This is a genomic window from Modicisalibacter tunisiensis (assembly GCF_020148005.1).
In the GTDB taxonomy this organism is placed as follows: Bacteria; Pseudomonadota; Gammaproteobacteria; order Pseudomonadales; family Halomonadaceae; genus Modicisalibacter; species Modicisalibacter tunisiensis.
Map to the genome: position 1 here is coordinate 1,372,839 of NZ_JAGXFD010000001.1, position 51,771 is coordinate 1,424,609.

At 68.2% G+C, this 51,771-nt stretch carries 45 protein-coding genes and 6 tRNA genes (1 of these 51 cut by a window edge); 27 read left to right on the forward strand and 24 right to left on the reverse strand.

Annotated features, from left to right (window positions below; translation table 11 throughout):
• From fba to KGQ91_RS06400, 4 genes are all read right to left on the reverse strand, one after another.
• Window positions 1-152, reverse strand: the 5' end (the start) of a protein-coding gene (gene fba, locus KGQ91_RS06385; RefSeq protein WP_163648226.1) for a class II fructose-bisphosphate aldolase. It extends 913 nt beyond the left edge of the window; the window shows 152 of its 1,065 coding nt (coding positions 1-152); it begins with the start codon at window positions 150-152; its stop codon lies off the left edge, out of view.
• A gap of 80 nt (window positions 153-232) precedes the next feature.
• Window positions 233-1,396 carry a phosphoglycerate kinase gene (locus tag KGQ91_RS06390; RefSeq protein ID WP_224420574.1) on the reverse strand — a complete coding sequence of 388 codons (1,164 nt, stop codon included), beginning with the start codon at window positions 1,394-1,396 and terminating at the stop codon, window positions 233-235.
• 69 nt (window positions 1,397-1,465) lie between these two features.
• Window positions 1,466-2,488: a type I glyceraldehyde-3-phosphate dehydrogenase gene (locus tag KGQ91_RS06395; RefSeq protein WP_163648228.1), complete on the reverse strand. Its 1,023-nt coding sequence runs from the start codon at window positions 2,486-2,488 to the stop codon at window positions 1,466-1,468.
• Window positions 2,489-2,584: 96 nt separating this feature from the next.
• Window positions 2,585-3,562 carry an MDR family oxidoreductase gene (locus KGQ91_RS06400; protein WP_224420575.1) on the reverse strand — a complete coding sequence of 326 codons (978 nt, stop codon included), beginning with the start codon at window positions 3,560-3,562 and terminating at the stop codon, window positions 2,585-2,587.
• 174 nt (window positions 3,563-3,736) lie between these two features.
• On the opposite strand from KGQ91_RS06400, the gene KGQ91_RS06405 reads away from it, so the two are divergent.
• From KGQ91_RS06405 to KGQ91_RS06425, 5 genes are all read left to right on the forward strand, one after another.
• Entirely contained in the window at window positions 3,737-4,105 is a 369-nt protein-coding gene (locus KGQ91_RS06405) for a diacylglycerol kinase (protein WP_224420576.1), read from the forward strand.
• Between the two features lie 178 nt (window positions 4,106-4,283).
• The gene (gene adk / locus KGQ91_RS06410) at window positions 4,284-4,940 is read left to right on the forward strand and encodes an adenylate kinase (protein ID WP_163648231.1); all 657 of its coding nucleotides are present in this window, start codon (window positions 4,284-4,286) and stop codon (window positions 4,938-4,940) included.
• A gap of 135 nt (window positions 4,941-5,075) precedes the next feature.
• On the forward strand, window positions 5,076-5,774 hold the full coding sequence (tsaB, locus tag KGQ91_RS06415) for a tRNA (adenosine(37)-N6)-threonylcarbamoyltransferase complex dimerization subunit type 1 TsaB (RefSeq protein WP_205596214.1): 699 nt from the start codon (window positions 5,076-5,078) through the stop codon (window positions 5,772-5,774).
• Window positions 5,775-5,829: 55 nt separating this feature from the next.
• Window positions 5,830-6,645, forward strand: a complete 816-nt coding sequence (locus KGQ91_RS06420) for an undecaprenyl-diphosphate phosphatase (protein ID WP_163648232.1) — start codon at window positions 5,830-5,832, stop codon at window positions 6,643-6,645.
• On the forward strand, window positions 6,642-7,403 hold the full coding sequence (locus tag KGQ91_RS06425) for a class I SAM-dependent methyltransferase (RefSeq protein WP_224415820.1): 762 nt from the start codon (window positions 6,642-6,644) through the stop codon (window positions 7,401-7,403). The genes KGQ91_RS06420 and KGQ91_RS06425 overlap by 4 nt, the downstream gene beginning before the upstream one ends.
• Here KGQ91_RS06425 and plsB read toward each other — a convergent pair.
• A complete protein-coding gene (gene plsB, locus KGQ91_RS06430; protein WP_163648234.1) occupies window positions 7,367-9,877 on the reverse strand; it encodes a glycerol-3-phosphate 1-O-acyltransferase PlsB in 2,511 nt (836 codons plus the stop codon). The genes KGQ91_RS06425 and plsB overlap by 37 nt on opposite strands.
• A 65-nt stretch (window positions 9,878-9,942) precedes the next feature.
• On the opposite strand from plsB, the gene KGQ91_RS06435 reads away from it, so the two are divergent.
• Window positions 9,943-11,064: a phospholipase D-like domain-containing protein gene (locus tag KGQ91_RS06435; protein WP_163648235.1), complete on the forward strand. Its 1,122-nt coding sequence runs from the start codon at window positions 9,943-9,945 to the stop codon at window positions 11,062-11,064.
• A gap of 172 nt (window positions 11,065-11,236) precedes the next feature.
• Here the strand turns inward: KGQ91_RS06435 and KGQ91_RS06440 are convergent, their stop codons facing one another.
• Window positions 11,237-11,884 carry a YecA/YgfB family protein gene (locus tag KGQ91_RS06440; protein WP_224420577.1) on the reverse strand — a complete coding sequence of 216 codons (648 nt, stop codon included), beginning with the start codon at window positions 11,882-11,884 and terminating at the stop codon, window positions 11,237-11,239.
• A 67-nt stretch (window positions 11,885-11,951) separates the two neighbouring features.
• Between KGQ91_RS06440 and KGQ91_RS06445 the strand changes: the two genes are divergently transcribed.
• The 3 genes from KGQ91_RS06445 (at window position 11,952) to KGQ91_RS06455 (ending at window position 15,570) form a co-directional block, all read left to right on the forward strand.
• Window positions 11,952-12,500: a SprT family zinc-dependent metalloprotease gene (locus tag KGQ91_RS06445; RefSeq protein ID WP_224420578.1), complete on the forward strand. Its 549-nt coding sequence runs from the start codon at window positions 11,952-11,954 to the stop codon at window positions 12,498-12,500.
• A 180-nt stretch (window positions 12,501-12,680) separates the two neighbouring features.
• Window positions 12,681-14,633 (forward strand): acetate--CoA ligase, encoded by a 1,953-nt coding sequence (gene acs, locus KGQ91_RS06450; RefSeq protein ID WP_224420579.1) that lies wholly within the window; start codon window positions 12,681-12,683, stop codon window positions 14,631-14,633.
• A 274-nt stretch (window positions 14,634-14,907) separates the two neighbouring features.
• Window positions 14,908-15,570, forward strand: a complete 663-nt coding sequence (locus KGQ91_RS06455) for a LuxR C-terminal-related transcriptional regulator (RefSeq protein ID WP_163648239.1) — start codon at window positions 14,908-14,910, stop codon at window positions 15,568-15,570.
• A gap of 84 nt (window positions 15,571-15,654) precedes the next feature.
• Here KGQ91_RS06455 and KGQ91_RS06460 read toward each other — a convergent pair whose 3' ends face one another.
• The 5 genes from KGQ91_RS06460 to KGQ91_RS06480 all read right to left on the reverse strand — a co-directional run bounded on the left by KGQ91_RS06460 (window position 15,655) and on the right by KGQ91_RS06480 (window position 23,715).
• Window positions 15,655-16,929 (reverse strand): Nramp family divalent metal transporter, encoded by a 1,275-nt coding sequence (locus tag KGQ91_RS06460; RefSeq protein ID WP_224420580.1) that lies wholly within the window; start codon window positions 16,927-16,929, stop codon window positions 15,655-15,657.
• 74 nt (window positions 16,930-17,003) lie between these two features.
• A complete protein-coding gene (locus KGQ91_RS06465; RefSeq protein WP_224420581.1) occupies window positions 17,004-20,957 on the reverse strand; it encodes a hybrid sensor histidine kinase/response regulator in 3,954 nt (1,317 codons plus the stop codon).
• A 96-nt stretch (window positions 20,958-21,053) separates the two neighbouring features.
• Window positions 21,054-21,569, reverse strand: coding sequence for a hypothetical protein (locus KGQ91_RS06470; RefSeq protein ID WP_224420582.1), 516 nt, complete (start codon window positions 21,567-21,569; stop codon window positions 21,054-21,056).
• A 97-nt stretch (window positions 21,570-21,666) separates the two neighbouring features.
• The gene (locus tag KGQ91_RS06475; protein ID WP_224420583.1) at window positions 21,667-23,448 is read right to left on the reverse strand and encodes a sodium:solute symporter family protein; all 1,782 of its coding nucleotides are present in this window, start codon (window positions 23,446-23,448) and stop codon (window positions 21,667-21,669) included.
• Window positions 23,449-23,454: 6 nt separating this feature from the next.
• Entirely contained in the window at window positions 23,455-23,715 is a 261-nt protein-coding gene (locus KGQ91_RS06480; RefSeq protein ID WP_163648244.1) for a DUF4212 domain-containing protein, read from the reverse strand.
• Between the two features lie 752 nt (window positions 23,716-24,467).
• On the opposite strand from KGQ91_RS06480, the gene KGQ91_RS06485 reads away from it, so the two are divergent.
• From KGQ91_RS06485 to ttcA, 4 genes are all read left to right on the forward strand, one after another.
• Window positions 24,468-26,282, forward strand: a complete 1,815-nt coding sequence (locus KGQ91_RS06485; protein WP_224421389.1) for a DUF294 nucleotidyltransferase-like domain-containing protein — start codon at window positions 24,468-24,470, stop codon at window positions 26,280-26,282.
• Window positions 26,282-26,899 (forward strand): 3'-5' exonuclease, encoded by a 618-nt coding sequence (locus KGQ91_RS06490; RefSeq protein WP_224421390.1) that lies wholly within the window; start codon window positions 26,282-26,284, stop codon window positions 26,897-26,899. The genes KGQ91_RS06485 and KGQ91_RS06490 overlap by 1 nt, the downstream gene beginning before the upstream one ends.
• A gap of 40 nt (window positions 26,900-26,939) precedes the next feature.
• Entirely contained in the window at window positions 26,940-27,161 is a 222-nt protein-coding gene (locus KGQ91_RS06495) for a hypothetical protein (RefSeq protein ID WP_224420584.1), read from the forward strand.
• A gap of 82 nt (window positions 27,162-27,243) precedes the next feature.
• A complete protein-coding gene (ttcA, locus tag KGQ91_RS06500; RefSeq protein ID WP_224420585.1) occupies window positions 27,244-28,098 on the forward strand; it encodes a tRNA 2-thiocytidine(32) synthetase TtcA in 855 nt (284 codons plus the stop codon).
• A gap of 26 nt (window positions 28,099-28,124) precedes the next feature.
• Here the strand turns inward: ttcA and fnr are convergent, their stop codons facing one another.
• The 11 genes from fnr to ccoN form a co-directional block, all read right to left on the reverse strand.
• Window positions 28,125-28,868, reverse strand: coding sequence for a fumarate/nitrate reduction transcriptional regulator Fnr (fnr, locus tag KGQ91_RS06505; RefSeq protein ID WP_318010254.1), 744 nt, complete (start codon window positions 28,866-28,868; stop codon window positions 28,125-28,127).
• A gap of 88 nt (window positions 28,869-28,956) precedes the next feature.
• Window positions 28,957-30,366, reverse strand: a complete 1,410-nt coding sequence (hemN, locus tag KGQ91_RS06510; RefSeq protein ID WP_224420586.1) for an oxygen-independent coproporphyrinogen III oxidase — start codon at window positions 30,364-30,366, stop codon at window positions 28,957-28,959.
• Window positions 30,367-30,435: 69 nt separating this feature from the next.
• Complete coding sequence (locus tag KGQ91_RS06515; protein WP_224421392.1) at window positions 30,436-31,155, reverse strand: sulfite exporter TauE/SafE family protein; 720 nt, start codon at window positions 31,153-31,155, stop codon at window positions 30,436-30,438.
• Window positions 31,155-31,400 (reverse strand): cbb3-type cytochrome oxidase assembly protein CcoS, encoded by a 246-nt coding sequence (gene ccoS / locus KGQ91_RS06520; RefSeq protein WP_224420587.1) that lies wholly within the window; start codon window positions 31,398-31,400, stop codon window positions 31,155-31,157. Before ccoS ends, KGQ91_RS06515 begins: the two co-directional genes overlap by 1 nt.
• Window positions 31,397-33,841, reverse strand: a complete 2,445-nt coding sequence (locus tag KGQ91_RS06525) for a heavy metal translocating P-type ATPase (protein ID WP_224420588.1) — start codon at window positions 33,839-33,841, stop codon at window positions 31,397-31,399. The genes ccoS and KGQ91_RS06525 overlap by 4 nt, the downstream gene beginning before the upstream one ends.
• The gene (locus tag KGQ91_RS06530) at window positions 33,838-34,347 is read right to left on the reverse strand and encodes a FixH family protein (RefSeq protein ID WP_224420589.1); all 510 of its coding nucleotides are present in this window, start codon (window positions 34,345-34,347) and stop codon (window positions 33,838-33,840) included. The genes KGQ91_RS06525 and KGQ91_RS06530 overlap by 4 nt, the downstream gene beginning before the upstream one ends.
• Window positions 34,348-34,349: 2 nt before the next feature.
• Window positions 34,350-35,747: a cytochrome c oxidase accessory protein CcoG gene (ccoG, locus tag KGQ91_RS06535; RefSeq protein ID WP_224420590.1), complete on the reverse strand. Its 1,398-nt coding sequence runs from the start codon at window positions 35,745-35,747 to the stop codon at window positions 34,350-34,352.
• 50 nt (window positions 35,748-35,797) lie between these two features.
• Window positions 35,798-36,721: a cytochrome-c oxidase, cbb3-type subunit III gene (gene ccoP / locus KGQ91_RS06540; protein ID WP_224420591.1), complete on the reverse strand. Its 924-nt coding sequence runs from the start codon at window positions 36,719-36,721 to the stop codon at window positions 35,798-35,800.
• A complete protein-coding gene (locus KGQ91_RS06545; RefSeq protein WP_224420592.1) occupies window positions 36,718-36,903 on the reverse strand; it encodes a cbb3-type cytochrome oxidase subunit 3 in 186 nt (61 codons plus the stop codon). Before KGQ91_RS06545 ends, ccoP begins: the two co-directional genes overlap by 4 nt.
• A gap of 3 nt (window positions 36,904-36,906) precedes the next feature.
• Complete coding sequence (gene ccoO / locus KGQ91_RS06550) at window positions 36,907-37,515, reverse strand: cytochrome-c oxidase, cbb3-type subunit II (protein WP_224420593.1); 609 nt, start codon at window positions 37,513-37,515, stop codon at window positions 36,907-36,909.
• 22 nt (window positions 37,516-37,537) lie between these two features.
• A complete protein-coding gene (ccoN, locus tag KGQ91_RS06555; protein ID WP_224420594.1) occupies window positions 37,538-38,962 on the reverse strand; it encodes a cytochrome-c oxidase, cbb3-type subunit I in 1,425 nt (474 codons plus the stop codon).
• A gap of 161 nt (window positions 38,963-39,123) precedes the next feature.
• Between ccoN and KGQ91_RS06560 the strand changes: the two genes are divergently transcribed.
• The 11 genes from KGQ91_RS06560 to KGQ91_RS06610 all read left to right on the forward strand — a co-directional run bounded on the left by KGQ91_RS06560 (window position 39,124) and on the right by KGQ91_RS06610 (window position 49,179).
• Window positions 39,124-39,822, forward strand: coding sequence for an alpha/beta family hydrolase (locus KGQ91_RS06560; RefSeq protein WP_224420595.1), 699 nt, complete (start codon window positions 39,124-39,126; stop codon window positions 39,820-39,822).
• A gap of 195 nt (window positions 39,823-40,017) precedes the next feature.
• Window positions 40,018-40,093 (forward strand) — tRNA-Val (locus KGQ91_RS06565).
• A gap of 20 nt (window positions 40,094-40,113) precedes the next feature.
• Window positions 40,114-40,190 (forward strand) — tRNA-Asp (locus KGQ91_RS06570).
• A gap of 83 nt (window positions 40,191-40,273) precedes the next feature.
• Window positions 40,274-40,350 (forward strand) — tRNA-Asp (locus KGQ91_RS06575).
• Between the two features lie 30 nt (window positions 40,351-40,380).
• Window positions 40,381-40,457 (forward strand) — tRNA-Val (locus tag KGQ91_RS06580).
• A 4-nt stretch (window positions 40,458-40,461) separates the two neighbouring features.
• Window positions 40,462-40,538 (forward strand) — tRNA-Asp (locus tag KGQ91_RS06585).
• Window positions 40,539-40,879: 341 nt separating this feature from the next.
• Window positions 40,880-42,895: an FAD-dependent oxidoreductase gene (locus KGQ91_RS06590; protein ID WP_224420596.1), complete on the forward strand. Its 2,016-nt coding sequence runs from the start codon at window positions 40,880-40,882 to the stop codon at window positions 42,893-42,895.
• 125 nt (window positions 42,896-43,020) lie between these two features.
• The gene (locus KGQ91_RS06595; RefSeq protein ID WP_224420597.1) at window positions 43,021-44,067 is read left to right on the forward strand and encodes a threonine aldolase family protein; all 1,047 of its coding nucleotides are present in this window, start codon (window positions 43,021-43,023) and stop codon (window positions 44,065-44,067) included.
• A gap of 220 nt (window positions 44,068-44,287) precedes the next feature.
• On the forward strand, window positions 44,288-46,210 hold the full coding sequence (locus tag KGQ91_RS06600; protein ID WP_163648257.1) for a PrkA family serine protein kinase: 1,923 nt from the start codon (window positions 44,288-44,290) through the stop codon (window positions 46,208-46,210).
• Window positions 46,211-46,328: 118 nt separating this feature from the next.
• Entirely contained in the window at window positions 46,329-47,609 is a 1,281-nt protein-coding gene (locus KGQ91_RS06605; protein ID WP_224420598.1) for a YeaH/YhbH family protein, read from the forward strand.
• A gap of 22 nt (window positions 47,610-47,631) precedes the next feature.
• On the forward strand, window positions 47,632-49,179 hold the full coding sequence (locus tag KGQ91_RS06610; RefSeq protein ID WP_224415794.1) for a SpoVR family protein: 1,548 nt from the start codon (window positions 47,632-47,634) through the stop codon (window positions 49,177-49,179).
• Window positions 49,180-49,219: 40 nt separating this feature from the next.
• On the opposite strand, the gene KGQ91_RS06615 is transcribed toward KGQ91_RS06610, so the two are convergent.
• On the reverse strand, window positions 49,220-49,534 hold the full coding sequence (locus KGQ91_RS06615; RefSeq protein WP_224415793.1) for a high-potential iron-sulfur protein: 315 nt from the start codon (window positions 49,532-49,534) through the stop codon (window positions 49,220-49,222).
• A gap of 258 nt (window positions 49,535-49,792) precedes the next feature.
• Here KGQ91_RS06615 and KGQ91_RS06620 point away from each other — a divergent pair, with 258 nt between their 5' ends.
• From KGQ91_RS06620 to KGQ91_RS06630, 3 genes are all read left to right on the forward strand, one after another.
• Window positions 49,793-50,260 carry a methylated-DNA--[protein]-cysteine S-methyltransferase gene (locus tag KGQ91_RS06620; protein WP_163648261.1) on the forward strand — a complete coding sequence of 156 codons (468 nt, stop codon included), beginning with the start codon at window positions 49,793-49,795 and terminating at the stop codon, window positions 50,258-50,260.
• A gap of 70 nt (window positions 50,261-50,330) precedes the next feature.
• Entirely contained in the window at window positions 50,331-50,606 is a 276-nt protein-coding gene (locus KGQ91_RS06625; protein ID WP_224415791.1) for an Lrp/AsnC family transcriptional regulator, read from the forward strand.
• Window positions 50,607-50,651: 45 nt separating this feature from the next.
• Window positions 50,652-51,509 carry a DNA/RNA non-specific endonuclease gene (locus KGQ91_RS06630; RefSeq protein WP_224420599.1) on the forward strand — a complete coding sequence of 286 codons (858 nt, stop codon included), beginning with the start codon at window positions 50,652-50,654 and terminating at the stop codon, window positions 51,507-51,509.
• Between the two features lie 175 nt (window positions 51,510-51,684).
• Here the strand turns inward: KGQ91_RS06630 and KGQ91_RS06635 are convergent.
• Window positions 51,685-51,771, reverse strand: a tRNA-Leu gene (locus KGQ91_RS06635).

A 51,771-nucleotide genomic window follows, 5' to 3' on the forward strand; every position in this document is an offset into this window, starting at 1 on the left:
GCGGAGGCCTGGACGATCACCGGCGAATCGGTGCGGTCGGCGGCTTCCATGATGGCGCGCATCTGCTCGAGGTTGTTGACGTTGAAGGCCGGCACGCCGTAGCCGTGCTCGGCGGCATGGTCGAGAAGTTGACGCAGGCTGATCAGGGCCATGGGGAGTGTGTTTCCTCGCTGACAGTCGAGGGGCGGCCTTTGGGCCGCCCCGTGATGATGAGTGCAGGGATGCTGCGGGATTAGCGGTCGGCAGCCTCGAGGGCGGCCACGGCGGGCAGCGTCTTGCCTTCCACGTACTCGAGGAAGGCGCCGCCGCCGGTGGAGATGTACGAGACCCGCTCGGCGATGCCGTACTTGTCGATGGCCGCCAGGGTGTCGCCGCCGCCGGCGATGGAGAAGCCATTGCTCTCGGCGATCGCCCGGGACAGCGCTTCGGTGCCCTTGCCGAACTGATCGATCTCGAACACGCCCACGGGGCCGTTCCACAGGATGGTGCCGGCGTCCTTGAGCAGGCCGCCGAAGCGCGCGGCGGTGTCCGGCCCGATGTCGAGGATCATCTCGTCGTCGCGCACCTGGTCGACCGGGCGCACCACGGCCTCGGCGGATTCGGAGAACTCGGTGGCGACCACCACGTCGCTGGGCAGCGGGATCTCGACGCGGGCCATCAGCGCCCTGGCCTGGTCGATCAGGTCGGCCTCGTGCAGCGACTTGCCGACGTTGTGGCCGGCCGCGGCGATGAAGGTGTTGGCGATGCCGCCGCCGACGATCAGCTGGTCGCACTTCTCGGCCAGGGCGTTGAGCACCTCGAGCTTGGTCGAGACCTTGGAACCGCCGACGATGGCAACCATCGGCCGTGCCGGGGTGGCCAGCGCCTTCTCCAGCGCCTCGAGCTCCTGGGCGAGCAGCGGCCCGGCGCAGGCGGCGGGGGCGAAGCGCGCCACGCCGTGGGTGGAGGCCTGGGCGCGGTGGGCGGTGCCGAAGGCGTCCATGACGTAGACGTCGCACAGCGCGGCGTAGGCCCGGGCCAGGGTCTCGTCGTCCTTCTTCTCGCCGGCGTTGAAGCGCACGTTCTCGAGCAGCACTACCTCGCCCTCGGCCACGTCGACCGGATCGTCGAGGTAGTCGCTGACCAGGCGCACCGGCTGGCCGAGCAGCTGGCCGAGATGGGCGGCGACCGGCGCCAGCGAGAACTCGTCGGCGGGCTCGCCCTCGGTGGGGCGTCCCAGGTGACTCATCAGCATCACCCGGGCGCCGGCGTCGCGGGCGGCCTGGATGGTCGGCAGGCAGGCGCGGATACGGGCATCCGAGGTGACGCTGCCCTGTTTGACCGGCACGTTGAGGTCCTCTCGGATCAGCACTCGCTGGCCGGCGAGAGGGAGGTCGGTCATCTTGCGCACGTTCATGTGGCGTATCCTCTGTTGACGAATCCAGAATGTCCGGTGTCCATCGCGTTCGGCGGGTCGGGCGCGGTATCAGTGCCGCGCGTCGAGCTCGGCCAGGCGTCCGGCGACATCGAGCATGCGGTTGGCGAAGCCCCACTCGTTGTCGAACCAGCCGAGCATCTTGATCAGGTGGCCGCCGGCGACCCGTGTCTGGGTGGCGTCCACGATACCCGAGCGCGGATCGTGGTTGAAGTCGACCGAGGCCATGGGCTCCTCGGTGTAGCCGAGCCGCCCGGCGAGCCGCGCGTGGCTGGCGTCGTGGAGCAGGGCGTTGACCGCCGAGGCGGTGGTGGCCCGGCGCACCGAGATGGCCATGTCCATGGCCGAGACGTTGATGGTCGGCACCCGCACGTGCAGGCACTCGAAGCGACCGGCGAGGTGCGGCATCAGGCGCTCGATGCCGCGCGCCAGGCCGGTATCCACGGGGATGATCGACTGCATCGCCGAGCGGGTCAGGCGCAGGTCCGACTTGTGGTAGGCGTCGATCACCGGCTGGTCGTTCATCGCCGAGTGGATGGTGGTGGTGACGCCGTGCTCGATGCCCAGCGCCTCGTCGAGCACGGTGAGAATCGGAATCAGGCAGTTGGTGGTGCAGGAGGCCGCCGAGATCACCCGCATGTCGGCGGCGAGCAGGTGCTCGTTGATGCCGCCGACCACGGTCAGGTCGACGTCGGATTCGGCGGGCTGGGAGAACAGCAGGCGCCGCGCACCGGCGACCAGATGGCGCTCGGCCGTGGCGCGGTCCCTGAAGCTGCCGGAGCATTCCAGCACCAGGTCGATGCCCAGCGCCGCCCAGGGCAGGTTCGCGGGGTCTTCCTCGCAGAGCAGGGCGATCGCGTGGCCGTTGATGCGCAGCCGGTCGTCCTCGACGCGCACCTCGCCGGGAAAGCGCCCGTGGGTGGTGTCGTAGCGGGTCAGGTAGGCGACGGTGGCGAGATCCGAGAGCTCGTTGATCGCCACCACCTCGATATCCAGTTCCGGGCGCTCGACCAGCGCCCGCAGGACGCACTGGCCGATGCGGCCGTAACCGTTGATGGCGATGCGATGGGGCATGGGCGGCTCGACGACGGTGGTGGCGTTCGAAGGCGGTGATTCTAGCGCAAAGCGCCCTTTGCCCCAACTGTGCTGTTGCTGCCCCTGGGGTAGGGCTCAGTCCAGGCTCGGGTCGATCAGCAGCCGGCCGTGGATGTCGCCGTTGATCATCGCCTCGGCGCGCTCGGCGATCATCTCCAGGCCGATTGCCTCGTGGTGCATGTTATCGCGCATCGCCCGGGGCAGCTCGGCGATGCGCTGCCAGACGTCGCGGCGCCGCGGCAGGGGGACCCGGGCGCTCTCCACGCCGAGCAGCGACACGCCACGCAGGATGAACGGCATCACCGAGGCGGGCAGGGCGCTGCCGCCGGCCAGGCCCACGGCGGCGACCCGGCCATGGGGCTCCATCTGGGCGAGCACATTGGCCAGGGTGGTGTCGCCGACCGTGTCGATGGCCCCGGCCCAGCGGGCCTTGTCGAGCAGCCGCGGTTCGCCCTCGAACTCGGTGCGGTCGTGCACCTCGGCGGCGCCCAGGCTGCGCAGCCAGCGCTCCTGATCCGGCTTGCCGGTGACGGCGTGCACCTCGTAGCCGTAGTGGGCCAGCATCTGCACCGCCCAGCTGCCCACGCCGCCGGTGGCCCCGGTGACCAGCACGGCAGTGCCGCGGGCCAGGCCGGCCTCCTCGAGGCGTTCCACGCAGAGCATGGCGCTCAGCCCGGCGGTGCCGAACAGCATCGCCTCGCGGGTGGACAGCGTCTCGGGGCAGGGCACCAGCCAGTCGGCGTCGACCCGCATGCGCTCGGCGAAACCGCCCCAGTAGCGCTCGCCGACGCCCCAGCCGGTGAGAATCACCTTGTCGTCCGGGGCGTATTGGTCGCTCTCGCTGTCGCGTACCGTGCCGGCGAAGTCGATGCCCGGCACGAAGGGGTATTCGCGGACGATCTTGCCCTTGCCGGTGACCGCCAGCGCGTCCTTGTAGTTGAGATCGGAATAGTCGATGTCGACGGTGACGGCGCGCTCGGGCAGGCGGTCGTCGTCGATGGTCTCGACCCGGGCGCGAGGATCTTCGTCCTTGAGCATCAGCACGCGGGGCATGGGTCCCTCCAGAAAAGTAGCCTGTCACGGTCATTCCAGACTAGCCCGCTCGCCGGGGCCGGGCAATCGTGCGAGGCTTGCCTGCCCCGGGGCCTCTGCTACCATCGGCCCCTTGATTCGACCGGCCCGCTATCGCCTGCGCGGCGCGGTCGGCGTAGGCGACGAGGCAGCGGCATGAAACCAAGCGAGACCGGCTGGCGGCATCTGATCCATTCGACCCGTTATTCCCTCAAGGGCTTCAAGGCGGCCTTTCTCAACGAGGCGGCCTTCCGCCAGGAACTCCTGCTGTGCGTGCTGCTGCTGCCACTGGCCTGGTGGATCGCCCGTACACCGGTCGAATGGCTGCTGCTGGTGGGCAGCTGTGTCTGGGTGCTGGTGGTCGAGCTGCTCAACAGCGCCGTGGAGACCGTGGTCGATCGCATCGGCCCGGAGCATCATGTGCTTTCGGGACGCGCCAAGGACATCGGTTCGGCGGCGGTGATGCTGTCGCTGATCATGGCCGGGCTGACCTGGGGCGTGCTGCTCTGGCAGCGGCTGGCCTGAGCGTGAGTCGCGGGCTGCGACATCATGACGCGCATCACCGTTTGTCGGCTTGTCTGCCTTTCGCCCCCCCGGTATCGTCAATGCTCTTTCGACTCGTCACGGATGGTGCCGCCTCCGACACCCATTTACGCTAACGTCAACAACAATTGACTCGCGAACGATTCAAGGAGCAGCACAGATGCGTTTGATTCTCTTGGGCGCCCCCGGTGCCGGCAAGGGCACCCAGGCCCAGTTCATCTGCGAGCGGTACGGCATTCCGCAGATCTCCACCGGCGACATGCTGCGCGCCGCGGTCAAGGAAGGCAGCGACCTGGGCCTCAAGGTCAAGGAGATCATGAACAGCGGCGGGCTGGTGTCCGACGACATCATCATCGCCCTGGTCAAGGAGCGCATCAGCCAGCCCGACTGCGCCAACGGCTTCCTGTTCGACGGCTTCCCGCGCACCATCCCGCAGGCCGACGCCATGAAGGACGCCGACGTCAGGCTCGACCACGTGCTGGAGATCGCCGTGGACGACGAGGAGATCGTCAAGCGCCTGGCCGGTCGCCGCGTGCACCCCGATTCCGGCCGCGTCTATCACATCGAGTACAACCCGCCCAGGGAAGACGGCAAGGACGACGTCACCGGCGAGGCGCTGATCCAGCGCGACGACGATCGCGAGTCGACGGTCCGCAACCGCCTGTCGGTCTACCATGAACAGACCGAGCCGCTGGTGGAGTACTACCGCCGCTGGGCCGAGCAGGACCCGGCCAAGGCGCCCGCCTACCATCGCGTCGAGGGCATCGGCACGGTCGACGACATCCGCGACCAGGTGGTGAAGGCGCTGGAAGGCTGAGACCTCGCCTGCCCTTCGATTATCCGCAGCCCGGCACCTCGCCGGGCTGTTGCGTTGTTGGCCTCGTGGCCGGCGCTTTTGCCGGGCCCGCCCCGGTCGTATAATGCCCGCGCCATTCATAACCCCGTGATTCCCATGTCGACCCTGCTGGCCCTGGACGCCTCCTCGAGCGCCTGTTCCTGCGCCCTCTGGCACGAGGGAGAGGTGGTCTCGCGCTTCGCGCTGACCCCCCGCGAGCACACCCGCCGCCTGATGCCGATGATCGATGACGTGCTCGCCGAGGCCGGGCTGGTGCTCGCCGATCTCGATGCCCTGGCCTACGGGCGTGGCCCCGGCTCCTTCACCGGCCTGCGCATTGCCGCCGGGGTCGCCCAGGGGCTGGCGTTCGGCCTCGACAGGCCGCTGATCGGCGTCTCGACCCTCGAGGCGCTGGCCCTGGCGGTGCACCGTGAGCGTCACGTGCGCTTCGTGGTGCCGGCGCTGGACGCCCGCATGGGCGAGATCTACGTCGCCGCCTACCACTGCCGGGACGGTCGCCTCACGCCGCTGCTCGACGAGGCGGTAATGCCGCCCGCGCGCCTGGCCCTGCCCGAGGCGCATCGCGAGGCCGACTGGTGCGGCGTGGGCTCGGGCTGGGCGCTGTGGGCGTCGATGCCCGTCGAGGTCCAGAGCGCCCTGTATCAGCGCCTGCCGGATCTCGACCCGGCCGCCGAATCGATGGTGCGCCTGGCCGCCGAGGCGTTCGCCCGCGGCGAGGGCCGCCCGCCCCACGAGGCGGTACCGGTCTACCTGCGCAACGAGGTCGCCTGGAAGAAGCCCGGGCCCGGCGCCTGAACCCTCTCCCGCGCCGCACCCCGGCGTCGTCTCTCGCTGAACAAGGACCTTCCGCATGGACTGGTTGCAACTCGTCGCGCTGTCGGTGATCCAGGGGCTCACCGAGTTCCTGCCCATCTCCTCGTCGGCGCACCTGATCCTGCCCTCCCAGGTGCTGGGCTGGCCCGACCAGGGGCTGGCCTTCGACGTCGCCGTGCACATCGGCACCCTGGCGGCGGTGCTGCTGGCCTTTCGCCGCGAGGTGGTGGCGATCCTGGGCGGCTGGTTCGGCCAGTTCGCCGGCGCCGGCCCGCTGGGCGCACGCCAGACGCCGGAAAGTCGGCTGGGGTGGATGGTCATCCTGGCGACGATTCCGGCGGTGATCGTCGGTGGGCTGTTCAACGGCGCGATCGAGGACTCGCTGCGCTCGTCGCTGGTGATCGCCCTGGCGACCCTGGTCTTCGGCGTGCTGCTGGGCTGGGCGGACTGGCGCGGCAGCCGCAGCCGCGGCCTGGCCAGCCTGACCTTCAGGGCGGCGTTGATCATCGGGCTGTTCCAGGCGCTGGCGCTGATTCCCGGTACCTCGCGTTCCGGCATCACCATCACCGCGGCCCTGCTGCTGGGCTTCGACCGCCAGAGTTCGGCGCGCTTCTCGTTCCTGCTGTCGATCCCGCTGATCATCGCCGCCGGCTCGCTCAAGGGCCTGGAGCTGATGCAGACCGGCAGCGATGCGGCGATCCACGACGTGCTGGTGGGCATCGGCCTGTCGTTCGTCGCCGCGCTGGTCTGCATCAAGCTGTTCCTGGCGGCGCTGGATCGCATCGGCATGTGGCCGTTCGTCGCCTATCGCCTGCTGCTGGGGGTGGCGTTGCTGTGGCTGTGGGCGGCATGACGCCCCCGGTGGTGGTGGGCGAGGCGCTGCGCGAGCTGGCCGGGCAGCTGGGGCTGCCCTGGGCTTCGGTGCCGCCCGCCGAGGGGCTGGCGCTGATCGCCACCGAGGTGGGTCTGGCGCTGGCCGGCGATCCTGCCCGTTACGGCAAGCCGCTGCGGGTGGACTTCCTCGCCGGCAAGGTCGATCACCGGCGCCGCTTCGGCGGCGGGCGCGGCCAGCTCGTGGCCAAGGCCTGCGGGCTGGCGAAGGGCGTCACGCCGAGCGTGGTGGACGCCACCGCCGGCCTCGGACGCGATGCCTTCGTGCTGGCGAGCCTGGGAGCCGAGGTGCTGATGCTCGAGCGGGTGCCGGCGATCGCCGCGCTGCTGGGCGACGGCCTGGCCCGGGCCCGTGACGATGCCGACGTCGCGCCGATCGTCGCGCGGCTGACGCTGCACCGGGCGGATGCCGCCGAGGTCCTGGCGGCGACGGTCGCCGCGGCCGACTTTCCGGCACAAGTCATCCACCTCGATCCCATGTTTCCCCACCGCGACAAGTCGGCGCTGGTCAAGAAGGAGATGCGCGTGTTCCGCGAGCTGGCCGGCGACGATGCCGATGCGCCGCGCCTGCTGGAAGCGGCGCTCGACGTGGCGACGCACCGCGTGGCGGTCAAGCGCCCGCGCAAGGCGCCGCCCATCGCGGGCCCGACGCCGTCGCATCAGCTCGAGGCCAAGACCAGCCGTTACGATTTGTACGTGCACCGCTCGTTGCGGGCCTGAGCCGAGGCACGGGCGGCGTCCCCGGCGGCGGGCTGGGCGGTCTGCCACAGGCGCCGGCGCAGGGCCGGGTCGAAGAGGCTGCGGCTGCGCGCCAGCGCCTCGCCGAGCAGCGCATCGAAGGCCAGCCGCCCCTGTGGCGTCTCCCAGATCCAGCCCTCGGCCAGCAGGGCGTCGAGCAGGCCGCTGAACAGCCGGCGGTCGAAGAACTCCGGGGCGTTGAGGCCCGACAGCAGGGTCAGCCGCTCGGCCAGGGCGCGGCTGCGCTCCTCGAGGTCATCGCGAGTCAGGCTGCCGCTGGGCTGGGCCAGCAACGCCGCCAGCAGCAGGAAGCCGCGCTCGAGGGTCGGCTGGATCAGGCTGCCCAGCAGCTGCAGCTGCTCGCGGGCCAGGGTATGGCCGGGCGGGCGCTGCCAGCCGTCGGCGCGGGCCTCGAGCAGGCCCTGCTCGACCAGCGTTGCCAGGGTCGCCTCCAGGGCGCTGCGGAAGTCGGCGGCGGGCAGGGCGATGAACTGTTCCTGGGCGATCGACGGCCAGGCCGCGGCGAGGCGGGCATCGAGGGTGGCCAGATCGTTGTGGGCGCTGTTGCGGAAGGCGAAGGCCACCAGCGCCGGCAGGGCGAAGCGGTGCTGGACGTTGTTGCGATACCAGGTGAGCAAGGTGGCGCGCTCGCCGTCGGCCAGCACCAGCTCGCCGAGCGCCTGGGCCCGACGCTCGATGAAGCCCAGCTCGGCGACTTCGGCCAGCCAGTCCTCGGGCGTGCCGGCCGGGGGACTCGCCGTGTCCGGAGCCAGGGCCACGAGCAGGGCCATCTGACGCTTGAGCAATTCCGACTCGATGGCGCGATGCGGTGTGGCCAGCAGGGTCAGGGCGACCAGGTTGACCGGGTTGAGGGTCGCTGCCGCGTTGATGCGTCGCGCCAGTTCGCGGCCCAGCTCGGGAACGGCGCGCGTCAGCCAGGGCGGGCGCGCGTCGTGGCGGCTCTCCTGCCAGTCGGGCACGCGGCGGGTCAGGAAGGCGTCTAGGTCCAGCGGCTCGCCGATGGCCACCTGGACCCGGCCGAAGGGCTGGCGCAGCCGACCGAGCACGCGCAGCAGGTCCAGCGGCGACTCCTTGCGCTTGCGTGCGCCACGCAGTTCCCGGAGGTAGCTGGTGCTTTCCAGCACCTTCTCGTAGCCGATGTAGACCGGCACGAAGGTGACCCCGCGAGAGGTGCCGCGCAGGCAGGAGCGCAGGGTCATCGCCAGCATGCCCGGACGCGGCATCAGCATCCGTCCGCTGCGCGAGCGGCCGCCCTCGATGAAGTACTCGATCGGGTGCCCGCGGGACAGCAGGCGATGCAGGTAGGCGTTGAACACCGCGCCGTAGAGCCGGTTGTCGCGGAAGCTGCGGCGCAGGAAGAAGGCGCCGCCGCGGCGCAGCAGCGGACCGATCAACGGCATGTCGAGGTTGCGCCCGGCGGCGATGTGCGGCGGCATCAGTCCTTCGCGGAACAGCACGTAGGAGAGCAGCAGGTAGTCGATGTGGCTGCGGTGGCAGGGCACGTAGATCAGGGTGCGATCGCCGGCCAGGCGCTTGACGCGTTCCAGCCCGTGCACGTCCACCCCGGCATAGAGCCGGTTCCACAGCCGGTGGAGCAGCCGGTCGAGCAGGCGCAGCACCGGATAGCTCATGTGCGAGGCGATCTCGCGACCGTAGCGCCGGGCCCGACGCTCGACGCGGCGCCGCGACACGTTCTGGGCGCGGGCCGTTTCGTCGATGATGCGCTGGATCTCGGGTTCCTGCAGCAGGCCGTGGATCAGCGTGCGCCGGTGCGACAGGTCGGGGCCCAGCACGCGGGTGCGGATGCGCCGGAAGTGCACCCGCAGCACCCGGGCGACCCGGCGCCGCGCCAGTTCCGGACCACGCTCGTCAAGCTGGCCGCGCAGCGACAGCGCCTCCCCCCAGTAGAGCTCGATGTTGCGGGCATTGACCAGCATCGACACCGCGCGGCGCAGGCGACCGGTGAGCTGCCAGCTGTCCGCGGCGAGCAGCTTCCAGAAGCCGAACTCCTTGCCCGGCGCGCGGCCCCAGAACACGCTGACCGGCACCAGCTGGACGTCGGCGCCGGGGTGCTGGCCCAGGGCCTCGATCGGCGGGGCGAAGGGCGCGTCATCCGGACGCCGCCGCGGCCACAGGTGGCGCTTGTGGTCGGGCAGTGCCACGCAGCCGTGATGGCGCAGCGAGCCCGGTCGCCAGCGCGGCGAGGGCACGGGCAGGCCGTGGCGTCGGCAGACGATCTCCAGCAGCAGGCGGTCGGACAGCGACGGCCGCGGCAGCACGTAGAGCGTGGGGCGCTCGGGGTCGAGGGCGAGCCGCTCGGGGGCGGGCTCGCTCAGGCGCAGCTCGACCCAGCCGGCCAGCAGGCGGCGCAGCAGCGGGCGCAGGGGGGACAACAGCGACGGGAACAGGGCCATCCGGATGCCGATTCGGGACATGTTGGGGCATTATAGCGATTCGACCCCCGGTCGGGGGATGGCCCAACGGGACACAGGGAGGTGTGATGCGGGGAGTCTGGCGAGACGGCAACCGCTTCGTCCTGCTGCCGGAGAGCCGCTGTTTCCTGCCGGCCATGACCGAGGCGGTGACCGCGGCGCGCGAGTCGATCCTGCTCGAGCTGTATCTCATGGAGTCGGGCGCGCTGGCCGCGCAGTTGATCGATGCCCTGCTGGCCGCGGCGGCGCGGGGCGTGACGGTGCTGATGCTGCTCGACGGTTACGGCGCCATGAAGCTGTCGAGCGCGGATCGCCGGCGGCTCGAGGCCGGCGGCGTGGCGATGCGCTTCTTCAATCCGCTGGTCTGGTACCGGCTGGGCAAGAACCTGACCCGCGACCATCGCAAGCTGTTGCTGATCGACGGCCGGGTGGCCTTCACCGGCGGCTTCGGTGCCAGCGACGAATTCCTCGACGCCTGGTTCGACGTGGCGGTGCGCATCGAGGGGCCGGTGGTGGCGGACTGGGTACGGCTGTTCTCGCGGCTGTGGGATTCACCGCTGTCGCGGGGCAGTGGCGACCCGCGCCTGGTGCAGCGGCTCAGGCTGGACGTCACGCGGGTGGCCGACTATCAGGGCATGCGCGGGCGGGTGGTCTGGGGACAGGGCTACCGCTACCAGGCGATCCGCCTGTCGCTGCACCAGCAGCTCGGCCACGCCCAGCGGCGCATCTGGCTGTGCACGCCCTACTTCGTGCCCACCCTGAGCCTCCGGCGGCGGCTGGTCAGGGCGGCGCGGCGCGGCGTCGACGTGCGCCTGCTGCTGCCCGGCGACGCCCATGACCATCCCGGCATCCGCTATGCCGGGCAGCGCTTCTACGGCCGGCTGCTGCGCGCCGGAGTGCGCATCTTCGAGTTCCAGCCGCGCTTCATCCACGCCAAGTTCTCGCTGGCCGACGACTGGGCCAGCATCGGCTCGTGCAACTTCGACCACTGGAGCCTGCAGTGGAATCTGGAGGCCAATCAGGAGATCGTCGACCCGCGTTTCGCCGGGGCGCTGGCGGCGCTGTTCGAGCGCAGCTTCGCGCAGAGTGTCGAGATCCGCCCCGCGCAGTGGGCGCGGCGTTCGCGACGCCAGCGCCTGCGCGAGTGGGTCTACGGGACGCTGGATGCCTGGGTGACGCGGCTCAGGTAGTCCCCGAAGAGTGGTTGCGCTCGACCATACGGCGTTAAAAATCGGCTCAAAGTACTCATTTACTCCAGTAAACTCCGTCTTCTCGCCGATTTTTGCCTTGTCTGGTCATCGCTCGCCGACTTTTCTTACTCTTACGGCGTCAGTTCTTACTCAGGGTGGAAATAGGCAGGACTCAGCGGCGCCGCTTGCCGCCACGCCCGGCGGGCTTCTTGGGGCGCGGCTTGGGCTTGGGCGTCTCGGGCGGCACGCGGTAGTGCAGGTAGAGGTCGAGCACCAGCTCGGGCAGCTGGGCCACCAGGCGTTCGGCGTCGGCCGGGCGGCCGGCGAAGTCGGCCATGTCGGGCTCGTCATCGAACAGCCCGGACAGCGCCATGAACGGCAGCAGCAGGGTGGCCGCGGCTTCCTCGTCGCCCTCGAACCAGGCGCTCTCGTCGAGGAACACGCCTTCCATGAAGCCGGCACACCAGTCGCCGATGGGCGTCTCCTCCGGGGCGATGCCGTCGAGGGTCAGCTCGAAGGGCAGCTCCGGCAGCTGGCCGCGCTCGAGGGCGGCCATGGCGTTGTCGCGCAGGCGCTCGAGCAGGCCGAGGAGGGTGTCGCGCTCCGCGGCATCGGCGAAGGCGGGCTCGCCGTGGAACAGCTCGCCGACCCAGCGGGTCGCCGGAACCTCGCGCGGGGCCACGGCCAGGGCGACCAGGAAGCCGTGGGCGCCGATGACATCGAGGGCATCCTCGCCGGCGCGCTCGGAATCGAGGAAGTCATCGAGCAGGTCCAGTTCATCGTCGTCGAGCAGGGGGGTGGGCGGCAGCGCTTCGGGCATCGGGTCGTTTCCTCCAGTCGGGCGGCGTGCTGGACGCGCGCGGGCGTGGACGGCATTCTAGCATCCCATGTCCCGTCCGACGCTCCCCGCTCCCGATGCCGCCTGGCTCGATTCGCTGTCGCATGCGGCCCTCGAGGCGGCCGCCGCCGAACGCGTCGAGGCCGCCTGGCGGCTGGCCCGGGAGGTCTACCCCGGCCTGCCGCGCCCGGCGCTGTGGTTCGATCTGCGCGGCCAGAGTGCCGGCCAGGCGCATTTCGGCCGTGGCGGGCTGCGGCTCAACCGGGTGCTGCTCGCCGAGAATCGCCGGGCGTTCTTCGTCGAGATCATCCCCCACGAGATGGCGCACTGGCTGGTGCGTCACCTGGACGAGGGCCACCGGGTGCGCCCCCACGGCCACGAGTGGCGCACGGTGATGCGCGACCTCTACGGCCTCGCGCCGCGCGTCACCCACGGCTTCGATACCCGCCGGGCCAGTCCGGCGCCCTACCGCTACACTTGCGACTGTCGCGAGCACCATCTCGGGGCGCGACGCCATGCCCGGATCGCCGCCGGTCAGCGCTATTATTGTCGACACTGTCGACAGTGGTTGCGGCCGGTCGCGGAGGCGAGCGTTTAAGTGGCAGGTAAGTTTCTGAAATGGCAATGAAAATTGCTGCTACCAATGTCTAATTGGGAGCCCTGCCTGCTGTGGGTATATGCTGAAAGAACCGTTTTATTCGCCGATCTCGGGTCGCCGGCCACGTGGCCGCCAGGGTCCGGATCACGACCATCGCAGTTTCCAGGACAGGGGGTCGACATGACCGAACAGCAGCGCGTCCATCCGGTGAGCGAAGCCTTCGCCGCCAATGCCTGGGCGGACAAGGAAAAGTATCTGTCGATGTACCAGCAGTCGGTCGACGACCCGGAAGGCTTCTGGGCGGAGCAGGCCAAGCGGCTCGACTGGATCACGGCCCCGACCAAGATCAAGCATACCGTCTTCGACACCCACAGCGTGGACATCCGCTGGTTCGAGGACGGCGAGCTCAACGTCAGCGCCAACTGCCTGGACCGCCACCTGGCCTCGCGGGGCGATCAGCCGGCGATCATCTGGGAGGGCGACGACCCCGGCGAGAGCAAGACCTACACCTATCGCGAGCTGCACGCCCGGACCTGCCAGCTGGCCAATGCCTTCAAGGAGCTCGGCGTCAAGAAGGGGGATACCGTCACCCTCTACATGCCGATGATTCCCGAGGCGGCCATGGCGATGCTGGCCTGTGCGCGGATCGGCGCCATCCACTCGGTGGTGTTCGGCGGCTTCTCGCCGGATGCGCTGGCCCAGCGGGTGATCGACGCCCAGTCCAGGCTGGTCATCACCGCCGACGAGTCGGTGCGCGGCGGCAAGCGGGTACCGCTCAAGGACAACGTCGACGCCGCCCTGACCCGTGACGGCACCGACGTGGTCGACAACGTGCTGGTGGTCAAGCGTACCGGCGGCGACATCGACTGGCACGACGGCCGCGACGTCTGGTACCACGAGACCGTCGACGGCCAGGCCGAGACCTGCCCGGCCGAGACCATGAACGCCGAGGATCCGCTGTTCATCCTCTATACCTCCGGTTCCACCGGCACGCCCAAGGGCCTCAAGCACACCTCCGGCGGCTACCTGCTGCACGCGGCGATGACCCATCAGTACGTCTTCGACTACAAGGACGGCGAGGTCTACTGGTGCAGCGCCGACGTCGGCTGGGTGACCGGCCACAGCTACATCGTCTACGGGCCGCTGGCCAACGGCGCGACCACGCTGATGTTCGAGGGCGTGCCCAGCTATCCGAGTCACGGCCGCCTCGGCGAGGTGATCGACAAGCACAACGTGGCGATCCTCTACACCTCGCCCACCGCCATCCGGGCCCTGATGGCCCACGGCGACGACGTCATGGATTCCAGCAAGCGCGACAGCCTGCGGGTGCTGGGCTCGGTGGGCGAGCCCATCAACCCCGAGGCCTGGGAATGGTTCTACCGGGTGATCGGCAACTCGAAATGCCCGATCGTCGACACCTGGTGGCAGACCGAGACCGGCGGCATCATGATCGCGCCGCTGCCCGGCGCCATCGATCTCAAGCCCGGTTCCGCCACCCGCCCGTTCTTCGGCGTGCTGCCGGCGCTGGTCGACAGCGAGGGCAACATCCTCGAGGGCGCGACCGAGGGCAACCTGGTGATCCTCGACTCCTGGCCGGGGCAGGCGCGCTCGATCTGGAAGAACCACGATCGCTTCATCCAGACCTACTTCTCCACCTACAAGGGCATGTACTTCACCGGGGACGGCTGCCGTCGCGACGAGGACGGCTACTACTGGATCACCGGCCGCGTCGACGACGTCATCAACGTCTCCGGTCACCGCATGGGCACCGCCGAGATCGAGTCGTCGCTGGTCGCCCACGAGGCGGTGGCCGAGGCCGCGGTGGTGGGTTACCCGCATGACATCAAGGGGCAGGGCATCTACATCTACGTCACCCTGGGCGACGAGTACGAGCCCAGCGACGCGCTCAAGAAGGAGCTCACCCAGTGGGTGCGCAAGGACATCGGGCCCATCGCCTCCCCGGACGTGATCCAGTGGGCGCCGAGCCTGCCCAAGACCCGCTCGGGCAAGATCATGCGCCGCATCCTGCGCAAGATCGCCGCCAACGAGACCGAGGGGCTGGGCGATACCAGCACGCTGGCCGATCCCAGCGTGGTGGAGGACCTGATCGACAATCGCGTCAACCGGGGCTGATCGTCCCGCCGGTGGTGGTGTTCTTCCCGTCCGTCCGCCTGTCTCGGCGGGCGGGAGCGCACGCCAGCCGCACGCCACCCCCGGCGTTTTATGCCGGCCCGCAGGGCCGGTTTTTTCTTGGTATCAACGGTATTTGACTCAGGGGATGACGGCGCTTGGGAAACGGCATGGGCATGGGGTAACATGCCAGACACGAAAAGGCGACAAGCCTGGCGCCGTTGGGGTCGACCCGCCGGCGCGGCAGCTCGCTGCAGGAGGATCCGGAGGAGACTCAATGGCCTTTGCCCAGAAATTCATCGTCGCCGATGATCACCCGCTGTTCCGAGCAGCCCTGACCCAGGCGTTGCGACAGGTTGCCCCGCAGGCCGAGATTGTCGAATCCGATACCATGGCGGCGACCACCGAGGTGGTGACGCGGCATCCCGATGCCGACCTGATCCTGCTCGATCTGCACATGCCGGGCGCGCATGGCTTTTCGGGACTGATCCAGCTGCGTGGTCAGACCCCGGAAATCCCCGTGGCGGTGATCTCCGGCAGCGACGAGCCGCATGTGGTGCGGCGCGCCATCGATTACGGCGCCTCGGGCTTCATTCCCAAGTCGGCCTCGCTGACGGTCATCGCCGAGGCGGTCGGCGAGATCCTCGACGGCGAGATCTGGCTGCCCGAAGACCTCGCCAAGGCGATCGGCGAGTCCGACGAGGAGGACACCCGCTTCGCCGAGGCGATCGCGTCGCTGACCCCGCAGCAGTTCCGGGTGCTCAACATGCTCACCGAGGGGCTGCTCAACAAGCAGATCGCCTTCGAGCTCAACGTCAGCGAGGCGACCATCAAGGCGCACGTCACGGCCATCCTCCGCAAGCTGGGGGTCCACTCGCGCACCCAGGCGGTGATCGCCGCCCAGAAGCTCGAGGTGGAGCCGCCCAAGGTCGAGTCCTGACGCCTCGCCATCGGTTCGTCGTCCTGCGCACGCCGCCCTCCGGGGCGGCGTCGTCGTTTGTGGCCCGGGGGTGACGGCGTCGTGTCAGTGCGGCAGCAGGGAAAAGACCAGTACATAGCCGTTCAGGGCAATGATCAGCGCACAGACCAGGCCACCGATCAGGGTGATCGCCCGCGAGTTGACCAGGTTGCCCATCAGCCGGCGGTCGGCGGTGAAGGTCAGCAGCGGAATCAGCGCGAAGGGGATGCCGAAGCTCAGGATCACCTGGCTGGCCACCAGGGCGCGCTGCTCCGAGATGCCGAGCAGGATCACCGCGATCGCCGGGGCCATGGTGACAACGCGCCGCAGCCACAGCGGGATGGTGAAGCGCACGAACCCCTGCATGATCACCTGGCCGGAGAGGGTGCCGACCACCGACGAGGAGAGGCCGGCCAGCAGCAGGGCGGCGCCGAACAGGTGGCTGGCCAGCTCCCGGCCGAGCATCGGGGCCAGCAGCTGGTAGCTGTCGCGGATGGTGGCGACGCCGGTGCGCCCCTGGGCATGAAAGGCCGCCGCGGCCAGCGCCAGGATGCTCAGGTTGATCAGCCCGGCGATGGCCATGCCGACGATGACATCGAGCCGGGAATAGCGCATCAGGCGACGGCGCTGGTCGTCGTCGTCGGCCGGGATGCGCCGCTGCAGCAGCGCCGAGTGCAGGTAGATGACGTGGGGCATCACCGTGGCGCCGAGGATGCCGGCCGCCAGGTAGAGGGCATAGCCGTCGGGGAAGCCGGGAATCAGCAGGCCCTCGAGGAAGGGGCGCGGCGCCGGCCGGCCGAGCAGCATCTCCAGCAGGAAGCCGCTGGCCACGGCCAGGATCATGGCGCCGATGATCAGCTCCATGAGGCGGAAGCCGTAGCGGTAGAGCAGCAGCGTCAGGTAGGTGATGACACCGGTGAGCAGGGCGCCCTCGAGCAGGGTCAGGCCGAAGAGCAGGTGGAAGGCCAGCGCCGCGCCCAGGAACTCGGCCAGGTCGGTGGCGATGGCGACGATCTCCGCCTGGATCCAGTAGAACCAGACCAGCGGGCGCGGGTAGCGCTCGCGGATCATCTCGGGAAGATTCCTGCCCGTCGCCAGCCCCAGGCGTGCCGACAGTGACTGGATCAGCATCGCCATCAGGTTGGCGGCGAGCACCACCCACAGCAGCGCATAGCCGTAGCGCGAGCCGGCCTCGATGTTGGTGGCGAAGTTGCCGGGGTCGATGTAGGCGACCGCGGCGATCAGCGCCGGGCCGAAGAAGACCGTCCAGCCCCGGGGCCGGCCGGCCAGTGCGCGACGCGCCCTGGCGCGCAGGCTGTCGTCGGAAAGCGTGGTACCCATGCCGCCGCCCCGGTTGACCGTGAGTCTTCAGGGTAACCGGGGTCTCGCGCCCTGCCCAATCGGACCGATGGCCGTCAGGGCGTCTGTCGGGCGGCGCGATTGGCCTGCAGGGTGCGCGTCAGCAGCGCGCGCAGCGCCGCCGGGCGCACCGGCTTGAGCAGCAGCTGGTAGCCGCCGCGCTTGATCGCCTCGGCGACCTCCTCGGTGCGGTCGGCGGTGATCACGATGCCGGGCACCGGCCCCTGGCAGCGCTCGAGCAGGGCTTCCAGCGCCATCAGCCCGGTGACCTCGTTGTCGAGATGGTAGTCGGCGAGGATCGCGTCCGGGTCGGCGTCGAGATGGCGCAGGATCGACTTGGCCCCGCCGATCGAGGTGGCCGTGAACACCTCGCAGCCCCAGCCGGTGAGCATCGCCTTCATGCCCTCGAGGATCAGCGTCTCGTTGTCGATGCAGACGATCCGCGTGCCCTCGAGCTTGTTGCCGGCGCGCCGCGCGGCGGGCTCGGTCGATGCGCTGGCCGCCTCCCCGGCCTCGACCACCGGCACGTCGACGGAAAAGACGGTACCCACGCCCTCCCAGGAGCGCACCCGGATCGGATGGTCGAGCACGCGGCTCATGCGGTCGGCGATCGACAGCCCCAGCCCCAGCCCCTTCTCGCTCTCCTTGTGGCGCGAGGCCTGGTCGAGGCGGCGGAACTCCTGGAAGATCTCCGCCTGCTTGGCGGCGGGGATGCCCGGGCCGGTGTCCCAGACCTCGATCGACAGCCGCCGGCCGTGACGCCGGCAGCCCAGCAGCACGCGGCCCTGCTGGGTGTAGCGCAGGGCGTTGGAGAGGAAGTTCTGCACGATGCGTCGCAGCATCTGGGCGTCGCTGTCCACCCAGCAGGTGGTGGGCACCACGTCCAGGTCGAGCCCGCGCTCCTCGGCCATCACCTCGAACTCGGCACGCAGCGGACGGAAGATGTCGGCCAGGGCGAACTGGCTGCGCCGCGGCGTCAGGGCGCCGGCGTCGAGCTTGGAGATGTCGAGCAGGGTGCCGAGCAGTTCCTCGGCGGCCTGCAGCGAGTTGTCGATATGCCCGATGGTGCGCCGGTGGTCGTCGTCGAGCGACTCCTGGGAGAGCGCCGAGGTGAACAGGCGTGCGGCATTGAGCGGCTGCAGCAGGTCGTGGCTTGCCGCGGCGAGGAAGCGGGTCTTCGAGGCGTTGGCGTCCTCGGCGACCTGCTTGGCCTGGCGCAGGGCCTGCTCGGCCTCGGCGCGCACGCGGTTCTCCTGGCGCAGGGCGGCGTTGGCCTCCGACAGCGCCTGGGTGCGCTCGCGCACGCGTTCCTCGAGGTTCTCGTTGGTCTCCTTCAGGGCGATCTCGGCCAGCCGGCGCTCGGTGATGTCCTGATAGAGGGCGAAGAAGCCGAGGATCGCGCCGCTGTCGCCGAAGTGCGGCGTGTAGGTGACCAGCATGTAGCGGACGCCGCCGTCGCCGTCGTCCAGGGAGATCTCGAAGCTGACCCGTTCGCCGTCCAGCGCACGGCGCATCCACGGTGCCCGCTCGCGGGCCACGGTCGCCGACATGACGTTCTCCACGCGCTTGCCGATCACCTCGTTGCGGTCGACGTGGAAGACCTGTTCGTAGGCGCGGTTGGTGAAGAGGTAGCGGCACTCCTTGTCGAAGTAGGCGATCAGCGCCGGCACGTTGTCGGTGTAGATGCGGATGTTGTTCTCGGAGCGGATCAGCGCTTCCTCGGTGCGCTTCTGCTGGGTGATGTCCTGGTAGGTGTAGACGAAGCCGCCGCCGGGCATCGGGTTGCCCTGGACCTCGAGCACGGTGCCGTCCTGGCGGTAGCGCACGTAGCGGTGCGGATGGCCCTGGCGGATGTTGTCCATCAGCAGCTCGACGTGCTCCTCGGGATCGCCGGGACCGTACTCGCCGTTGTGGGCGTTGTAGCGCAGCACCTTGTCGAAGGGCGCGCCGACCCGGATCAGATGATCGGGGAAGCGGAACAGCTCCAGGTAGCGCTGGTTCCATACCACCAGGCGCAGGTTCTGGTCGACCACGCTGATGCCCTGGTTGATGTTCTCGATGGTCGCCTGCAGCAGGGCGCGGTTGAACTCGAGCACCTGGGAGGCCTCGTCGACGATCGAGATCACGTCCGAGATGCCGATGCCGCGCCCCTGCAGCGCCGAGTTGACGACGATGCGCGCCGAGGAGGCGCCCAGCACCGAGGCCAGGAAGCGCTCGGTGAACTGGATGACGTCGATCGAGGCGCGGGCGTTGTAGTCCAGGGTCTTGCCGTTGCGTCGCGCGAAGTCGTCGAAGGCGCGCTCGACCTGGTCGGCACTCAGGAAGCGCTCGCACAGCACCTTGAGATCGCCCACCGTGGTGGCGCCGGTCCAAGGCCGGTTGACCGAGGTCTGGCGGGTCTCGACGCTGTCGACGAACAGCGAGGCCTGGATGCGCTCGACCACCCGCTGCGGGGTGACCTGGGAGACGAAGATGTAGCCGATCAGGTTGGCGCCCAGCGACAGCATCACGCCGTGGGTGAAGGGGCTGCCCACGCTCAGCCCGAACAGCTGCGCGGGGGACAGCCAGTCGATGCCGAAGGGGCCGCCGGCCAGCCACTCGCCGGGCACCACGCCGGCCTTCATCAGCGCCGGCAGCAGCAGGGTGTAGGCCCAGATGGCGAAGCCCAGGTTCATGCCCACGATCACGCCCAGGCGGTTGCCGCGCTTCCAGTACAGCCCGCCGATCAGCGCCGGGGCGAACTGGGCGGCGGCGGCGAAGGAGAGCATGCCGGTGGAGGCCAGCGAGCTGAACTCGGCGATCAGCTGATAGAAGACGTAGGCCAGTGCCAGGATCACCACGATGGTCACCCGGCGGGCGCGCAGCACCAGTCGGCCGTAGTCGCGGGCCTTGGTGTCGAACCAGCGCAGCCGGAACAGCAGCGGGATGACGATCTCGTTGGAGATCATGATCGACACCGCCACGGTGGCGACGATCACCATGCCGGTGGCCGCCGAGAAGCCGCCGATGAAGGTGAACAGGGTCAGCCAGTCGTTGTCCAGGGCGATCGGCAGGGCCAGCACGAAGGTGTCCGGCTCGATGCTGCCGTCCGGGAACAGGGTGAGGCCGGCGGCGGCCAGCGGCAGCACGAAGAAGCCGAAGGCCACCAGGTAGAGCGGGAACAGCCAGCGGGCCCGGGCGGCGTCGTCGCGGTGGGTGTTCTCGACCACGGTGACGTGAAACTGGCGGGGCAGGCAGAAGACCGCCAGCATCGCCAGCAGGGTCTGGGCCCAGAAGCTCTGGCCGAAGTCCTGCTCGGTGAGCTGGCGTTCCAGCTGCAGGTAGTGATCGGCGCGGCCGAGCACGTCGCCGAGACCGTCGAACACCCCCCAGGTGACGTAGGCGCCCAGCGCCAGGAAGGCGCCCAGCTTGACCACCGACTCGAAGGCGATGGCGTGGATCAGCCCCTCGTGGTGCTCGGTGGCGTCGGTGTGGCGGGTGCCGAAGAGGATCGCGAACAGCGCCATCACCATGGCGACATAGAAGCCCGTGTCGGCGAACAGCGGCGCGCGGGTGACGTCGGTGGACGCGGTGAGCACCGTGAAGGCCGACGACACCGCCTTCAGCTGCAGGGCGATGTAGGGCAGCGTGCCGATCAGCGCCACCAGGCTGGCGAAAGCCGCCAGCGACTGGGTCTTGCCGTAGCGCGAGGCGATGAAGTCGGCGATCGAGGTGACGTTCTGGCGCTTGGCGATGCGGATCATCTTGGCCAGCACCGGCCAGAACAGCCCGAAGGTCAGCAGCGGGCCGATGAAGATGCTGGCGAACGACCAGCCGGAGGTGGCGGCCTGGCCCACGGCGCCGTAGTAGGTCCACGAGGTGCAGTAGATGGCCAGCGCCAGGCTGTAGATCACCGGGCGGCGGCTGGCCGGGCCGTGGCGACGGGCGTGCCGGTCGCCACGCCATGCGATCAGGAACAGGATGGCGATGTAACACAGCGAGACGGCGATCAGCAGCCAGCCAGCAAACATGGACACTCCCCCTTGGTTTGCCGCCATTCTAGGGGAATGCCCGGCACGAGGGCAGTCATGGCCGTGCCGGGTTCGCGGTATGCGTGGAGAAGCGCCTCAGCTGCCGGCGCAGAGGGCCCGGTAGAGCGGTGCCGAGGTCTCGAGGTGACGCATCGACTGCGTCTGCGGCTGCTGTGTCTTGTCGGCCAGCGGCACCAGGTCCCGGGCGTCGCAGTTGAGCAGGTAGCCATGGTGCGAGACCTGGTCGGCAGGCTGGCGCTCGAAGTGGTAGAGAATGAACTCGACGAGGCGCTCGCCGTCTGCATGCCGGGTGACGAGATTGTCGCGGTCGATGACGTCGAAGCCGGTGGTCAGGGGGGCGATGTAGGTCCAGGGGCGCCAGAACATCCGCTCCTTCTGCTTCGAGACCACCTGTGCGGATGCCGGCAGTCGGGCCTGCTTGTTGTCGAACCAGGTGTATTCGTAGTGGATCTGGTAGGCGAGCATCCCCAGCCCGCCCAGCGCCGGCACGATCCAGCGCGGCAGGCGCTTGCCGCTGAGTTGTCGCAGGATCAGGCCGATCCCCGCGGCGCCGAGACCGGCGAAGATCGCCGCGATCAGTTGCCAAAGCATGTCGTTCCCTTGTCAAGACGCAAACGGGCTTCCCGCAGGAAGCCCGATGAAGTGTGATCCCGCGGCCCGGGCCAGCCGGGCCGAAGGCCATTATGGCTCAGTGGTCGACGGCACCACCAGCACCCTTGGGATAGCGCACGCTTTCCACCAGGTCCTGGATCTCCTGTGGCGGTTGCTCGCTCGCGTTGGAGACGATGTAGGCCACGGCGAAGTTGATGATCGCGCCCACGGCACCGATCGACAGCGGCGAGATGCCCAGCACCCAGTTGGCCGGGGTATCCGCCAGGTTGTTGGTGCCCGGAATGAAGAACCAGCCCTTGTAGACGAAGATGTACACCAGAGTGAAGAGCAGGCCGGAGAGCATCCCGGCGATGGCGCCCTTGTTGTTCACCCGCTTGGAGAAGATCCCCATCATCAGCACCGGGAACAGCGAGGCGGCGGCGATGCCGAAGGCCAGGGCCACGACCTGGGCGGCGAACCCCGGCGGGTTGGCACCCAGATAGGTCGCGACGACGATGGCCACCGACATCGAGATGCGCGCCGCCAGCAGTTCCCCCTTCTCGGTGATATGCGGATTGAGGGCCCCCTTGATCAGGTCGTGACTGATCGCCGAGGAGATCGCCAGCAGCAGGCCGGCGGCGGTGGACAGCGCCGCCGCCAGGCCGCCCGCGGCGATCAGGCCGATCACCCAGCCGGGCAGGTTGGCGATTTCCGGGTTGGCCAGCACCAGGATGTCGTTGTTGACGGTCAGCTCGTTGCCCTTCCAGCCGCGATCGGAGAAGTCGGCGGACGGGTTGTAGAACTGGATCTTGCCGTCGTTGTTCTTGTCCTCGAAGGTGATCAGCCCGGTCTCCTCCCAGGTGCGGATCCAGTTGGGGCGATCCGCGTAGGCGATGGAGTCGGCGGCTGCGGCGTCGTAGTTCTCGACCTGGCCGGCCATGTCCGGGTAGATGGTGGTCATCAGGTTCAGGCGTGCCATGGAGGCCACGGCCGGCGCGGTCAGGTAGAGCAGGCCGATGAACACCAGCGCCCAGCCGGCGGACCAGCGCGCGTCGGCCACCTTGGGCACGGTGAAGAAGCGCATGATGACGTGGGGCAGGCCGGCGGTACCGATCATCAGCGACAGGGTGAACAGCACCATGTTGAGCTTGTTGTCGACCATGCCCGTGTAGGAGTTGAAGCCCAGCGCGGTGACCACCTCGTTGAGCTTGGACAGCAGCGGCTCGCCGGAGGCGGTGTGGTCGGAGAACAGACCCAGTGCCGGTATCGGGTTGTCGGTCAGTTGCAGCGAGATGAACACCGCCGGAATGGTGTAGGCGATGATCAACACGATGTACTGGGCCACCTGGGTGTAGGTGATGCCCTTCATGCCGCCCAGCACCGAATAGAAGAACACCACGATGGCGGCGATGATCAGACCGGTGGTCGCGTCGACTTCCAGGAAGCGCGAGAAGGCCACGCCGGCACCGGCCATCTGGCCGATGACGTAGGTCACCGAGGCCACGATCAGGCAGACCACCGCCACCATGCGCGCCGTGCGGCTGTAGAAGCGGTCACCGATGAATTCCGGCACCGTGAACTTGCCGAACTTGCGCAGGTAGGGGGCCAGCAGCATGGCCAGCAGCACGTAGCCGCCCGTCCAGCCCATCAGGAAGGTGGAGTTGGCGTAGCCGCCGGCGGCGATGAGGCCGGCCATGGAGATGAACGAGGCCGCCGACATCCAGTCGGCGCCGATCGCCATGCCGTTGGTGACCGGGTGCACACCGCCCCCGGCGACGTAGAAGTCCTTGGTCGACCCGGCCTTGGCCCAGATGGCGATGCCGATGTAGAGGGCAAAGGAAGCGCCGACGAAGAGAACGTTGATCGCGAACTGACTCATGCTGGCTTACTCCCCGAGTCCGTATTGCTTGTCCAGCCGGTTCATCTTCCAGGCGTAGAAGAAGATCAGGCCAATGAACGTCAGGATGGAACCCTGCTGGGCGAACCAGAAGCCCAGGTCGGTGCCGCCGACAGGGATGCCGGCCAGCATGGGGCGCAGCAGGATGGCGAAGCCGTAGGACACCAGTGCCCAGACGATCAGGCAGCCGGTGATCAGGCGAAGGTTGGCCTTCCAGTAGGCCTCCGCGTTGCTTTTTTCTTCTGCCATGGTGGTGCTCTCCGCGTGCTTGTAATTAGGAAGATATGGCCTCGAGGGGAATTCAGGCCCGGCGGGGAACCTGGCTCTCCTTGCTCGTCATGCCATTTGCTCTCGACCATTGGATGGCAATGGAGCGTCAGAATAGTGACGATTCATGCCAAGAAAAGGTCTCCCTGGCGGTCTTGTTTATTGTCGCGACGGGAAGCGTTTTCCGCTGTCATGAAACCTGTGTTTTTCATGGAACTCGGAAAGGGTCGCGGTGTCCGGTTGCGTAGGCAATAGTGGTCAACAGTCGGAAAAAATAAAATCCCATACTTTGGTATTATAAAATGAAAGGGTGAAAAAACGTTTTCAATTTCCTGTTTTTTATCAAATGGTTGGGTGTCGTTTTCAGCGGTGGGTCTTTGAAAGGGGGCTGGGCATAGAACGATGGTATAGCCGTTTCGGGATAGGCAAATAGTCTAAGGGAAAGCGCTGCTAGAACATTGGTCTATGTTCATTTGAAAGACGTTAAGCTGGTATTCTAGTTTTGTTGTCGTGGATGTCTCGAGTCACTCCGAACACGACATGACCTTTCGGCGGCCCTGTCGAGACCCGGGTGGCGGTGACGCCGGCATTCCCCGCTCGCCCTTCCGAGGCCTCGCTGTGTCGGAAGCCTGTCGAGGCAGTTCCGGTATCGATGAAGGCCAGGGTAATTGATTCAAGGGCTCGTCTGTCCGGGGTTGCCGGGCAGGCGAGGCTGTCACGACGAGGGCGACATGATGGTCGACATCGATCTCTCGCAGGCACCGTTCTCGCTGCTCGACGAGGCAGGGCGGCAACGTGTCCGTCGCGGCGTGGACCTGGCCTACTATGACACCGACGAGATCATCCTCGATGCCGGGCAGACGGGTGAGCACGTCTTCCTCATCCACAAGGGGGAAGTCGCCGAGCTGGACACGGCGACCACCGAACGCATCGGGCATTACACCGCCGGCGACCTGTTCGGCGCGATCAGCATCCTCAACGGCCAGAGCCGCTATCGCTTCATCGCCGAGCAGGAGAGCCTGTGCTATCTGCTGCCGCGCTCGCTGTTCGAGACGCTGTGCCGGGAGTACCCGGTCTTCGCCGACTACTTCCGCCAGAGCCTGACCGACAAGAGCCGCCTGCTCACCGAGCGACGCACGGCGGGCGGCATCACCATGGCCGGCTTCATGCTGGCGCGGGTCGCCGAGTGCATGCGCGAGCCGCGCCTGATCGACGCCGATGCCAGTATCGCCGAGGCCGCCTTGCGGCTGCGCGAGATCGGTGCCGACAGCCTGCTGGTGGCGGCGGACGGGCGGTACGGCATGCTGACCAAGACCGACCTGCTCGATGGGCTGATCGGCCAGTCGCTCGATCGTGCCACGCCCGTGCTGGGCATCGCCCACTTCCCGCTGATCACCGTGCGCCCCGACGACTACCTCTTCCAGGCGCTGATCGCCATGACCCGCCATGAGGTGGAGCGGGTCGTGGTGGTGGAGGGCGAGCAGCCGGTGGGGGTGGTCGAGCTGACCGACGTGCTGAGCTTCTTCTCGAGCCGCTCCTACACGGTCAGCCTGGAGCTGGAGCAGGCCGAGGACCTCGATGCCCTGGCCCGTGCCAGCGCGCGCCTGCCGGGGCTGGTCAAGGCGCTCATGGCCCAGGGTGTCAAGCTGCGCTTCGCCATGGAGCTGCTGGCGGCGCTCAACGGACGAATCATCAGCAAGGCCTTCGACCTGACGGTGCCGGCCGAGCACCATCAGGACAGCTGCCTGATGGTGATGGGCAGCGAGGGGCGTGGCGAACAGATTCTCAAGACCGATCAGGACAATGGCCTGATCCTCGCCGACGGCGCCGACTGGCCGGGGCGGGCCGAGCAGATGGACCGCTTCATCGAGCGGCTGCTGACGCTGGGCTATCCGCGTTGCCCGGGCAACATCATGGTCAGCAACCCGCAGTGGGTGGACAGCCTCGGCGGCTGGCGGCAGCGCATCGACCGCTGGGCCGAGCGACGCGACGGCGAGGCGCTGATGAACCTGGCCATCCTGCTCGACGCGCATGCCGTGGCCGGCAACCCGGCCCTGCTCGAGTCGCTGCGCGAGGCGCTGTTCGCGCGCTGTTCCCACGACGAGCTGCTGCTGTCGCACTTCGCTCGTCCGGTGCTGAGCTTCTCCACGCCGCTGACGCTGTTCGGCTCGCTCAAGCGGCCGACGCACGGCATCGACATCAAGAAGGGCGGGATCTTCCCGATCGTCCACGGGGTACGAACCCTGGCGCTCGAGCGGCGCATCCGGCCCACCTCCACGCTGGCGCGGCTCGATGCCCTGGTGGCCGACGGCCGTCTGGAGGCCGAGTTCGCCGCGGATCTCGGCGAGGCACTCTCGCTGTTCGCCGAACTGCGCCTCAACCAGCAGCTGGCCCGGCTCGAGGACACCGGCAAGCCCGAGGGCGACGCCAACCTGGTGGTGGTCCAGCGGCTGTCGACGCTGGAGCGCGACCTGCTGCGCGAGGCGCTGCACCTGGTCAAGGAATTCAAGCAGCGCCTGTCGTACCGCTTTCATCTGGAGTATTCGTGATGCTGCGATCCCTGCGCCGGGCGGCCGACCGCCGTCGTCAGATCAACGGGCGTTACGGCTGGCTGTTCAACCCGTACACCGGCGACGAGCTGGTGGCCATCGACTGCGAGACCACCGGGCTGGATCCGCGCACCGCCGAGCTGGTGTCGCTGGCGGCCGTCTGCATCAAGGGCGACCGGGTCCTGACCAGCGGGGCGCTGGATCTGCGCCTGCAGCGCCCGGCGAGTCTCGGTGCCGATTCGATCAAGATTCACGGACTGCGCGGCGTGGATCTCAACGACGGCCTGCCGGTGGACGAGGCGCTGGAGGCGCTGCTCGACTTCATCGGCAATCGGCCGCTGCTGGGCTGGTGTGTGGACTTCGACATCGCGGTGATCAACCACCACCTGCGACCGCGCCTCGGCTTCGACCTGCCCAACGCCACCGTCGACCTGGCCCAGGAATACCGTCGCCGGATGCGGCGCACCCAGCCGCAGGTCGAGCCGCACATGGCGTTCGAGAGCGTCGCGCGGTCGCTCAAGGTGCCGCTGATGCAGCGCCATACCGCGCTGGGGGATGCGGTGACCACCGCACTGATGTATGTCCGCCTGAAGCAGGGGGCCTGCGAGGCGGTCTGACGCAGCCGGCGACCATTCAACAACAAGGAGTAGAAGTCGCGTGCTGGAGTTGCAGAATCTGTGTCTGTTCGCGGGGCTGGGTCTGGTGCTGTTCGTGTGCGCGAGGTACGCCCGTCGCACCCACGAGCTGCGCAGCGTGGTGCTGTTCTGGGAACGCCGGCTGGTACTGACCCGCCAGGAAACTCACCTGCAACGGGCGGGGGTGCTGCTGCTGTCGCTCGGCGTGGCGTTGCGCTATCTGATGGTGCTGCAGGGGCTGTGACGCCGGGTCGTGGGCGTCGCAACTCACCGGAGGGGGTGGTAGCATAGGCGCGCCTTCCATTTCCCCGCGTGTCGCCTTTCCCATGCAAGCACTTACTGGTACCCAGAAACGCGAGTTCAACAAGCTGCAGAAACGCCTGCGTCGCCAGGTCGGCAACGCCATCATCGATTACAACATGATCGGCGAGGGCGACAAGGTGATGGTCTGCCTGTCGGGCGGCAAGGATTCCTACACCATGCTGGAAATCCTGCGCAACCTGCAGCGCAATGCGCCGGTGAACTTCTCGCTGGTGGCGGTCAATCTGGACCAGAAGCAGCCCGGCTTTCCCGAGCATGTTCTGCCGGAATACCTCGACGGTATCGGCGTCGACTACCACATCCTCGAGCGTGATACCTATTCGGTGGTCAAGGAGAAGACGCCGGAGGGCAAGACCACCTGTGCCCTGTGCTCGCGGCTGCGGCGCGGTTCGCTGTACGGCTTCGCCGAAGAGATCGGTGCGACCAAGGTGGCGCTGGGCCACCATCGCGAGGATATCCTCGAGACGCTGTTCCTCAACATGTTCTACGGCGGCAGCCTCAAGGCGATGCCGCCCAAGCTGCTCTCCGACGACGGCAAGAACATCGTCATCCGCCCGCTCGCCTACTGCCGCGAAGCGGACATCGCCGAGTTCGCGCGACTGATGGAATTCCCGATCATCCCCTGCAATCTATGCGGTTCGCAGCCCAATCTGCAGCGTCAGGTGGTCAAGGAGATGCTGGCCGAGTGGGAGAAGAAGCACCCCGGCCGGCTGGAGACGATGTTCAAGGCGGTGACCAACGTCGCGCCGTCGCAGCTGGCCGATCGCGAACTGTTCGACTTCGCGGGGCTCGAGGCGAAGCAGCAGCGACTGAACGCCTCACGCATCGACGCGCTGGACCTGCTGGCCCGGGAGGCCTGAACCGCCGGCGCGCGATGCGCGCCGGATCAGTGCTCGTGGTCGCCTTCCGCCAGGGCTTCCAGGGCGTCGAGGTCGAGGATATGCACCTCGCGGCCCTGCACATCCACCAGCTTGTGCTGCTGGAAACGGCCGATGATGCGGCTGACGGTTTCCACGGCCAGGCCCAGGTAGTTGCCGATATCGGCGCGCGCCATCGACAGGCGGAAACTGTAGGGGGAATAGCCGCGCCGCCGGAACCGTGTCGACAGATTGACTAGAAAGCTCGCCAGGCGCTCGTCGGCGGTCTTGCGCGAGAGTAGGCGTAGCATGCGCCGGTCATCGCGGAGTTCCTTGCTCATGTTGCGATAGAGCTGGTTGCGCAATTCGGGCAAGGCCTCGGAAAGCTGGTCGAGACGGTCGAAGGGGATCTCGCAGACCGTGGTGGTCTCCAGGGCGATGATGCTGCCGGGATAGTGCTTCTCGTCGATGCCGTCGAGTCCCACGAGCTCGCTGGGCAGGTAGAAGTTGGTGAGCTGGTCCTCGCCGTCCCCTTCGCTGGTAATCTGCTTGAGGCTCCCAGAGCGTACCGCGAAGACGCTGGTGAAGGGGTCCCCCTGGCGCAGCAACGCCTCGCCCTTCTTGAGCGGGGCGCGGCGCTGGATGATCGCATCGAAGCTATCCATCTCCTGGGTGCCCAGCGCCAGAGGCAGGCACAGAGAACTCAGGCTGCAGGTCTGGCAGCGCGCTTCCTGAAGTCGCGGCCGGCGCATGTGGAGGGCAGAACTTGCCATGACGGTCTCCCGATCTATCGAGGCACTCCCACCATGGTAGCTGCTATATGAGGAATAAGGCGATGACATATCCATGAAAGTTTGCTCTTCAGAGGATGCGGGAGTAGTGATTGCGGTTGGTCGCCAAGCGGGTATCGAAGGCCATCGCCAGGTGACGGAGCAGTAGCCGGCCCAGTTCCGTCACCTCCAGGAAGTTGCCGTGTCGCCTTATCAGCCCGTCGTGCTCGGCGGTTTCGAGCCTTGTCAGTGCGTCGGCCAGATAGGTCGGAGCGTCGACCTGGAAGTGCTCGCTGACCGCATCGAGATCGAGGCTGAGATCGCACATCAGGCGCAGGATGACAAATTGTCGCAGGCGGTCGTCGAAGGTCAGGCGCAGACCGCGCTGCGTGGCCAGGCGCCCGTCATCGAGTGCGGCCTCGTAGTCGGCGAGTCGCGTGGGATTCTGGGCGTAGCAGTCGTCGAGCTGGCTGATCGCCGAGACACCCAGCCCCACCAGATCGCAGTCGCCGTGGGTGGTATAGCCCTGGAAGTTGCGATGCAGCCGCCCCTCGCGCTGGGCGACGGCGAGGCTGTCGTCGGGACGGGCGAAATGGTCCAGGCCGATATGCACGTAGCCGGCCGCATCCAGCCGCTCCCGGGTGTCCATGAGCATGGCCAGTTTCTCCTCGGGGGGCGGCAGGGCACCGGCGTCGATGCGCCGCTGGGGCTTGAAGCGCTCCGGCAGGTGGGCGTAGTTGAAAATCGACAGTCGCGCCGGGGCCATGGCGATGACCTGATCCAGTGTCTCGGCGAAGGTGGCACGGGTCTGGTGCGGCAGGCCCAGGATCAGGTCGAGATTGAGCGAGCGGAAGCCCAGCCGGTGCGCCTCCTCGACCAGACTTTCGGTCAGCTGACGGGGCTGCACGCGGTTGATGGCGCGCTGCACCTCGGGATCCAGGTCCTGCACGCCGAGACTGATGCGATTGAAGCCCAGCGCCTGCAGATGGCGCAGGGTGAGGACATTGGCCTCGCGCGGGTCGATCTCGATGGCATAGTCACGGTCGGACGCGCTGGATAGGCCGAACCGGGCATGCAGGCGGTCGATCAGATCGCTCATCTGGTCCAGGGTCAGGAAGGTCGGCGTGCCGCCGCCCCAGTGCAGCTGGCGCACCTCGCGGCCGGTATCGAGGTGGCGCGAGGTCAGCACCATCTCGCGGTCCAGGCGGCTGAGGTAGCCTACGCTCAGCGACGTGTCCTTGGTGGCGATCTTGTTGCAGGCGCAGTAGAAGCAGATCTTGCGGCAGAACGGGATGTGGACGTAGAGCGACAGCGGCCGCCGCGCGGCATTGCTGCGTTTCAGGGCCGCAGTGTAATCCTCGGCGCCGAACGACGGCGAAAAGTCCAGCGCGGTCGGATAGGACGTGTAGCGCGGCCCCGTGTGCGCATAACGGCGAATCAGCTCGGCTTCCCGGGTGTCGGGTGCGGTGGCAACGGGGGGATCGACGGCGATGGCGGACATGACGGACTCTCGAACCGGAAACGACAACGCCATGCTACGCCGCCGCCCCCGGCGATCGCCTGACCTGTGTCAAGCGGGGGACGCATGGTGGCCCGCCGTGACGGCAGCGATCAGCCCCCACAGCTGCCATGCTGCGAAGCCCAGCATCAGCAGGGCAGCCAGGGTTCGTCCCAGCGGGTGGCGGACCAGCCGGGTCAGCCGATGGGCGGCGGCGCCGGTGACCAGCAGCGCCGGCAGGGTGCCCAGCCCGAAGGCCCCCATCAGCAGCGCGCCGTGCCAGCCGCCGCCGGCGGCCAGGCTCCAGGCCAGCATCGAGTAGACCAGCCCGCAGGGCAGCCAGCCCCAGATCGCGCCCAGCGCCACGGCCCGGGGCACGTGCACCACCGGCATCAGGCGTCGGCCGATGGGCTCCAGGTGCCGCCACAGATGGCGCCCGCCGGCTTCCAGGCGGGTCAGCCCGCGCCACCAGCCGGCCAGGTAGAGAGCCATCAGCACCAGCAGCACGATGGCCAGACCCTGCAGCACGAAGCGGGCCCGGGGAACGCCGTCACCGATCCAGCCGCCCAGCGTGGCGACCAGCGCCCCGGCGAGCATGTAGCTGGCGATGCGCCCCAGATTGTAGCCGAGCAGCAGTCCGCCCAGGCGCAGCGGGCTGCGCAGGCTGGGCGGCACGGCGAAGCTCAGTGCACTCATGATGCCGCCGCACATGCCGATGCAGTGGGCACCACCGAGCAGTCCCACCACGAAGGCGGCGGCGAGCGGCGGCAGGTCGGGGGTGGCCGGGGGCATCATGCTGGCGGGTCCTGGCGCGGCTCCCGGCGGGCTTCGTCATCCTCCGTGGCCGGATCGGACGTGCCGTCGCGGCGGCGCTGGCGGGTACCCGGCAGGTCGCCTTCGTCATCGTCGAACAGGATGCGATGCGCGGGGCCCTCCAGGTCATCGAACTGACCCGAGCGTACCGCCCAGAAGAACGCCCACACGGCCAGCCCCAGCAGCAGCAGCGACAGCGGAATCAGCAGATACAGGATGCTCATGATGCGGCCTCCTCGGGATCGGAGAGCGGAGTGGGGACGCCGCGGCCGAGGCGCAGGGCATTGCCCACCACCACCAGCGAACTGCCCGCCATGCCCAGCGCAGCTGCCCAGGGGGGCACCAGGCCGGTGGCGGCCAGCGGCAGCGCGCAGAGATTGTAGCCCAGCGCCCAGGCGAGGTTCTGGCGGATCAGGCGCCGGGTCCGGCGCGCCAGCGTCACGGCCTCGGCCAGCCGCCCCAGCCGCGGGGCGAGCAGCACGCCATCGGCGCGGGTGCGGGCGAGGTCGGTGGCCTCGTTCATCGCCAGCGAGACATCGGCGGCGGCGAGCACCGGGGCATCGTTGATGCCGTCGCCGACCATGATCACTCGCTCGCCGGTGGCCTGCAGGGCCTGCACATGGGCCAGCTTGGCCTCCGGGGTGGCCCGGGCCTGCCAGTCGGTCACGCTCAGCCGGCGGGCCAGGGCGGCCACGGCGGGGGTATCGTCGCCGGAGAGCAGTTCCACGGCAAGCCCGGCCTCCCGGAGCGCGGCGACGGCCTGCTCGGCGCCGTCGCGCAGGGTGTCATCGAGCCGGAACCAGGCCAGCGGGGTCGTCGCCTCGGCCAGCAGCAGCCATTGGCCGTCGCCGGGCGGCGGCGCGGGCGGGGCGCTCATGACGGCATCGGCACGCCCCAGCCGCAGGGCACGGCCCGCCACCTCGCCGCTCAGGCTGCCCATTGCCTGGCGAGTGACATTGCACGCCGTGATGCCGGGAACGCGATAGGGGGCGAAGGCGTGGGCGATGGGGTGTTCGGAGTGGGCCTCAAGCGCGGCAGCCAGCGCCCGGGCCCGGGCGGCGTCGAGCCCCGCGGCGAGAGGGTGCGTCTCGGCGAGCCGCGGGCGCCCCCGGGTCAGGGTGCCGGTCTTGTCGAAGATGACCCGGGTGGCGTCGGCCAGGTGCTCGATGGCATCGGCGCGGGTGAGCAGCACCCCCCGTCGACGCAGCCGGCCGTGGCAGGCGGACAGGGCGGCGGGCATGGCCAGCGCCAGGGCGCAGGGGCAGGTGACCACCAGCACCGAGATCGTCACCCACAGCGCCCGCGAGGGGTCGATCGCCAGCCAGGCCAGGGCCACGCCCAGCGCGATCAGCAGCACGCCGATGACGAAGCGGTGCGCCAGCCGGGCGGCGGTGTCCAGCAGGCGCGGGCGTTCGCTGAACGCGCGGTCGGTGAGGGCGAGGATCTCGGTGGCCCGCGAGGTGCGGGCGGCGTGGGTGACGCGCACGGTCAGGGCGGCGTCGAGGTTGAGGCTGCCGCCGGTGACGGCCTCGCCAGGGCCGCGGGGCACGGGCTGCGACTCGCCGGTCAGCAGGGCCTCGTCGAGGCTCGAGGCGCCGTCGAGAATCACGCCATCGACCGGCACGCCCTCGCCGGGGAGCACGCGAATGCGATCACCGGCCACGAGCCGTGTGGCGGGCACGACCTGCTCACGGCCGGCGGCATCGAGGCGCAGCGCGCTGCGCGGCAGCACCCCGGCCAGGGCATTGCCGCTGCGGCCGTGGCGATGACGGGCGCGCATCTCGAGATAGCGGCTGCCCAGCAGCAGCGCGGTGAACATGGTCACCGAGTCGAAGTAGACCGGCCCGCCGGTGGCGACGCCGTAAGCGCTGGCCAGATAGGCCCCCAGAATGGCCAGCGTGACCGGCACGTCCATGCCCAGGTGACGACTGCGCAGGTCGCGCCAGGCGCCGCGCAGGAAGGGCCGGGCGCAGTAGCCCACCACCAGGGTGGCCAGGGCCAGCGACAGGGCGTTGAAGAGGGCCTGGAAGTGGGCACTCATGCCGCCGTCGCCGGCGATGTAATGCGGGATCGAGAACATCATCACCTGCATCATGGCGATGGCGGCGACGATCAGGCGGCGCGCTGCCCGGCGCTCCTCGTGCTGCTGGTGCTGCTGGGCTGCGTCGGGCACGTAGGGCTGGGCCGGGTAGCCGATCGACGCGAGCTCGGCGAGGATCCGCGACAGCGCCAGGTGGCGGCGATCCCACTCCAGGTACAGACGATGGTGACTGAGGTTGACCGCGCTGCGCGTCACGCCGTCGAGGGCGTTGAGGCGGTGCTCGATCAGCCAGGCGCAGGCCGCGCAGGTGATGCCCTCCACCGCCAGGGTGACGGCCGCCCGTTCGGCGTCGAGCGGGTGCAGGAAATCGGCCTGCAGCTCGGGGTCGTCGAAGACCCGCCAGGTCTCCGGCCGGGCGCGGCGGCCGGTGTCGGGGCGCTCGGGCAGCCGGGTGCGAAAGCGGTAGTAGCCATCCAGGCCGCCGGCGACGATGGCCCGGGCGACGGCCTCGCAGCCGGGGCAGCACAGGGGCCGCGGGGTGTCGTCGACGTGGACCCGCCAGGGGGCCCCGGCCGGGACCGGCGCGCCGCAGTGAAAGCAGGGCGTGGCCGCCGCCCTGGTCATGGCGCCTCCGCGTGGGGGGCCAGCCACTGCGCCCGGGTCTGGGGCAGGCGGATCTCGCCGGTGAGCCGCCAGGCGGGCTCGGCCACGTCCGGGTGCAGCTGCACGTACCAGCGATAGCGCAGCGCGCTGGGCAGCTGCCCGCTGTAGTGCCCGCCGCGCAGCCGGTGCAGCGTGATGTGCCGGTCACGCCCGCCCTGGGTGGGGAACAGCAGGGCGAGGCGCAGGCGCTCGGGACGGGCGTCGCCCTCGAGGGTCACGGTGACGTCGCCGGTGACGTCGTCGATGCGCAGCCGAGCGCGCTGGCCCAGCTCACGTGCCGTCTTGTCCTGCTCCAGCACCCGGTTGATGGCCAGGCCCTTCTTGTAATAGTTGTCCACCACCATGCCGTCGAAGCTGGTGATCGACATCACCAGGGTGGTGGTGCCCATGATCACCGCCATGGCCAGGATGCCGAGCAGGAACCAGGGCCAGAATTCCTTGTACCAGGGGCGTACCGGGGGGTGCATGGTCATCTCCTTGCCGGTCCCAGGAAGCGGGCTTCCTTGGTCAGGCTGATGTGGGGGGCATCGACGGCGGTGATCGCGAGGCTGAACGCCTGGCTGGGGGCGCCCAGTACGGCGGCGGGGGCGACGATCGACAGCGCCAGGCTGCGGCTGGCGCCGGGGGCGAGCGTGAGGTGCCGGGTGTCGCTCAGGCGCAGGCCGTCGATGCCGCGCAGGGCGAGCCGGTAGCGATGGGCCTGGGTGTCCATGTTGCGTACCCGGAGCGTGTAGGCATTGCGGATGCCGCCCCCGGCGGTGACGTCGTAGAGCTGGTGGCGGTCGCGCTCGAGGTCGGCGTCGAGCGGCACCCGGGCGGTCAGCTGCCAGGCCAGCAGCGCCACCATGGCCAGCAGCGCCGCCAGGTAGCCGATCAGGCGCGGGCGAAGCCAGCGTGTGGGGCGTCCCTCGAGGGCGTGCTCGGTGGTGTAGCGGATCAGCCCACGGGGTCGGCCCGTGCGATCCATGACCTCGTCGCAGGCATCGATACAGGCCGCGCAACCCAGGCAGGCGTACTGCAGGCCGTCGCGGATGTCGATGCCGGTGGGGCAGACCTGCACGCAGCGCTGGCAGTCGATGCAGTCGCCCGGCGTCGCGTCCGCGGCCAAGGCGCGGCGTCGGCCGACCGTGCGCGGCTCGCCCCGGGCGGCGTCGTAGGAGACGATCAGCGTGTCCTTGTCGAACATCACCGACTGGAAGCGGGCGTAGGGGCACATGTAGAGGCAGACCTGCTCGCGCAGCCAGCCGGCGTTGAGGTAGGTGAACAGCGTGAAGAACCCGATCCAGAACAGCGCCCAGCCGCCGACGTCGGCGCCGGCGAGGTCCGCGATCAGGGTGTGGATCGGCGTGAAGTAGCCGACGAAGGTCACCCCGGTGGCCAGGGCGATGAGCAGCCAGATGGCGTGCTTGGCAAGCTTGCGCCCGCGGGCGGCGGCGTCCAGTGGGCCGGCGCTCTGGCGGATGCGGCGATGGCGGGAGCCTTCCAGGCGTTGCTCGACCCAGATGAACAGCCAGGTCCAGACGCTCTGCGGACAGGCATAGCCGCACCACACCCGTCCGGCGATCACCGTGATCAGGAACAGGCCGAAGGCACCGAGGATCAGCAGCCAGGCGAGCAGGGTGGCGTCCTGAGGGTAGAAGGTAGTGGCGAAGACGTGAAACTGGCGCGCGGGGATGTCGAACCACACCGCCTGGCGGTCGTCCCAGGTCAGCCAGGGCAGGCCCGCGTAGAGCGCCAGCAGCAGCCAGTCGAGAGTGCGCCGCAGCCGCTGGAAGCGGCCCTTGACGGCCCGCACGTGAATCGGCTCGCGCTTGGCGTAGAGCGAGACGCGGGTCGTGGTGTCGTGGAGCGGTATCCGGTCGGTCATGAAACCCCCTCGACTCTGGAGGCATCGGCCGGGCTGTCCCGGCCGTTCGCTCAGTGGGTCAGGCTGTAGATGTAGGCGGCCACCAGATGCACCTTGTCCTGGCCGAGGAACGGCGCCTGTGCCGGCATGCGTCCCTTGCGCCCCTGATGCAGGGTCGCCAGCACGGCCTCGCGCACCGGCTGGCCGGGGTGGCGGTAGAGCCAGGCGTCATCGGTGAGATCCGGCGCGCCCAGGGCGGGATTGCCGGTGGCGTCGACGCCGTGGCAGCCGATGCAGGTCGCCGAGAACAGCGCCTTGCCCCGGGCGGCGCGGGCGGCGTCATGCTCGGCGCCGGACAGGCTGGCGACATAGTTGGCCAGGTTGCGCAGGTTGTCGTCGCCGAGCTGGTTCCAGGCCGGCATCACGCCGCCGCGACCCTGGGCGATGCTCCGGGTGATCGCCTGGGGCGAGCCGCCGTAGAGCCAGGCATCGTCGGTGTGGTCCGGGTAACCGAAGCCGCCCTTGGCGTCGGAGCCGTGGCAGGCGGCGCAGTTGTTGAGATAGAGCCGTTCGGCGATGCGCATGGCCTCGTCATCCTCGGCCAGCTCGGGAATCGCGGTCTGCCGGTAGCGCTCGAAGATCGGCGCGTAGCGCGCCTCGGCGCGCTCCATTTCGGCCTGCCACTGGCGTTCCTGGGTCCAGCCGAGCAGGCCGCGGAAGTTGCCCAGCCCCGGGTAGAGGGCCAGATAGCCCAGCGCGAAGATCAGGGTGCCGATGAACAGGATGAACCACCAGCGCGGCAGCGGGTTGTCGTACTCGTCGATGCCGTCGGCGCTGTGGCCGGTGGTCTCGACGTTGCCCTGGGCGTCGGGGCGCTTGTCGGTCTTGCGGTTGCCGAACAGTACCCAGGCGCAGAAGACGATGGTGCCCAGGGTGATGACGATGATCCAGCCGCTCCAGAAGTCGGACAGGGCGTTGCCCCACAGGTCGTTCATGCGTCGTTGTCCTCCTGCTTGTCCCGTTCCCGGGGCGGTTCTTCGTCGTCATCGGCGAAGGGCAGCCGGCTGGCTTCGTCGAAGTCGTCCTTGCGGCGCCGGGAGAAGGCCCAGGCCACCACGCCCAGGAAGGCGATCATGATCAGCAGCGTCATCACGCCGCGGAAGGTTCCGATATCCATGGCTCAGCGCCTGTCCTCGATGACGGTGCCCAGTTGCTGGAGGTAGGCCACCAGGGCGGTGATCTCCTTCTTGCCCTGCACGGCCTCCCGTGCCCCGGCGATCTGCGCGTCGCTGTAGGGCACGCCGAGCTCGCGCAGCGCGCGCATCTTGTCGGCGGTGTGCGCGCCGTCCAGGGTGTCGTCGAACAGCCAGGGGTAGGCCGGCATGATCGACTCGGGTACCACGTCGCGGGGGTTGTAGAGGTGTGCGCGATGCCACGCGTCGCTGTAGCGGCCGCCGACCCGCGCCAGGTCCGGCCCGGTACGCTTGGAGCCCCACAGGAAGGGGTGATCGTAGACGAACTCGCCGGCCACGCTGTAGTGGCCGTAGCGCTCGGTCTCGGCGCGGAACGGGCGGATCATCTGCGAGTGGCAGTTGTTGCAGCCTTCGCGGATGTAGATGTCGCGGCCCTCCAGCGCCAGGGCGGGCAGCGGCTCGAGCCCCTCCACGGGCTGGGTCGTCTCCTTCTGGAAGAACAGCGGGACGATCTCGGCCAGGCCGCCGAGGCTGATCACCACCAGGATCAGCACGGCGAGCAGGCCGACGTTCTTTTCAACGATCTCGTGTTTCATGCGTCTCGGCGTCCCCGTTGGTTCAGGCGGTTCGGGCGGCGGGCTGGGCGTCGCGAGCGCCGCCGCGGACGGTCATGGCGACGTTGTAGGCCATCAGCAGCATGCCGCCGAGGAAGAAGCCGCCGCCGATCCAGCGCACCACGTAGCCGGCATGGCTGGCCTCGAGGGTGTCGATGAAGGTGTACATCAGCGTGCCGTCGTCGTTGACGGCGCGCCACATCAGCCCCTGCAGGACGCCGTTGACCCACATCGCGGTGATGTAGAGCACCGTGCCGATGGTCGCCATCCAGAAGTGCACGGCGATCAGCTTCACCGAGTACATTTCCTGCTGCCCGTAGAGGCGCGGGAACAGGTGGTAGAGCGAGCCGATGGTGATCATCGCCACCCAGCCCAGCGCGCCGGAGTGGACGTGGCCGATGGTCCAGTCGGTGTAGTGGGACAGGGCGTTGACGGTCTTCACCGCCATCATCGGGCCCTCGAAGGTCGACATGCCGTAGAACGACAGGGCGACGACCAGAAAGCGCAGGATGGGGTCGGTGCGCAGCTTATGCCAGGCGCCGGAGAGCGTCATCATGCCGTTGATCATGCCGCCCCACGAAGGGGCCAGCAGGATGATCGACATCACCATGCCCAGCGACTGAGCCCAGTCGGGCAGTGCGGTATAGTGCAGATGGTGGGCGCCGGCCCACATGTAGGTGGTGATCAGCGCCCAGAAGTGCACGATCGACAGTCGGTAGGAGTAGATCGGCCGCCCGGCCTGCTTGGGCACGAAGTAGTACATCATGCCCAGGAAGCCGGCGGTCAGCAGAAAGCCCACGGCGTTGTGGCCGTACCACCACTGGGCCATGGCATCGACCGCGCCGGCGTAGGCCGAGTAGGACTTGGACAGCGACACCGGGACCTCGGCCGAGTTGACGATGTGCAGCACGCCGATGGTGAGGATGAAGCCGGCGTAGAACCAGTTGGCGACGTAGATGTGCGAGGTGCGGCGCCGGCGAATGGTGCCCAGGAAGACGGCGGCGTAGGCGATCCACACCGCGGCCAGCAGCAGGTCGATGGGCCATTCGAACTCGGCGTACTCCTTGGAGGTGTTCCAGCCCAGGTTGAGCGTCACCAGGCCGGAGACGATCACTGCCTGCCAGCCCCAGAAGGTGAAGGCCGCCAGGCGGTCGGAGACCAGTCGTGCCTGGCAGGTACGCTGCACCACGTAGTAGGACGTGGCCATCAGCGCGGAGCCGGAGAAGGCGAAGATCACGGTGTTGGTGTGCATCGGGCGCAGGCGGCCGAAGCTCGTCCAGGGCAGCCCCAGGTTGAGCTCGGGCCAGATCAGCTGGGCGGCGATGAGCACCCCCAGGCTCATGCCCAGGATGCCCCACACCACGGTCATGATCGCGAACTGGCGAACGACCTTGTAGTTGTAGGTAGGGTGTTCCAGTGCTTGGCTCATGTCGGTTTCCATCTGGCGCGGTGGTGGCGTACCCGGACGCGGAGCATGCCCGGCGCGCCTTGCGCCTGCGCTGATCTCCGTCAAGCCCGGCGGGGTCGAGAATACGCTCACGGCAGTATAGTTGCTGTCTACATTTTATGTATACAACAAATGGATACAGTATGAAAGCGGAGCAGGATGAGGTGCCGACCCCCGCGCCGCGAGGGCTCGGGGAGCGGGTAGAGAGCGTCGCGGGGCTGGGGCCGCTGATCGTCCGCGGCGAGCCGCATCACGGCCGCCTGCTGCTGGCTCACGGCGCCGGCGCCGGTCACGATGCGCCCATGCTGGTCGCGCTGCGCGCGGCGCTGGCCGAACGGGGCGTGCAGGTGCTGGCCTTCGAGTTCGCCTACCTGCAGCGCATGCGCACGGAGCAGCGCCGCCGGCCGCCGCCGCGTGCCGAGCGGCTGGTCGAGGAGTTTCGCGCCTGGCGTGCGGCAGTGGCTCCGCTCGGCGAGGCACCGCTGTGGCTGGGGGGCAAGTCCCTGGGGGCGCGGGTGGCCAGCCTGCTGGCGGCGGAGGACGGCGCGCCGGGCCTGGTGTTGTGCAGCTATCCCTTTCATCCGCCCGGCAAGCCGGAGCGGACGCGGCTCGCCCACTGGCCGCGGTTGGCCTGCCCGACCCTGGTGCTGCAGGGCGAGCGCGACCCGTTCGGTCGGCGTGACGAGGTCGAGGGCTATATGCTGCCGGACTGCGCCGAGGTGCACTTTCTCGCCGACGGCGAACACGACTGGCGGCCGCGCAGGGCCTCGGGGCGCACCCGGCAGGCGCTGATCGACGAGGCGGCGGATCGGGTGGTACATGCCATGGCGCGGTCTCGGTGATTTGGGGCTGATCTGTCGGCAAGCCTGTGAGGAGGCGCTGTGAACCCTGCCGTGGGCGCTACCTGCGCCATCCCTGGCGCAGGACCTCCTCTGTGGCTTGCCCCCAGCGCCCCATGGCAGCGATGACCGTATCGGGAGGAGCCGAAAGGCGTTGACATTGTTCGGGTGGCCTGTAGAATGCAGCGCCACGTGACCGGGTGGTTAGCTCAGTCGGGAGAGCACCAGCCTTACAAGCTGGGGGTCACTGGTTCGAACCCAGTACCACCCACCAATCACGTAGAAAAAAGATGCGGACCGGTAGTTCAGTCGGTTAGAATGCCGGCCTGTCACGCCGGAGGTCGCGGGTTCGAGTCCCGTCCGGTCCGCCAGTCTTTTTCAGTCAGACAATCCTTGGATTGTCGCATCAGTCAGGTAAGCGTGCCCTGGGTCAGCAACCCTCGATACGCCATGTGGACCGGTAGTTCAGTCGGTTAGAATGCCGGCCTGTCACGCCGGAGGTCGCGGGTTCGAGTCCCGTCCGGTCCGCCACTTGTCTGCTGCAGCGCTTCATCGGGATCCGGGTGGTTAGCTCAGTTGGTTAGAGCACCAGCCTCACATGCTGGGGGTCACAGGTTCGAGTCCTGTACCACCCACCAATGCGGACCGGTAGTTCAGTCGGTTAGAATGCCGGCCTGTCACGCCGGAGGTCGCGGGTTCGAGTCCCGTCCGGTCCGCCATTCCCTTTCCGGGTCCCCCTCTTCGCCTTTCCCGTCTGCTGGCTTTTCGCCTGTCGCCACCCTCGTCCGGGCTTTGGCGTGTTTGCGTTTCCTGCATCCTGACCCTCGTTCGATCCTGTTTTCGTCGCCCGTCGCCCGTCGCCCGTCGCCCGTCGCCCGTCGCCCGTCGGCTGCGTCTGTGGCGTCGGTATCGGTTCGCGGGTGCGTGTCCGAGTGGAATCGGCATGGCGGCACGGCTGGTCGAGGCGGCCTTCGACGTTGCGTGATTCGAGTGACGGAGTACACTCGTTCAAACGATTGTTTGGAATCTGCCCGATCACCGATGTTTCGGAGGCTCCGCCGTGACCGCCCGCTACCCGTATCTCTTTCGGCCGCTCGCCGTCGGCCCGCTGACCCTGCCCAACCGGGTGCTGATGGGGTCCATGCACACCAACCTGGAGGAAGCGCCGGAGGGCTTCGCACGGCTGGCGACCTTCTATGCCGAGCGCGCGCGGGCCGGGGTGTCGCTGATCGTCACCGGCGGCATCGCGCCCAATGCCGAGGGCGCGGTCTTCCACGGCGCGGCCAGGCTCACCGATGCCGCGGAGATCGACCGGCACCGCGGGGTGACCGAGGCCGTGCATGCCGAGGGCGGGCACATCTGCCTGCAGATCCTGCATGCCGGGCGCTACGCCTACTCGCCGGAACCGGTCGCGCCCTCGCCGCTCCCGGCGCCGATCAATCCCTGTCCGCCGCGGGCGCTCAGTGCCGAGGAGGTCGAGCGGACCATCGACGACTACGTGGCCTGCGCGCGCCTGGCCCGCGAGGCCGGCTACGACGGCGTCGAGGTGATGGGCTCCGAGGGCTACCTGATCAACCAGTTCATCTGTCGACGCACCAACCATCGCGACGACGAATGGGGCGGCGAGTTCGCCAACCGCATTCGCTTTCCGGTGGCGATCGTCGAGCGCGTCCGCGAGGCGCTGGGGCTGGATTTCCTGGTCATCTTCCGGCTGTCGATGATCGACCTGGTCGAGGAGGGCAGCACCTGGCAGGAGGTGGTGGCGCTGGGCCGCGCCATCGAGGCGGCGGGCGCGGACCTGATCAACACCGGCATCGGCTGGCACGAGGCGCGGGTGCCGACCATCGTCACCAGCGTGCCGCGCGCCGTGTTCAGCGAGGTCACCCGGCGCATGAAGGCCGAGCTGACGATTCCCCTGATCACCACCAACCGCATCAACATGCCCGATGTCGCCGAGCGCCTGCTCGCCGAGGGCGTCGCCGACATGGTGTCGATGGCGCGTCCTTTCCTGGCCGACCCGGAGTGGCTGGCCAAGGCCGGGCAGGGCGATGACGGGGCGATCAATACCTGCATCGCCTGCAACCAGGCATGTCTCGACCATACCTTCCAGGGCCGGCTCACCTCGTGCCTGGTCAACCCGCGTGCCTGTCACGAGACGGAACTGAACCTGACGCCGGTGACGACGCCGCGCGCGATCGCCGTGGTCGGGGCCGGACCGGCGGGGCTGGCCTGCGCGGTGAGTGCCGCCCGGCGCGGCCATCGCGTCACGCTCTTCGAGCGCGAGGCCGAGATCGGCGGCCAGTTCAATTTCGCCCGGCGCATCCCCGGCAAGGAAGAGTTCGCCGAGACGCTGCGCTACTACCGGGTGATGCTCGAGCGGCTCGGTGTCGAGCTGCGCCTGAACACCCCGGCCGAGGTGGAGCCGCTGGCCGGTTTCGAGGCCGTGGTGCTGGCCAGCGGCGTGCGCCCGCGCGCGCTGGAGCTGCCGGGCATCGATCACCCGATGGTACTCGACTACCCCACCGCGATCCGCCATCCCGAGCGCGTCGGCCGGCGCGTGGCGATCATCGGTGCCGGGGGCATCGGTTTCGATGTCGCCGAGCTGCTGACCCATGCCGGGCATCCGGCGCTCGATCGTGAGGCCTGGTGCGCGGAGTGGGGCGTGGATCTCGCCGTCGCCGAGCCGGGCGGGCTGAAGCCGATGGCGACGCCGGCCGTGCCGCGCCAGGTTTATCTGTTGCAGCGCAGGACCTCGAAACCCGGCAAGGGGCTGGGGACCACCACCGGCTGGGTCCACCGCGCGGCGCTGCGTCACCGCGGCGTCGAGATGCTGCCGGGTTGCGAGTATCGGGGGGTCGAGGACGGCGGCCTGCGGCTGCGTGTCGCCGGCGAGGAACGCCGGCTCGAGGTCGACAGCGTGGTGGTCTGTGCCGGCCAGGAGTCGGTCGTCGAGCTGCTGGCGCCGCTGCGTGAGCACGGAACGGAAGTCCACGTGATCGGCGGTGCCGAGAAGGCCGCCGAGCTGGATGCCAAGCGCGCCATCGACCAGGGCACGCGGCTCGCCGCCAGCCTGTGATGACGGGCTTCCTGCCCTCGGGCGGGGTGTTAGACTGAAGCGGCGTGCGATCCACGCCGACCGCCGGACGCGATGGCACCCGGTCGCGCCCGCCAACAACAACAGTCTCGCGAGAGGACCCCGCCATGCCCACCGACTGCTCGCCGCGTTTCCTGGCCAGCGACAACACCTCCGGCATCTGCCCGCAAGCGCTGGAGTACCTGCTCGATGCCAACCGCTGCGATGATCTCGCCTACGGCAACGATGCCTGGACCCAGCGGGCGGCCGACCGCTTCCGCACCCTGTTCGATTACGACTGCGACGTCTTCTTCGTCTTCAACGGCACGGCGGCCAACTCGCTGGCCCTGGCCGCCATGGGCCGGAGCTATCACAGCGTGATCTGCCACGAGCTGGCGCACATCGAGACCGACGAGTGCGGCGGTCCGGAGTTCTTCTCCAACGGTGCCAAGCTGCTCACCGCCAGCGGCGAGCACGGCAAGCTGGCGCCCGAGGGCATCGAGCGCCTGGTCACCCGGCGCCGCGACATCCACTACCCCAAGCCGAAGGTGGTGTCGATCACCCAGGCCACCGAGGTGGGGACTGTCTACACCCGCGATGAGCTGCTCGGCATCCGCGCCATGGCCGACAAGCACGACCTGCGCCTGCACATGGACGGCGCGCGCTTCGCCAACGCCTGTGCCGCGCTCGAGGCCTCGCCGGCCGAGCTGACCTGGCAGGCCGGCGTCGACGTGTTGTGCTTTTCCGGCACCAAGAACGGCCTGCCGATGGGCGAGGCGGTGGTGTTCTTCAATCGCGAGCTGGCCGAGGACTTCGACTACCGCTGCAAGCAGGCCGGCCAGCTGGCCTCCAAGATGCGGTTCATTGCCGCACCCTGGCTGGGGCTGCTGGAGTCCGGGGCCTGGCTCGACAATGCCGTTCACGCCAACGCCATGGCCCGTTACCTGGCGGACGGTCTCGAGGGGCTGCCCGGCGCGCGCCTGATGTTCCCCGCCCAGGCCAACAGCGTGTTCGTGGAGTTGCCGCCGGCGGTCCTCAAGCACCTGCGGGACCTGGGCTGGACCTTCTATACCTTCATCGGGGCCGGCGGGGCGCGCTTCGTGTGCGCCTGGAACACCACCACCGAACTGCTCGACGGCCTGCTGAGCGATATCCGGATGGCGCTCGATCGCTGACAGATCGATGCCGTTCGCGAGTTTTTTCCGCGCCGTGATCGAACCAATCGCGGCGTTCGCGCTCATACCCTGAAAAGAGGAGCACCGCGCGGTTGCGTTGAAAGACCTCATGGCAAGCTCTCCATCGTCAGTCGTTTATCCGTCTACGCTGATCATTACGCCAGCCCGGAAAACCCAGACGGTTGTCGGCGACCGGGTGTCGCGATTCAAGGAGGCCTCAATGAGTATCTTCGACCATGTGCAGAGCCGCTACGAGCAGGTTCAGCAGGAAGAGATGAGTCTTCAGGAGTACCTGGAACTGTGCCGCACGGACCCCGGTGCCTATGCCAGCGCCGCGGAGCGCATGTTGAAAGCCATCGGCGAGCCCGAGGTCATCGACACGTCGAAGGACCCGCGCCTGTCCCGCATCTTCACCAACAAGGTCATCCGTCGCTATCCCGCATTCTTCGAGTTCTACGGCATGGAGGAGGCGATCGAGCAGATCGTCGCCTACTTCCGTCACGCCGCCCAGGGGCTCGAGGAGCGCAAGCAGATCCTCTACCTGCTGGGCCCGGTGGGCGGCGGCAAGTCGTCGCTGGCCGAGCGGCTCAAGCTGCTGATGGAGAAGGTGCCCTTCTACGCCATCAAGGGGTCCCCGGTCTTCGAATCGCCGCTGGGGCTGTTTTCCCCCGAGGAGGACGGCGAGCAGCTCGAGAAGGAGTACGGCATTCCGCGGCGCTACCTGAAGAGCGTGATGTCGCCCTGGGCGGCCAAGCGCCTCAAGGAGTACGGCGGCGATATCTCGCAGTTCCGCGTGGTGCGTCTGCATCCCTCGCGGCTCAACCAGATCGCGGTCTCCAAGACCGAGCCCGGCGACGAGAACAACCAGGACATCTCCTCGCTGGTCGGCAAGGTCGACATCCGCCAGCTCGAGCTCTACTCCCAGGATGACCCGGACGCCTACAGCTTCTCCGGCGGGCTGTGCAAGGCCAACCAGGGACTGATGGAATTCGTCGAGATGTTCAAGGCACCGATCAAGGTGCTCCATCCGTTGCTGACCGCGACCCAGGAGGGCAACTACAACCCCACCGAGGGCATGGGGGCGATTCCCTTCGACGGCGTCATCCTCGCCCACTCCAACGAGAGCGAGTGGCAGCAGTTCCGCAACAATCGCAACAACGAGGCCTTCCTGGACCGCGTCTACATCGTCAAGGTGCCCTACTGCCTGCGGGTCTCCGAGGAGATCAAGATCTACCAGAAGCTGCTCGAGCATTCCTCGCTGGCCGAGGCGCCCTGCGCGCCGGACACCCTGCGCCTGCTCGCCCAGTTCTCGGTGCTCTCGCGGCTCAAGGAGCCGGAGAACTCCAGCATCTACTCCAAGATGCGGGTCTACGACGGCGAGAACCTCAAGGACACCGATCCCAAGGCCAAGTCGATCCAGGAGTACCGCGATGCCGCCGGGGTTGACGAGGGCATGGACGGGCTGTCCACGCGTTTCGCCTTCAAGATCCTCTCCAAGGTGTTCAACTTCGACACCCACGAGGTCGCCGCCAACCCGGTGCACCTGCTCTACGTGCTCGAGCAGCGCCTGGAGCACGAGCAGCTGCCCAAGGAGACCCACGAACGCTACCTGCGCTTCATCAAGGAGTACCTGGCGCCGCGCTACGTCGACTTCATCGGCAAGGAGATCCAGACCGCCTACCTCGAGTCCTACAGCGAGTACGGCCAGAACATCTTCGACCGCTACGTGACCTATGCCGACTTCTGGATCCAGGACCAGGAGTACCGTGACCCCGAGACCGGCCACATGTTCGACCGTCAGGCCCTCAACGAGGAGATGGAGAAGATCGAGAAGCCGGCGGGAATCTCCAATCCCAAGGACTTCCGCCACGAGGTGGTCAACTTCGTGCTGCGGGCGCGGGCCCAGAACAACGGCATGAACCCCAGCTGGCAGTCCTACGAGAAGCTCAAGGGCGTGATCGAGCAGAAGATGTTCGCCAACACCGAGGAGCTGCTGCCGGTCATCTCGTTCAACGCCAAGGCCTCGGAGGCCGACAAGCGCAAGCACGAGGACTTCGTCGCCCGGATGGTCGAGCGGGGCTATACCGAGAAGCAGGTGCGCCTGCTCTCCGAATGGTACCTGCGCGTGCGCAAGTCGCACTGAGCCTTCCCGCCCGGGGCGCGGACGGCGGTATCACCCGCGCCCCGGCGGTCCGGTCGGCCGGACACGGCAGGCGATGTCCGGCGGCCAGTGCCCCCGAGACTCCCGGAGGGAGGCAGGCATGAGCTATTTCATCGATCGGCGGCTCAACGACCGCCACAAGAGCGAGGTCAATCGACAGCGCTTCCTGGATCGCTATCGCACCCACATCAAGCGCTCGGTGGAGGAGGCCGTCAACAAGCGCTCGATCACCGACATGGAGCGCGGCGAGAAGGTCTCCATCCCGGCTCGTGACATCTCCGAGCCGGTCTTCCAGCATGGCCCCGGCGGCAAGCGTACCCTGGTCAGCCCCGGCAACAAGGAATTCGTCGAGGGCGACCGGCTGCGCCGCCCCGGCGGGGGCGGCGGTGGCGGGGCCGGCGAGGGCAGCGCCTCGAACCAGGGCGAGGGCATGGACGAGTTCGCCTTCTCGCTGACCCGCGAGGAATTCCTCGATTTCGTCTTCGACGGCCTCGAGCTGCCGCACCTGGAGCGCAAGGCGCTGCTCGACCTCGAGGAGGTGCGCCCGGTGCGGGCCGGAATTGCCCGCGAGGGGGTGCCGGCGCGCATCAACATCGTGCGCTCGATGCGCGAGGCCCAGGCGCGGCGCATCGCCATGCGGGCGCCGATCAAGCGAGCCCTGCGCGAGGCGACCGAGGCGCTCGAGGCGGAGGAGCGCAAGGACCCGGTGCTGCGCAACCCGGCGCGCATCGCCGAGCTCAAGGCCGAGATCGAGCGGCTCGAGAAGCGCCTCGACGCGGTGCCGTTCATCGACACCTATGACCTGCGCTACAACAACCTGATCAACCAGCCGCAGCCGTCGAACAAGGCGGTGATGTTCTGCGTGATGGATGTCTCCGGGTCGATGACCCAGTCGCACAAGGACATCGCCAAGCGCTTCTTCCTGCTGCTCTACCTCTTTCTCGAGCGCAACTACGAGAAGGTCGAGCTGGTCTTCGTGCGTCACCACACGGCGGCCAAGGAGGTCGACGAGGACGAGTTCTTCTACTCCCGCGAAACCGGCGGCACCATCGTTTCCAGCGCGCTCAGCCTGGTCGACGAGATCATCCGCGACCGTTATCCGGCCCATCAGTGGAACCTGTACGTCGCCCAGGCCTCGGACGGCGACAACTGGGACGACGATTCCACCACCTGCCGGCAGTTGCTGATCAAGTCCCTGATGCCGCGCCTGCAGTACTTCACCTACGTGGAAATCACCCCGCACGCCCACCAGGCGCTGTGGGAGGAGTACGAGAGCGTGCAGGCCGAGTTTCCGCAGCGTTTCGCCATGCGACAGATTGTCGAGGCCGGGGACATCTATCCGGTGTTCCGGGAACTCTTCCGGCGTCGCGCCGAGCGCTGAGCTCGGCCCAGGAGGTAGCATCATGACCCGACGCAAGCCCATTGCCACCGGTTCGGACTGGAACTTCGAGACGCTCACGGCCTACGAGCGGGAGATCGCCCGCCTGGCCGACGAGTATCGCCTGGACACCTACCCCAATCAGATCGAGATCATCACCTCCGAGCAGATGATGGATGCCTACGCCAGCGTGGGCATGCCGATCGGCTACCACCACTGGTCGTTCGGCAAGCAGTTCCTGGCCGTGGAGCAGGCCTATCGGCGCGGTCAGATGGGGCTGGCCTACGAGCTGGTGATCAATTCCGACCCCTGCATCGCCTATCTCATGGAAGAGAACACCCTGATGATGCAGGTGCTGGTCATGGCGCATGCCTGCTATGGCCACAATTCCTTCTTCAAGGGCAACTACCTGTTCCGCACCTGGACCGATGCCTCGGCGATCGTCGACTATCTGGTGTTCGCCCGTCGCTACGTCTCCGAATGCGAGGAGCGTCACGGCGTCGCCGCCGTGGAGCAGCTGCTCGATGCCTGTCACGCGCTGCAGAACTACGGCGTCGACCGTTACAAGCGCCCGTCGCCGATCTCCGCCGAGGAGGAGGCGCGGCGTCAGGCCGAGCGTGCCGAGTACCTGCAGTCGCAGGTCAACCTGCTGTGGAGCACGATTCCCGAGCACCGACTCTCGAACGGTCCCGAGCACGACGAGGAGGATCCGCTCGGTCTGCATCAGTACGGACGCTACCCGGCCGAGCCTCAGGAGAACCTGCTCTACTTCATCGAGAAGAACGCGCCGCTGCTCGAGCCCTGGCAGCGCGAGATCGTGCGCATCGTCCGCAAGCTGGCCCAGTACTTCTATCCGCAGCGCCAGACCCAGGTGATGAACGAGGGCTGGGCGACCTTCTGGCACTACACGATCATGAACCGGCTGTACGACGAGGGGCTGATCGACGAGGGCGTGATCCTCGAGTTCCTGCAGTCACATACCGCGGTGGTCAGCCAGCAGGGCTTCGACAGCCCCTACTTCAACGGCATCAACCCCTATGCGCTGGGGTTCGCGATGTACAGCGACATCAAGCGCATCTGCCAGGAACCCACCGCCGAGGACCGCGAATGGTTCCCCGACATCGCCGGCAGCGACTGGCTGGAGACGCTGCATTTCGCCATGCGCAACTTCAAGGACGAGTCATTTATCCAGCAGTTCCTGTCGCCCAGGGTGATCCGCGATCTCAAGCTGTTCACGCTGGTCGACGACGACCAGGACGAGATGCTGACCATCGAGGCGATTCACAACGAGCGTGGCTACCGGCGCATCCGCGAGGCCCTGTCGGTTCAGTACGCGCTGTCGGTACGCGAACCCAACATTCAGGTCTGGGAGGCCGACATTCGCGGCGATCGCTCGTTGACGCTGCACCATGTCCAGGACCGGCGCCGGCCGCTGGCCAAGAGCGTCTATCCGGTGCTGCGTCACCTGCACCAGCTCTGGGGATTCCCGGTCAAGCTGCTGTCGATGGAGGGGGAGGAGGTGGTGCGTCGCTACCAGTGGCCGCTGCCGGCCGACGTGGAAGCGCGCGGTTGAATCTCGGGACCGGGGCGCCGCCACGGCGCCCCGGCACGGCTCAGCCCTTCTTGGTCCAGGACTGGCACCAGCCGCCGGGGGCGACGCTGTTCTGCGGGAACAGCTGACAGCCGTTGTTGGCGTCCTTGAAGAACATGCAGTTGGCACACTTCTCGCCCTTCGAGAAGGCGGGGTTGTCGCTGGCCTGACTGGCCTCGGTGACGTAGTTGAGCGCCTTGGCCTGCGGATTGCTCGGATCCAGGGGCGGCAGTTCCTGGGCGAGTGCCCGCTGTGACAGAATACCGGCGCCCAGTGGCAGGGCGGCCAGGCCGAGCAGGCTGTGGCGGATGAAGTCGCGGCGATTTTGGTCGGCCATGGTGGCTCCTCGTTGGTCAGCGTTATGGTTACCGAATGTCTTGCCGCCCGGTGCGAGCGGAAGGCGGTCACGTGCCTGGCGCGGGGCGCCTGTCGTTTTTTACGCAGCCGGGATGCCGAACTGCGGGGGAGGTTCAGGCCTCCTTCTTCATACCCTAGTCAAAGTGTATACATTTTTCCTGGCAAAAGTGTATACACTTTTGGCGAGTCATGCGCCATTGCCCGAGAGCGGGCGGTTGCCGGAGGAACAGGAGGCCTCATGCGTTTCACGACATTTTCCAGCCCGCTCGGCGATCTGCTGCTGGCCGGCGACGAGGCCGGCATTCGCCACCTGCGCTTCGATACCGAGCGTATCGAGCCGGGGTGGGAGCACGACGATACGGCTCTGGCCAGGGCGCGCGATGAAATACTGGCCTATCTGGCCGGGCGGCGGCGTCAGTTCAGTGTCGATATTGCGCCCCATGGCAGTCAGGCGCAACGTGAGGTCTGGGCGGCGGTGCGGCGCATTCCCTACGGCACGACGCGAACCTATGGCGAGCTGGCGCGACGGCTGGGCGACGACGTGGCGGTCATCACGGTGACCCGGGCGGTGGCGGCCAATCCCCTGCCGTTGCTGGTGCCTTGCCATCGCCTGGTGACCACCGGCGGCCCGGGTAGCTGGCCGGGTGGTGCATCGCTCAAGCGTCGGTTGCTGGCGCTGGAGGCCGGCGACGCTGCCGCGGGGTGATCTGCGCTGATATACTGCCGCCAACGTGAGCCGTCGGCTCACCGGTCGCATTCAGGCAGGGAGGAGAGCCATGCAGAACGCCGTGATTCTGATCAACGCCGAAAAGGGCCGCATCAAGGCCGTCGCCGAGCGTCTGGCCGAGGTTCCGGGGATCAGTGAAGTCTATTCCACCTGTGGCCGCTACGATCTGGTGGCCATCGCCCGGACCCGGGACTTCGAGACGCTGGCCGAGCTGGTCACCGGGCGCCTGACCCAGGTCGAGGGCGTTCGCGAGACCGAGACCCTCAACGCGCTGCAGGTACATTCCCGCCACGATCTGGAGACGATGTTCAGCGTGGGGCTCTGAGGCGATGCACCGTAACAGGATGATGCCGTCGTCCGAGGCCGCCGCGTGATCGACGACGTTCTCGACTGGGCCGGGCGGGGTGCCCGGCGCCTCGCCGTCTCGCTGGTCTTCGTGGTCGTGGCCAGCGGCCTGTGGTACTGGCAGGAGCGCGATGTTCGCGAGCGCCTGGTGTGGATGGGGCTGCCCGAGCGGCAGGCCACCGACTGGCTGGCGCTGCATCGGGTGCTGCGCAATCAGGGGGTGCTGCTGGGCTGGTCGGACCTGCGGGCGAGCCCGCTGTGGGTCGGCTACCAGCTGCATCCCGTGGCCGAGGGTACGCACATCGCCGAGCGCCCGGACTTTCAGCGTGACTGGCGCACGCTGTGGCCGGTGTCGCCCGACGACTACCTGCGCAGCGGCTACGACCGCGGGCACCTGGCGCCCAACTACGCGATCGCCGCCAACTACGGCCGCCGCGCGCAGCGCGACACCTTCCTGATGTCGAACATCACTCCCCAGCGGCCCAATCTCAATCGACGCCTGTGGCAACGGCTCGAGGAGGTGGTCATCGACGACTTCGCGCCGCGCTTCGGCACCCTGCAGGTGATCACCGGGCCGGTGTTTGCGCCGGGCTGGGGGGCGTTGCTCGACCGGGTGGGCTATGTGCAGGTGCCGACGATGTTCTACAAGATCATCGTCGTGCCGGGGGCGCAGCCCCGGGCGCTGGCCTTCCTGATGCCGCAGCGGGTCCAGGGCAGCGAACCGCTGGATCGCTACCTGGTGACCATCGATCGCATCGAGGCGCTGACGGGGCTGGATTTCTTCCCGCGGTTGCCGGGGCCGGTGGAGCATGCGCTGGAGTCGCGCGTCAGCACGCAGGGTTGGGCGCTGGAGCGCGTCGCCGATCAGCCGCCGCGCTACTGAGCTGCGCGGCGCCACGACCCGAGGGGGCGAGATCGACAGGATGAAGGCCGGGAAGGGCTGGAATGGTCCTCGCTGGCGAGTCGAGTCCGGACAGCCTGCCGGCATCGCACGGGCAAGGCCGTAACGAGCGATCGAAAAAGTCAGGGAATGGTGCGGGGAGAGAACATGATGCGGATGGTGCCCAGGAGAGGACTTGAACCTCCACGTCCGTAAGGACACTAGCACCTGAAGCTAGCGCGTCTACCAATTCCGCCACCTGGGC

Excerpts from the sequence above, each read along its gene's own strand:
- KGQ91_RS06455 (WP_163648239.1), top strand. The coding sequence starts at position 14,908 with ATGGCCTTTGCCCAGAAATTCATCGTCGCCGATGATCACCCGCTGTTC.
- KGQ91_RS06445 (WP_224420578.1), top strand. The coding sequence starts at position 11,952 with ATGTCCCGTCCGACGCTCCCCGCTCCCGATGCCGCCTGGCTCGATTCG.
- KGQ91_RS06625 (WP_224415791.1), top strand. The coding sequence starts at position 50,331 with ATGCAGAACGCCGTGATTCTGATCAACGCCGAAAAGGGCCGCATCAAG.
- KGQ91_RS06620 (WP_163648261.1), top strand. The coding sequence starts at position 49,793 with ATGCGTTTCACGACATTTTCCAGCCCGCTCGGCGATCTGCTGCTGGCC.
- KGQ91_RS06485 (WP_224421389.1), top strand. The coding sequence starts at position 24,468 with ATGGTCGACATCGATCTCTCGCAGGCACCGTTCTCGCTGCTCGACGAG.
- KGQ91_RS06460 (WP_224420580.1), bottom strand. The coding sequence starts at position 16,929 with ATGGGTACCACGCTTTCCGACGACAGCCTGCGCGCCAGGGCGCGTCGC.
- KGQ91_RS06405 (WP_224420576.1), top strand. The coding sequence starts at position 3,737 with ATGAAACCAAGCGAGACCGGCTGGCGGCATCTGATCCATTCGACCCGT.
- KGQ91_RS06515 (WP_224421392.1), bottom strand. The coding sequence starts at position 31,155 with ATGCCCCCGGCCACCCCCGACCTGCCGCCGCTCGCCGCCGCCTTCGTG.
- KGQ91_RS06610 (WP_224415794.1), top strand. The coding sequence starts at position 47,632 with ATGACCCGACGCAAGCCCATTGCCACCGGTTCGGACTGGAACTTCGAG.
- ttcA (WP_224420585.1), top strand. The coding sequence starts at position 27,244 with ATGCAAGCACTTACTGGTACCCAGAAACGCGAGTTCAACAAGCTGCAG.
- KGQ91_RS06490 (WP_224421390.1), top strand. The coding sequence starts at position 26,282 with ATGCTGCGATCCCTGCGCCGGGCGGCCGACCGCCGTCGTCAGATCAAC.
- KGQ91_RS06600 (WP_163648257.1), top strand. The coding sequence starts at position 44,288 with ATGAGTATCTTCGACCATGTGCAGAGCCGCTACGAGCAGGTTCAGCAG.
- KGQ91_RS06560 (WP_224420595.1), top strand. The coding sequence starts at position 39,124 with ATGAAAGCGGAGCAGGATGAGGTGCCGACCCCCGCGCCGCGAGGGCTC.
- KGQ91_RS06615 (WP_224415793.1), bottom strand. The coding sequence starts at position 49,534 with ATGGCCGACCAAAATCGCCGCGACTTCATCCGCCACAGCCTGCTCGGC.
- KGQ91_RS06470 (WP_224420582.1), bottom strand. The coding sequence starts at position 21,569 with ATGCTTTGGCAACTGATCGCGGCGATCTTCGCCGGTCTCGGCGCCGCG.
- KGQ91_RS06605 (WP_224420598.1), top strand. The coding sequence starts at position 46,329 with ATGAGCTATTTCATCGATCGGCGGCTCAACGACCGCCACAAGAGCGAG.
- plsB (WP_163648234.1), bottom strand. The coding sequence starts at position 9,877 with ATGTCCCGAATCGGCATCCGGATGGCCCTGTTCCCGTCGCTGTTGTCC.
- ccoN (WP_224420594.1), bottom strand. The coding sequence starts at position 38,962 with ATGAGCCAAGCACTGGAACACCCTACCTACAACTACAAGGTCGTTCGC.
- KGQ91_RS06440 (WP_224420577.1), bottom strand. The coding sequence starts at position 11,884 with ATGCCCGAAGCGCTGCCGCCCACCCCCCTGCTCGACGACGATGAACTG.
- KGQ91_RS06545 (WP_224420592.1), bottom strand. The coding sequence starts at position 36,903 with ATGGATATCGGAACCTTCCGCGGCGTGATGACGCTGCTGATCATGATC.
- tsaB (WP_205596214.1), top strand. The coding sequence starts at position 5,076 with ATGTCGACCCTGCTGGCCCTGGACGCCTCCTCGAGCGCCTGTTCCTGC.
- KGQ91_RS06400 (WP_224420575.1), bottom strand. The coding sequence starts at position 3,562 with ATGCCCCGCGTGCTGATGCTCAAGGACGAAGATCCTCGCGCCCGGGTC.
- KGQ91_RS06425 (WP_224415820.1), top strand. The coding sequence starts at position 6,642 with ATGACGCCCCCGGTGGTGGTGGGCGAGGCGCTGCGCGAGCTGGCCGGG.
- KGQ91_RS06475 (WP_224420583.1), bottom strand. The coding sequence starts at position 23,448 with ATGAGTCAGTTCGCGATCAACGTTCTCTTCGTCGGCGCTTCCTTTGCC.
- ccoS (WP_224420587.1), bottom strand. The coding sequence starts at position 31,400 with ATGAGCATCCTGTATCTGCTGATTCCGCTGTCGCTGCTGCTGCTGGGG.
- KGQ91_RS06435 (WP_163648235.1), top strand. The coding sequence starts at position 9,943 with ATGCGGGGAGTCTGGCGAGACGGCAACCGCTTCGTCCTGCTGCCGGAG.
- ccoO (WP_224420593.1), bottom strand. The coding sequence starts at position 37,515 with ATGAAACACGAGATCGTTGAAAAGAACGTCGGCCTGCTCGCCGTGCTG.
- KGQ91_RS06395 (WP_163648228.1), bottom strand. The coding sequence starts at position 2,488 with ATGCCCCATCGCATCGCCATCAACGGTTACGGCCGCATCGGCCAGTGC.
- hemN (WP_224420586.1), bottom strand. The coding sequence starts at position 30,366 with ATGTCCGCCATCGCCGTCGATCCCCCCGTTGCCACCGCACCCGACACC.
- KGQ91_RS06525 (WP_224420588.1), bottom strand. The coding sequence starts at position 33,841 with ATGACCAGGGCGGCGGCCACGCCCTGCTTTCACTGCGGCGCGCCGGTC.
- KGQ91_RS06465 (WP_224420581.1), bottom strand. The coding sequence starts at position 20,957 with ATGTTTGCTGGCTGGCTGCTGATCGCCGTCTCGCTGTGTTACATCGCC.
- KGQ91_RS06420 (WP_163648232.1), top strand. The coding sequence starts at position 5,830 with ATGGACTGGTTGCAACTCGTCGCGCTGTCGGTGATCCAGGGGCTCACC.
- KGQ91_RS06595 (WP_224420597.1), top strand. The coding sequence starts at position 43,021 with ATGCCCACCGACTGCTCGCCGCGTTTCCTGGCCAGCGACAACACCTCC.
- fnr (WP_318010254.1), bottom strand. The coding sequence starts at position 28,868 with ATGGCAAGTTCTGCCCTCCACATGCGCCGGCCGCGACTTCAGGAAGCG.
- ccoP (WP_224420591.1), bottom strand. The coding sequence starts at position 36,721 with ATGAACGACCTGTGGGGCAACGCCCTGTCCGACTTCTGGAGCGGCTGG.
- KGQ91_RS06530 (WP_224420589.1), bottom strand. The coding sequence starts at position 34,347 with ATGCACCCCCCGGTACGCCCCTGGTACAAGGAATTCTGGCCCTGGTTC.
- adk (WP_163648231.1), top strand. The coding sequence starts at position 4,284 with ATGCGTTTGATTCTCTTGGGCGCCCCCGGTGCCGGCAAGGGCACCCAG.
- KGQ91_RS06390 (WP_224420574.1), bottom strand. The coding sequence starts at position 1,396 with ATGAACGTGCGCAAGATGACCGACCTCCCTCTCGCCGGCCAGCGAGTG.
- acs (WP_224420579.1), top strand. The coding sequence starts at position 12,681 with ATGACCGAACAGCAGCGCGTCCATCCGGTGAGCGAAGCCTTCGCCGCC.
- KGQ91_RS06480 (WP_163648244.1), bottom strand. The coding sequence starts at position 23,715 with ATGGCAGAAGAAAAAAGCAACGCGGAGGCCTACTGGAAGGCCAACCTT.
- ccoG (WP_224420590.1), bottom strand. The coding sequence starts at position 35,747 with ATGACCGACCGGATACCGCTCCACGACACCACGACCCGCGTCTCGCTC.